We start from the raw sequence: 57,671 nt of genomic DNA, 5'->3' as shown, positions 1-57,671 counted from the left end.
TAACTGGTGAATTCACGGCTCATTGATTGCCTGACTGAAATATTACCAACAGAGACAGGAAAACACCTTAGCGATAATAAACCGCGATATGCTGGCCTTGTACTTTTTCTATGCTTATTTTTATATCAAAAATTTCTTCGAGGATCGAAGGCCGCATAATCTCTGCTGGTGCTCCGCGATAAATGACCTCACCATTTTTCATGGCAATAATATGGTCGGAATAAGCAGAGGCAAAATTAATATCATGGATAACCAGAATGATGGTTTTATGTAGCTCATCTGCGGCCCGTCGCAATTGTTTCATCATCGCGACACAATGTTTCATGTCTAGATTATTCAATGGCTCATCTAGCAGGATATAACTCGTATCCTGACAAAGTACCATAGCAACATAAGCGCGCTGCCGTTGCCCACCCGAGAGTTCATCAAGATAACGATCTTTCAGGGGCATTAGGTTGAGAAACTCCATCGCAGCATTAATATGCTGGCGATCATTTTCGTTAAGCCTGCCTCGTGAGTAGGGATAACGGCCAAAACCTACCAAATCAGAGACGGTCAGGCGGCTGGTAAAATGGTTCTCTTGCCGTAAAACGGAAAGGATTGTCGCCAGCTTATCCCCAGAGGTTTTTGCCACATCCAGCCCATTGAACAACACATTTCCAGAATCGGCAGCAAGGAGGCGGCTCATAATCGATAATAACGTAGACTTTCCTGCACCATTTGGCCCAATGATTGAGGTAATACCACCAGAAGGAATGCGCTCATTGATTTCATTGAGTACCGTTGTCTGTTGGTATTTTTTATTAACATCATTTATTTCAATCACACGGGAGCCTTTTTTATTAAAAGATAAATAAACAGTGCGCCGCCAACGAACTCAATAACGACGGACAGTGTTCCCGCCATATTCAGCACACGTTCAAGGATCAATTGCCCACCGACCAGTGTAATCACCCCCAGTAGGAAAACCCCTGGTAGTAAATATTGATGTCGGTATGAGCCCACAATCGGATAAGCCAGGTTCGCAATAAGTAACCCTAAGAAGGTCAGCGGCCCCACCAATGCGGTTGATATGGCGACCAGTAGTGAGACCAACAGGAGGATAACGGTTATTTTTTTCTGATACGCGACACCAAGGTTAATCGCGGTATTTCTGCCAAGAGCAATAACATCAAGGCAATGACGTAGACGCCAAATAACAACGCCCACAATTACGATGATCCCAGCAGAGACGGCAATAATTTCTGGTGCGGCGCGGGTAAACGTAGCGAAGATCCGGCTCTGAAGGATGGCAAATTCACCGGGAGAAAGAAGACGCTGCATGAGGTTAGAGATACTGCGAAACAGTGTGCCACAAACTAACCCTACCAAAAGTACTTTGTGTAGATTGATACCCACACCAGACAGTAACCAACGGTAAAGGAAAACGGAGAACAGCAACAGTAATGCGGATTCACAGAGAAATTTACCGGTGATACCTAATGCGCGGAACCCATTGGCGTCAATAAAAAATATCAACATCGTCTGGATCAGAATAAATAGCGCCTCAAGCCCCATGACTGATGGCGTTAAAATACGATTATTGGTTACCGTTTGAAATAAGACCGTAGCCACACCGGATGCGAAAGCGACCAACAGCATAGTGGCTAAAATAAGGCCTCGATGAACGAGAATATACTGAATATTGCCACTCAGATTGATTGTCATGAAAATAATCATCGCACCGAGAGCGATGATGCTCAGTAGCAATAACCGCTTTGCTGGCAAAGTTAACGCTTTATTTATGCCTTGGAATAGCGTGTTTTTTGCAGAGTACTCCTCAGCCCGCATGACGTTTTGTCCTAACAATTAATAACAGGAAAACGAGTGCGCCAATAACGCCCAGAATAACACTGGCAGGGATTTCAAAAGGGTAACTGATTAATCGGCCAATAATGTCGCATAATACAACCAAGCCGCCACCACAAAGGCCAACCCAAGGTATGGTTCGGCGCAGATTATCGCCCATCGCCATACTGACAATATTAGGGATAATCAAACCAAGAAAAGGCAGCACACCAATCACGACTACCACGACGCCACTGATGATGGCAATGATGGACATCCCAATCAACATAACTCTTTGATAATTCAAGCCGATATTGACCGAGAAATCCCGGCCCATACCCGCAACCGTGAAGCGGTCAGCGATAAAACACGCTACCAGCGTCAGGATGCCCACAATCCACAGCAATTCATAGCGGCCCTGTAATACACCAGAAAAATCACCGGACTCCCAACTGCCTAACGACTGTAATAGGTCGAATTCCATCGCCAGGAATGTGGTTACGGCACTAAAAACTGCCCCTAACATAATGCCGGTCAGCGGCACCATCAGCGCAGATTTCATTCTCATGCGTGCCAATAGCATCATGAACAGGACGGTGCCACCCATCGCGAATAACGTGGCCACTAGCATCTTGATCATCACCGAGGCTGATGGACTGAAAACCATCACCAACAATAAGCCAAGACTGGCCGATTGGGTGGTACCAGCAATCGAGGGCTCAACGAAGCGATTCTGTGTCAGCATCTGCATAATCAGCCCGGAAACGCTCATGGCACTGCCAGCCAGAACCAATGCCAGCGTTCGCGGCACACGACTGATGAAGAAGATGTCGCGCATATCGGGATCCGACCAGAGATTGGCGAGTGTGACATGCCCAGCCCCGATGAATAGGCTGCATATCATCAGGCCCAGTAGGATCACCAGGCCTGCGACAAAGCTTAAATTTTTCATGAATGAAAATTACTGCGCTGATACTGGTTTATCCAGAATTGCACTCACCTTATCCATCAGCTGTGTATAACTCTGCACGCCCCCGGCAATATAAAGTGAGGCAGAATCGAGATAAACAATGCGATCGTTTTTCCATGCTTTAGTTTTATGGATCAGCGGGTTATCGAGGACCTGTTGTGCGGATTGCCCTTCAGTCCGGCCAATCGCATTGTCGCGGTCAAGGACGAACAGCCAGTCAGGATTAGCATTAAGAATGAATTCTGATGTCACCACATTTCCGTGGCGGCCTGATTCAGCAAAGGTGGCCGCAGGTGTGAACCCCAGTTCGTCAAAAATAAAACCAAAACGGGAACCGGGGGTGTAAGCCGACATTTTTCCACCGCTGATCATCAATACCATTGCCGAGCCAGCGTTAGCCGATTTCTGCTTTATCGCGTTTACCTGTGATGAGAAATTACCAAGCAGAGTTTTGGCTTCTTCTTCTTTGCCAAATATTGAGGCCAGTTGCTCGGTACGTTGGGTAAGGCTCTGGGTAAAGTGCTGAGTATCAACATCAAGCGCGATAGTTGGAGCGATAGCACTGAGTTTGTCATAAGCATCTTGAGCACGCCCGCCAGCGATGATCAGGTCAGGTTTAGCCTGACTGAGTGCCTCATAATCCGGTTCAAACAGTGTCCCAGTATTCATATACTCAGGGCCGCTGTACTTGGATAAAAATGCCGGTAGATGTGTGCTGGTCTGTGGAACACCGGCCACCGTGATGTGTAGGGCGTCCGCGTTATCCAGCACTGATGGGTTCAGTATGACGACTTTTTGTGGGTTCAGCGGAACCAGAGTTGTTCCCTGCGCATGTTCAATACTGATTGTTGCTGCATTGTCAGGTGTTGCTGACGACTGATCACAGCCTGTTATGGCAAAGGTTGCTACCAGTAATGACGAAAATAAAGCTAAACGTAATCGCATTTTCTCTCCTGAGAAGTGGAATGCAGAAATCAGCACCAGTAATGCTAATGATTTTTATTACCAATCCCAGGATGATACCTATCAATGCTTGTGATGAACAGATAACGCAATCTGCCCTTTTGATGAATTGACAGTGCCAGAGCAGGGTTAAACACATTATGTGGGGTTAATACACCGAGAAAGTGAATTTAACATATTGTATTTACTTAAAAATAAAAAATTCAACTGTGCCAGTGACGTTACTTCAAGATTATGGATAAATTATGAATTTTCACATCATCTTGATGTATAGCCAAAATAATTCGAGTTTCAGGAAGGCGACAAGGGAGATACAAATCGGTTGGGAACCGATTTGAACAGTATTTATGCCACGTTGCTATATATACCCGCATTACTATATATACCCGCATTACTATATCTATGACCGTATCGCTGTGTCTGACATCAAGGGTGAATGAGATATCAGCCTTTGATTACTTATGGCAGTAGAATCTATCAGATTCCATTTTCCTGATAGATGCATAATCTTGCCAGAGCTGCTCTTTGCTTTTATGAACCAGATAAACCGTTCCGGGTTGGCTGAATACATTTTTTGTCACTTCAATATTGTCCCCCTCATTGACGTAATAAACTGACTTTTTATATGAGGGCAGGCGTTGTAATTCACGTTCAAAATGTTTGGCTGAGAACACTCCAGCGGCCTGATTGATTAAGCACACATTAAAAGAATGAGCATTGAGCTGATAACTCTCTTTTTTGAGTGTTTGTCTGAACCCGTCTGGATCTGCAAGCGATTGGGCGAAGGCTACCAGTTGACCAAAGCCGGTTGTTACGGCGGCGACGTCAGGGTGTAAAATTCCATCAGTTCTGGCGGCAATCTCAACCAGAACTGGGCCACCGGAGGTCATCATCACCTCTGCATGGCTAGGGCCATTTTTGATCCCCAGAACCAAAGCGGCTTGTTTGGTGTAATCCACCAGAGGTTGATACTCCGGGCTTGTGCAATCGAGAAGTTCGTCAATATCGTAAATAACGCTGCCTGATGGGAGCCTTCTTTTATGGTAGCGAACGATTTCAGTGACCAACGGTTCACCATCTAACGAAACGAAATTGACAACGTATTCGGTGCCATCAAGAAACTCCTGCAATAATACACTTTCATTGACCAGACTAAGCTTATTCGCGGTACCGAGAATAGCCAAAAAAGCGTGATACGCACTCTGTTTATCTTGGCAAATAAAGACACCATCTGAGCCTGCGCTCTCAAGTGGTTTTAAGACGACAGGCCATGTTGCGTGAGTATCAAGCCATGCGCTGGCATCCTCCCAGTCAGCGGTATCAATCTGTCTGGCAGCCGATAATCCTGCGTTAGCCAAGGCATTGATCATCTCATATTTATTACGACGGGCAGATGAGGTGACAAAGGCGTTCCTATAGCATAAGCCCAGTTCATGATTAAGCCGATCAGCCAGCAGGACACCACTCTCAGCCCCAGCAATAACCGCGTCGGCACCAAGTTGGCGTACAAATTCGATAGTGTCATCAATGTGCTTATTGATATGTTGCTGACGATAGATTGTTTCATCGAAGCCTGCATAGTAATAACTATCCAAATCACAGCGCGATGCGATATGAATAAGCTCACACCCCATTTCATACAGCTTCATAGCCACAAATTTACCGGAAGAAAATCCGTCTACCACAATGATTTTTTTCATGTTATTCCCCTCTTGTTTTTGGGTTCCCAATAATTTTGTTTATGCCGAGAATAAATAACAGAATGGCAATAATGCTAACGGCGGCAATGCTGTCGAAGGAAACTTCAACTCTGGTGTCAAAATATTGCAGGAGAAGAGTGAAAACAGGAAGCAGCAGCAATACCAGCGACACGTGCAGAGGTTGTAAGCGTTTTATAGTGTTTTGAATCAGGTAAATTGGAAGCAAGTGACCAATAACCACCAAAAGTACCATTGGTGCGGCAAGGCGCATATTAATGCTCAATGGGACATCAGCATAAAGACAATAAACCACCGCAATCAGTAGCATCAGCATATTTCTAAACCCTAATATTTCATAAGTTTCCCACTGCCGCTGGTATAACTCACGAGAGATAAAGGTATATGTAACCGTGCCTAACGCACTGAGGATGACACATATAATTCCGATTAGACGCTCATCTGCCGTTGTTGTCGTAACACCGCTTTTCCCCATCAGCGAGTTAAATAACATCAGGATGACACCAACCATAATTAGCCAAGAAATAATGAATTCTAACCCACTATTTTTTCCATTCCTATTATCTATACATCGGGAGATGATCGTGGTTATTGCTGGTCCACAGGCAACCGATGCTATCCCTACAATGGCAGGTTCAAGATAGCGCAGTGAGACAATAAGCCCACCCCAATTCAGTAACACTGCAACATTAGTCAAGATCAGTAATGGTAGATTGGCTTTGGCTTTATAAAAAACAGCAATACCCTGTTTGAATATACTGAATAGAAGAAAGACTATTGCAGATGATATAAAACAGTAGAGAATAATAACAGCAGGACTTATTGATTGAGTGATATAACCGACATAGACATCGAAGGCCGCACTGATCAGACAAAAAATAACGCCGTAACCTATTCCACTATAAGCATGCATAGTACTTCCTTATCTTACTGATTAATTTTATATAATGTGTTTTTTAACCAGTAACTGTTGTAATGATGTGATTTTTTATTTCACTCAATGATATCGACCCCATGAGGTTTAACACTGATTTTCATTAGTGTCTTAACGTTAATACCTGTTTGTGTAAATATGTTGTGTTTACCATTGTTTTGGATTTTTTCTACAGCACAAATAACATCCTTAATTATTCCGCCAGCATTCTGTATTGCTTTAATGAGCGAGATAACCGTACCCCCGGTACTCAAAGTATCATCTATAATAGCGACACGGTCACCAGCAGATATGCCATTAAGGTACATTACACCTTCAAAATATTCAGATGAAATATTTACAACATTGTTATTTAACTCATTAAGACTATATGGATACCAACGAGCCATCGCCAATGGCTTGCCTGATAACAAGGAAACAGCAGTAGCGAGGGGGGCACCTTTATCTTCTTCTGTCACGATTTTATCGATATCCATATCTATAATTTGTATGACTTTATGTGCGACTTCTATCAAGACTGCTGGTCTGAGGGCGGGCAACTGGTCTGTAAATTCATTGACGGTGGTTAATGCTTTTCCTGAGTTCACTACCTGAGCATTTTTATACACATTCTTTAGTAAAATCATTGGGTTTCCTTATATCCAGGGTAGACTCCATTCCAGCGACTTTTATATTTCCATGCACTATCAAAGAATAGGGTGACAATAACTTTCCCGTTAACTTCTTGCATGATGTCCTCCGTAATCAACAAGTTAGCGCCACAGGTTGGCCCAATCCCTAATCGCTCCTTTTCGATGAAGCTTTTCATCCTTTCCCAAGCCGCCTTTCCATTAACAACCCTTACCTCATCGATCAGGTCTAAAAGGGTATTCACTGAAATAACGCCAGCACCTAGCCCCATAAGATTATGATGTTTATGCTGAAAATTAAGACCGTGTCGCTGTGAATAGATCGGGGCAGATTGATCAACTTCAATACCCACCGTGCGGATACGTGGGTAGGCGTTCTTCAAAATTTCCGCAATACCTGAAAATGTACCTCCCGTTCCGATTGAACAAATAAAATAATCAGGCTCTTTATTTATCTCATTCATTTTTATGACAATTTCTTCTCCGCAACTATGCCAGGCATCTTTATTTAAGGTGGTGTCAGATTGATTGAGAAAAAATATATTTTTCTGGTGATTTGAGTACTCGGTTGCTGCCTCTACAGCACCCTTTAAAAAACTTTCTTTGGGGGTTTCGATAATTTCCCCACCAAATGAATATATCTGTTCTTTGCGTTCTTCAGTCATACCTTCAGGCATGAATATTTTAACTTTATATCCTTTTTTTTGACCAATCCAAGCCAGTGCCGCACCTCCATTCCCTGTTGAACAGTCTATCAATGTCATTCCGGGGGCTATTTTATTTTCTTCTTCCAATGAATTAATAATATACAGAAAAGTTCGGTCTTTATGGCTGCCGGTGGGATTGTTTAATTCGCATTTAGAAAAAAGAGAATTATTGTTTATTGATAAACTTGTTAGCTCAATAAGCTCAGTGTTACCAATATCATTAAGTTCCATGATCCACTCCTTTGTTATAGAGATGCACAATAAAACATAAATTTACCGGAGGGTAAATATTAATATTAATATTTAATTTATTGAATTATTAAAAGTGCTATCTATAGATAGGTTCATTATTTTTATGTTAATAATTTCGATGTATTTTTTACCTAATTAGTTTACTTTTATCTATATAAAACCACCTGAGAAGATACCGTATTATAAATAAGTGAAAATAGATTTCTTATGATTTCATCTTATTAACTTCCCTCTCGATGTTGTGTCAGCGCGGAAACTACTGCTCCAATGAGGTACACGCGCCATAAAACCAATGAGACATACGATGGAATACGCTCTAATCTGCTGCGGGGCAGCGCGCAAACACGGGTTGTTAATGTAAAATTTATGTGAATAATGTGTGACTTGGTGCGCAAATATAGACCAATTTTATGCTGATTTTACGGTTTAAACCATGTCGAAAATCCTTTAAATTTCTCTTCATACAAAACAATAGTGAATATAACTAATTGATTAAATTTACTATTGTTGTTTTTATTTTTGTATTTCAAGTTGTTATTTGGTTTTTCTCTCTGAACTTGATTGTACTTGTCTATACGAGTATATGTTAATAAATGCTCAAGATGAGCAATGTCATTTGATACCTGAAAAACTAGTTGAAGGAAATTGCCGTGACTGCTCAAAACAGATTCCGAGATAATGAGATTCGAGCTCCGCAGGGTACGCAGCTGACAGCGAAAAGCTGGCTGACTGAAGCCGCGCTACGCATGCTGATGAACAACCTCGATCCTGACGTGGCTGAGAATCCCAAAGAATTAGTGGTCTACGGCGGTATTGGTCGCGCGGCCCGTAATTGGGAATGCTATGACAAGATTGTTGAAAGCCTGATCAATTTGAACGATGACGAAACTCTATTAATCCAATCGGGTAAGCCTGTCGGGGTATTCAAAACCCACAGTAATGCGCCTAGGGTACTGATTGCCAACTCGAATTTGGTACCTCATTGGGCTAACTGGGAGCATTTTAATGAATTGGACGCCAAGGGGCTGGCTATGTATGGCCAGATGACGGCGGGTAGTTGGATCTATATTGGTAGCCAAGGCATTGTACAGGGTACCTATGAAACCTTTGTTGAAGCGGGTCGCCAGCATTTTGGCGGTAGCCTGAAAGGGCGTTGGGTGTTGACTGCTGGGCTAGGAGGAATGGGCGGCGCGCAACCGCTGGCCGCAACGTTAGCCGGTGCATGTTCTCTGAACATCGAATGCCAACAAAGCCGCATCGATTTTCGTCTCAAAACCCGTTATGTGGATGAGCAAGCAACCGATCTGGATGATGCTTTAGCGCGCATTGAGAAATATACCGCTACAGGTGTCGCGGTTTCTATTGCACTGTGCGGCAATGCGGCTGAAATCTTACCTGAGCTGGTACGTCGTGGCGTTCGACCTGATATGGTCACCGACCAAACCAGTGCTCATGATCCATTGAACGGTTATCTGCCGAAGGGTTGGGATTGGGAAGAGTATCGCCAACGCGCTCAACATGAGCCAGCGCTGGTGATCAATGCCGCGAAAATCTCCATGGCGGAGCATGTTGAAGCGATGTTAGCCTTTCACAATATGGGTATTCCAACCTTTGATTACGGCAATAATATCCGTCAAATGGCCTACGATATGGGCGTTATTCGTGCCTTTGATTTCCCCGGTTTTGTACCGGCGTATATTCGTCCTCTTTTTTGTCGTGGTATTGGCCCATTCCGCTGGGTCGCGTTGTCGGGTAACCCAAACGATATTTATAAAACCGATGCTAAGGTCAAAGCATTGATTCCTGATGATGCACATTTGCATCATTGGCTAGATATGGCGCGTGAGCGTATTAGTTTTCAGGGGTTGCCAGCACGTATCTGCTGGGTTGGTCTGGGTCAGCGTGCCAAATTGGGTTTGGCATTTAACGAAATGGTGCGCAGTGGCGAACTCTCTGCGCCCGTTGTGATTGGCCGCGATCATCTGGATTCTGGATCGGTTGCCAGCCCTAACCGTGAAACTGAAGCGATGCAGGATGGCTCCGATGCTGTGTCTGACTGGCCGCTGCTTAATGCATTACTGAATACGGCCAGTGGTGCGACATGGGTATCACTACATCATGGTGGTGGCGTAGGGATGGGCTTCTCGCAACATTCAGGCATGGTGGTGGTTTGTGATGGCAGCGATGAAGCCGCTGAACGTATTGCCAGGGTATTACATAACGATCCGGCCACGGGTGTGATGCGCCATGCGGATGCGGGTTATGACATTGCGGTTAATTGCGCGCAAGAGCAACGACTTAACCTGCCAATGGTTGCCGCAACTCAAGGGAAAAAATCATGAAGACAATAACACTGTGTCCTGGTCAGATGACGCTGGCTGACTTACGGCATGTCTACCAACATCCCGTACATATCATGTTGGATGGCAGTGCCTATGTACCCATTCAGCAAAGTGTGGGTTGTGTTCAAGCCATATTGGCAGAAAAGCGCACGGCATATGGCATTAATACCGGGTTCGGTTTGTTGGCCTCTACCCGTATCGCCACCGAAGACCTGGAAAATTTACAGCGTTCAATCGTACTCTCCCATGCCGCAGGAGTGGGAGAGGCGAATGATGATGCGATTGTACGTCTGATTATGGTGCTGAAAATCAATAGCCTGGCGAGAGGTTTCTCCGGTATTCGGCTGGAGGTCATTCAGGCGCTGATTACCTTGGTCAATGCTGGGGTTTATCCGCATATTCCGTTAAAAGGATCGGTGGGCGCTTCTGGCGATTTAGCCCCGTTGGCACATATGAGCTTGCTGTTATTAGGTGAAGGTAAAGCCCGCTATCAGGGAGAGTGGCTGCCTGCACACACGGCACTGGAGCAAGCGGGTTTACAGCCCCTCATATTGGCGGCGAAAGAGGGCTTGGCGCTACTTAATGGCACCCAAGTCTCAGCCGCTTATGCGTTGCGTGGCCTGTTTGAGGCCGAAGATCTCTATGCGGCTGCCTCGGTGTTTGGCTGTTTGACAGTGGATGCAGCATTAGGATCCCGTAGCCCATTCGACGCCCGTATTCACGCCGTTCGGGGCCAACGTGGGCAGATTGATGCTGCCAGCACTTATCGTCATCTGCTTGGTGAGCGCAGTGAAATCTCAGAATCACACAAGAATTGTGACAAAGTGCAGGATCCATACTCTTTACGCTGTCAGCCGCAGGTGATGGGCGCATGTTTAGCCCAAATACGTCAGGCGGCAGAGGTGCTGGCTATTGAATCCAATGCCGTTTCAGATAACCCGTTGGTGTTTGCTGAACAGGGTGATGTCTTGTCTGGTGGGAATTTCCATGCTGAACCGGTTGCTATGGCTGCAGACAATCTGGCGCTGGCGCTGGCAGAAATCGGCTCATTATCAGAGCGCCGTATCTCGTTGATGATGGATAAGCATATGTCTCAGCTACCCCCATTTCTGGTAGAGAACGGGGGCGTAAATTCTGGCTTTATGATTGCTCAGGTTACGGCTGCGGCGTTAACCAGTGAAAATAAAGGGCTGGCATTCCCCGCCAGTGTCGATAGCATCCCAACCTCTGCCAATCAGGAAGATCATGTTTCTATGGCCCCTCGGGCGGGTAAACGCTTGTGGGAGATGGCTGAAAATGTACGGAATATACTGGCTATCGAGTGGCTGGCAGCGTGTCAAGGGCTTGATTTGCGCAAAGGGCTGAGAACTTCCGCCGTACTGGAACCCGCCCGTCAGCTATTACGCCAGCACGTCACTTACTACGATAAAGATCGTTTCTTTGCCCCCGATATTGAAGTTGCTAGCCAGCTTATTGCACAGCGTCATATGAATGAGTTGATGCCAGCAAAACTACTGCCAAGTCTTTAATAACAATAGTTTTCCAAGGCAGCAGTTTCCCAAGACAATAGTTTCCCAAGACAATAGTTTCCAAAGACAATAGTTTCCAAAGAAATTGGCGTTGCAGACTAGTAATAAACGAGCGTATTCCACTGAATTGACTTAGGTCAGTAATTTGGCGGAGAAAATGACGCTAGCTATGCTGCAACGTCAAATACTAAGGGGATAAACGATCCGCCGCTTCTCTCCGCTGTGGGCACGTTGCCATTAGCCCCAATCGATTAGCTGTAAAAACAGTTCACTGTAAAAAAACCAGTTCGCTGTAAAAACCCAGTTCAATGGAGGCGCGGATCACCGGAGCTTCCTCTCTGAATCCCTGCCTGAAAAGGCACAAATTTTGCGAGAATGTACCATGAAGAATGATTCATCCACGCTCAAGCGCGGCCTTAGTGCACGGCATATCCGGTTTATGGCGTTAGGTTCTGCCATTGGTACTGGCCTATTTTATGGTTCGGCCGAGGCAATCCGTCTGGCGGGGCCTGCGGTATTATTAGCTTATTTGATTGGCGGTGCGGCAGTCTTTATGGTGATGCGAGCATTGGGTGAAATGGCGGTACATGACCCAGTGGCTGGTTCTTTTTGTCACTATGCCAGCCGTTATCTGGGGCCACTGGCGGGGTTCCTGACGGGCTGGACCTATACCTTTGAAATGGTTGTTGTGGCACTGGCTGATGTTACCGCTTTTGGTATCTATATGGGGCTGTGGTTTCCTGATGCGCCCCAATGGGTATGGGTGCTAAGTATCATTTTCTTTATCGGTGCGCTGAATCTATGTTCAGTGAAAGTCTTTGGTGAAATGGAGTTCTGGCTCTCTTTGCTAAAAGTGGTCGCTATTATTGCCATGATTGCCGCAGGTTTGGGTATTATGATGTTTGGTTTCGGGGCGGGGCATGACAGCACAGGAGTCAGTAACTTATGGCTTCATCAAGGGTTTATGCCAAATGGAATCACTGGGGTGATTGCGTCATTTGCTGTGGTGATGTTTGCTTTTGGGGGGATTGAAATTATTGGGGTGACCGCCAGTGAAGCGAAGGATCCGGGAAAGGTATTACCACGAGCTATCAATACAGTACCAATACGTATTCTATTGTTCTATGTTTTGACCCTGTTTGTCCTGATGGCTATCTATCCGTGGAATAGCATCGGGCAAAATGGCAGCCCCTTTGTGGAGATTTTTAGTAGTTTAGGCATAAACTCTGCCGCTAATATTCTTAATTTGGTGGTAATAACCGCTGCAATTTCAGCGATTAACAGTGATATTTACGGTGCTGGTCGTATGATGTACGGCCTGGCGCAGGAAGGATTGGCCCCTAAGAGCTTCAGTCGACTGACACGTAATGGTGTGCCCTATATGACTATCTTGGTGATGGCTATTACGCTGCTGTGCGGTGTGGTATTGAATTACCTTATCCCGAAAAACGTGTTCCTGGTTATTGCATCGATCGCCACTTTTGCAACCGTTTGGGTGTGGCTGATGATTCTGGTATCACAAGTCGCCATGCGCCGTTCAATGAGCAAAGCACAAGTCGCTCGGCTGGCATTCCCCGTGCCATTTTGGCCGTTAGCCCCAATCCTTACCATTCTCTTTATGGCCTTTATTATTGCTGTTCTAGGTTACTTCCCTGCGACCCGTATTGCGATGTATGTCGGCCTGGCGTGGGTGGCATTAATGACACTGGCGTGGTGGATTTGGTTACGTAAGGCTCCGTCACGCGTTATTCAAGAGCGGGTGAAAAGCAGCGAGATACCTTCGTAAAGGAACAAATATTAACGGGCTGTTGATGGGGTATCAGCGGCCCGATTTATTTTTTTCAAGCATGTGGCGGTAGTGAGGGGGGGTTAAGTACCAGCTTTTGGTGCAACTCAACAGCCATCGCCTCAAGGCGGGTGGTTAATTGGTTGGTTAGGGTTGTGAGTTCTGTATTTTGTCTTAACAATTCCAACATCTGTTCAGCATTCTGTGCGGCCATTCTTTGCCGCTCTTCGTTGGCAATAGCCAGCGCCTCGCGGTGTAGCGCATCGGCTTCTGCATTGGCTTTGTCACGTTCAGCCTGGCGAGTCTGTGCCAATAAAATAAGGGGGGCTGCATACGCTGCTTGTAAGCTAAAAGCCAAATTCAACAAGATAAACGGATAAATATCAAACTTGGCGATACCCATTACATTTAAGCCAATCCAAATCACCACGATCAGCGTCTGTGCCCCTAAGAAAACTGGTGTGCCAAAAAAACGCGCAAAGGCTTCTGCTTTCAGAGCAAACCAGCCGTTGCCGAAGGGGTTTGACAAATGTTCATGGGCACGGAGAAAGCGTAGGTAATCAAGCTTTCGCGTTCGAGGCGGCTGTTGTTCGGTTACCGGTTCAGCAGGCTTCATAAAATATTCTCCCTATGGATGACTTTAGTCAGGAGTGATGTCTTCACGACCAGACTAAATCAGTTTATTGAATACTTCAGGCTATAGAATACTTAAGATTTAAGGTTATTTAATGTCATACCCGCCATACTTCAGCTTACCTGGGCGTTGGCTGCCTTCGTTCATCCCAGTCACTTGCTGATGGTAAGCACCTAGAGATAATTTATTTAGGGTATAGAGTGAAATGAGAAATAACGGATAATTAAGCTGTTTGTCGAGGTTTATTTGGCAGTAACGACTACACGTTAATTTTATTAATAACGTACTATATACCAAGATAATCATTTCCGTTTAAAGTACTGGCGTAAACAGACGGTGATAAACTGCCCTCAATTATGAGAAATTATAGACCTACGGAGTAACGGCCCATGCCTGCCATAGCGATTAAGCGATGGATTAAACGGATTGTACTGGTATTGGTAGTAATAAGTATTACCATACTGGCAATACGTATCTACGATACACAACGTGGTCCAAAGCTTGAACTTTGGCACACTTTCGTTCCTCATGAAATGCGCGCAGCAGAGATAGATAAAGCCAGTTGGGCGGATTACATAAAAACTGAAAATAATATTTTCGATGAAGTCCGAATTAATGTTACGGAGAAACTGGAACCAAGTACTCAGGTTCCTCTGAATCGCTATTATTCTGGTAGTGCAATTTATCCACCTCATTTTAAAAATGATTGGAATCGCTCTTATATTCTCCAACCTGAAGGTGAGCCAAAAGGTGCGGTTGTATTACTGCATGGTTTGACCGATACCCCTTATAGCTTGCGCCATATTGCTGAAAATTATCGTCAGCGTGGTTATGTTGCGATTGGTATTCGCTTGCCAGCACATGGTTCGGTACCTGCCGCGTTAACCGATGTTGAATGGCAGGATTGGTTGGCAGCAACCCGGCTGGCAGTACGTGAAGCCAAAGCACTTAGCGGCCCAGATTTACCATTACATGTTGTTGGTTTCTCTAATGGTGGCGCGCTGGCAATGAAGTACACGTTGGACTCCATGGATGATCCTAAACTGGCAAAACCTGCTCGGGTTATCTTGATATCCCCGATGATTGGTGTGACCAGTTTTGCTCGCTTTGCCGGTATTGCCGGTTGGCCCGCTATCTTCCCTGCGTTTGCCAAAGCCGCTTGGTTGGGGATCGTTCCAGAGTTTAACCCTTTCAAATATAACTCGTTCCCTGTAAATGCGGCGCGTCAGTCTTATTTGTTGACCTCTGTGCTTCAACAGCATATTGCCCGTGATGCCAGAAACAATAAAATGGACGAATTGCCGCCAATCCTGACGTTCCAGTCACTGATGGATTCAACGGTAAGTACTCGGGCAGTGGTCACCGCGCTTTACAACCACCTGCCGAATAATGGCAGCGAAGTCGTATTGTTCGATTTGAACCGCGCAGCTAGTTTTGGCCCACTATTGAGAACTTCATCTTATACGGCCTTGGCGCGCTTATTACCGCCGCCACCGCGTAATTACAGCACAACGGTGATTACCAATGTTTCGCCGCAAAGTAATGAGACTCTGGCATTAACCACTCGGGCTGGTGAAACTAACGAGACATCTGTGCCGACAGGGTTGGTTTATCCACCGGATATCTTCTCGTTATCTCACGTGGCGTTACCATTCCCGATGAGCGATTCGCTGTATGGCCGTTACCCAGATCCGCGTGATCAATACGGTATTAGTTTGGGGACTTTTGCGGCTCGTGGTGAGCGGGCTGTGTTAGTCGTTGGGCTAGATTCGCTGATGCGTATCTCATCGAACCCGTTCTATCCGTATATGTTGCAGCGGATAGATGACAAAATAGATACGCCGGTTCAATAACTTGCAAAACCCAGGCTGCTGACAAAATGCCCACGACGGAGAAAACAGGCAGCAAGTAAAGACGCTGGCTTCCCTGCATAAGAATAGCCCCCTTGGTGGGGGGAGCCGTGCCGGCGCGGACGCTTTATTCTTCTGGCCATCCTCATCGTGCAAGATCGAGTCATCGGGGGTTGTCAGCAGAATGGAATCCCCAGTTTTTGCAGTGAATCCCGAAAGTTGGACATCCAACGATTAGGGATTTTTGCATTCTCGCCTTATAAAACTACCCTGTCGGTTAACCTGGATGTTTTTCCTGTTTTTCCTGTTTTTCCTGTTTTTTCAGGTGTAGATCAGGATTATTTCTGTGGGCTATGAATTACTGCACGAACTTACCTATTAAGATTGAGTAAGATAAATCTTATAGGTAGAATTCGCCGCGTACTAACTGACCCCATACTGAACCTGAGGGGGCGTTCACTGTCTGATTGATTCAAGCCGTAAATAGTGTCTTTGGAGACCTAGCGTTATATGGACAGAGTGAAATCTTTATCACAGCAAAGTCTTTCTTTGTTGTTGGCTGTTTATATTGGTATTTTCCTGAATATATCTGTCTTTTATCGTCGTTTTGACTCATTCAGCCAAGGTATCCAAGGCATAAAAGTGGTGTCCGCGATCACTGAAGTGATTGCGATTATTCTGTTTACCTTTTTTGTTATGCGCTTGCTCTCACTTGGTGGAAGGCTTTTTTACCGAGTGGTTGCCTCGTTGCTGGTGCTTATCTCTGTCGCTGCCAGCTATTACATGACATTTTTTAATGTGGTGATTGGTTACGGTATCGTTATTTCAGTATTGACCACAGATACCGATCTTTCTAAGGAAGTTATCGGGCTGCATTTTATTATTTGGATGGTGTTGGTCAGTGCATTGCCTCTGCTGCTTATCTGGAAGAATAGCCTGCGGTTGACGTTGTTGGAGCAATGTTTAACGCCTGGTAAACGTATTAAACCTGTATTGTTGATGATGGCTGTTGTGGCGCTGGTTTGGCTGCCGTTGCGCTATCTGGATAAAGCTCAAGCTCTGGATGAACAGCTAAAAACGGTGGATTTACCCAGTTATGGTGGGGTGGTTGCTCACTCTTATTTACCGTCTAACTGGTTGGCCGCTTTAGGTTTGTACGCTTATACCCAATATAATGAGAAGTATGACGCGGCGGTATTGTATAACCCCACTGAACATCATACTTATGTTGCCCCCGCTGGTATTGATGATACCTATGTCGTGTTTATTATCGGCGAAACGACCCGCTGGGATCACATGGGGTTGTTGGGATATTCACGTGATACTACCCCTCGTCTGAGTAAAGAGAAGAATTTAGTCGCTTTCCGTGGTGAGTCCTGTGATACCTCAACCAAACTTTCTCTACGCTGCATGTTTGTCCGTGAAAGTGGCGTTGAAGATAACGCACAGCGCACACTGAAAGAACAAAACGTTTTTGCTGTCATGAAATCGTTGGGATTCACATCCGAGTTGTTCGCCATGCAGAGTGAAATGTGGTTCTACAACAACGTGAATACCAATAATTACTCATTTCGTGAGCTGATTGCATCGGAGAAACGTAACGATGGAAAACCGGTAGATGACATGCTGCTGGTTGATGAATTAAAAGAGTCGTTAGGGCGTTATCCGGTGGGTAAACATTTGGTGGTGCTCCATACCAAAGGCTCACATTATCTTTATTCCCAACGTTACCCTCGCAGCTATGCCCGTTATCAACCGGAATGTATGGGTGTTGATGAGTTTTGCAGTAAACAGCAATTGATTAATGCTTTTGATAACAGCGTGTTGTACACAGATTCGTTTATTGCCAATGTGATTGACCAAATGAGGGATAAAAAAGCGTTGGTATTCTATTCTGCCGATCATGGTGAATCTATCAGTGATAACTCTCACTTCCATGGTACTCCGCGTGAAATGGCACCTCCGGAACAATTCCGAGTGCCAGTGATGGTCTGGGCATCAGATAAATTCCTGGCACAACCAGAGCATCTCGCTGCTTTTGAACAACTACAAGCAGAACAGCGGGTAGGTAAAACACATCGGCACGCAGAACTCTTTGATTCTGTTTTGGGGTGTTTGGGCTATACCTCACCAGATGGTGGGATTGATGCTAAAAATAACTGGTGTCAGGCCCCTGAACGCCATCTTACACCCGCAATTTAGACGAACTGGCCAGGCTTGTCCAAGTCTGGCTCAATTTTTGAAGTGCCTCCTCATTGTTGTTTCACGGCTAAGGTATAATTCAAATTCGATCCCCCTCCAGATGGAGCCACACCATGACTTACCGTGTTGTATTTATTGATGATCATGACATTGTGCGCTCAGGTTTTGCACAGCTACTCTCGCTGGAGGAGGATATCCAGGTTGTTGGGGAGTTTAGCTCAGCAAAGCAGGCTCGTGCTGGGTTGCCGGGCTTACAGGCGAATATCTGTATTTGTGATATCTCCATGCCTGATGAGAACGGACTAGATTTATTAAAAGGGCTACCTTCAGGGATGGGGGTCATCATGCTATCTATGCATGACAGCCCGGCGTTGGTAGAAACGGCGTTGGAGCGTGGAGCACGCGGCTTTCTTTCTAAACGCTGTAAGCCCGAAGATCTGATCTCTGCCGTTCGAACGGTGGGCAGCGGCGGGGTGTATCTGATGCCTGAAATTGCCCAACAATTGGCACGGGTTGCTGTCGATCCATTGACCCGCCGTGAGCGAGAGGTCGCAGTGCTGTTGGCAGAAGGCATGGAAGTACGCGAGATTGCCGAGTCGCTCGGGCTATCGCCAAAAACGGTCCATGTTCACCGGGCTAATTTATTTGCCAAGTTGGGCATCAGCAATAATGTTGAGCTGGCTAAGAAAGTACTGAGTCTATGATACAGCGCTTGGTGATGCTGCTGGCGTTATTCTTTATTTATTTTACTGCGGCTTTCTGTCTGTGGGCTATAGGGACACAATTAGCTGATCGGGCTTTACAGGCGCTGCTGTTGTTCCCATTTGGTCTGCGTATGGGGATTTTATTACAAAGCCCACGTGCTTACTGGCCTGGTATTTTACTGGGTGATGCCCTGCTATGGTGGCTATTAGCCGATCAATTCGATGATTTATATCAGTTGTGGGTCGCCTTGCCGCTGTTGTTATTGACCACCTTATTGGCCCTTTTTGCCTCCCCGTGGTTATTGCGCCATCAGCAAAATGAGAGCGAATGGCAATGGCCGTTAATGCAGGGGGGCGTTATCACGGTTGCTGCATTAATACAGGCGCTGGGGTGGCAGATAGCCAGTGGGCAGGGTGCAATGGCGCTCTTGTTAGGGTTGGTCGGCGGCTTTACCATCGCGCCTACCTGCTTGCTGTTGTGGCACTATCTGGCACGTCAAATCTGGTTACCGCTTGAACCTGGGTTGATTCATAAATCGGTTAACCTGCGGTTGCGGCATATCTTGTGGTATCTATTGCTATTCGCCATCAGTATCTGGTTACAGTACCAAGTGACTGAAACAGATTTACGCTTATTTGTACCGTTCTGTTTGGCGATCCCCATTGTGTTTATGGCATATCGCTATGGCTGGCAGGGGGCGTTGGCGGCCACGTTACTCAATGGTGTGGTGCTGTTGATTAATACACCTGAACCCCTTGAATCTCATCGCGGCCTGTTACTTTCACTGCTGGCACAAAGTTTGACAGGGCTGCTCTTGGGGGCGGGCATTCAACGGCAACGGGAGTTGAACGATCAGCTACAAATAAAATTGAACGAAAACCGTGAGTTGGCTAAGGCATTAGTGGTTGCTGAGGAGCATACACGGCACGATGTCGCGCGTGAGCTACATGATGAAGTGGGGCAAACCGTAACGGTTATCCGTACCCAAGCCAGTATTATTAAACGTCTGGCCGCACAGCAGCCGGTACTGACCAGTGCAGAGATGATAGAAACTGCGGCATTACGGGTTTATGATGGTGTCCATGACGTATTGGCTAAATTATGGCCAGCGGCATTAAATAATTTGCCGCTGTCGGCCGCCATCGCCGCCTTGATGCGCGAACTCATTCCGCAAGACCAATCGGTGCTCGGCGTGCTTAATTGGCAGGTCAATGACCATCCTATGGATGAGACGTTGAAAATTACGCTTTACCGTATATGTCAGGAGGGGGTGACCAATGCTTATCGGCATGGTGCCGCCAGCCGAATCGAAATTAATGCACGGCAGGATAACCAACAGATATATCTAACGATTAGCGATAATGGTAAAGGTATCGATTTAGCCTCAATTACTCCAGGCTATGGGCTACGGGGTATTCAGTCACGGGTCAGTGCGTTTGGGGGTAATGTGAGCCTAAGCGTTGATAACGGTACTTGCTTAAATGTGACCCTGCCCACAGTTTCTTTATCTACAAAAGGAAACTAAGAAATGTTCTCGTTGGCAGCGGGAATTCCCCCGTGTGTTTTCATACACATGCAGATGATGATGATTGCACTTGCAAAATACCCTGAGGCCCGAGATGTGGTTTTTCCTCAAAAGTCGCGATAACGTACCGCCAGTAACGGATCAAACACAAATTGATTCATCTTATAAATATTGGCGTATCCAATTAATGTGGACGATGTATATCGGATACGCTGCGTTTTATTTCACCCGTAAAAGCTTCAATTTTATTATGCCTGCCATGCTCAGTGATCTCGGGCTGACCATGTCTGATATCGGGATTTTAGGCACTCTGTTTTATATCACTTACGGCTGTTCTAAATTTGTCTCTGGGATGATCAGCGATCGCTCAAATCCGCGTTATTTTATGGGGATCGGGTTGGTCATGACGGGGATTATTAATATCCTGTTTGGTATGAGCTCATCACTCTTGGTCCTTGGCGCATTGTGGATCCTCAATGCGTTCTTCCAAGGTTGGGGCTGGCCACCATGTTCCAAAATATTGACCAGTTGGTACTCGCGTTCTGAACGTGGTGGCTGGTGGGCTATCTGGAACACCTCACATAACTTTGGCGGGGCGTTGATCCCCTTGCTCGTTGGGGTGATTACTCTGCACTTTAGCTGGCGTTACGGGATGATTATCCCCGGAATTATAGGTGTGGTGATTGGTTTGCTGATGTGTTGGCGTCTGCGAGATAAGCCGAGCACTATGGGCCTGCCAAGTGTTGGTAAATGGCGTAATGATACGATGGAGCTGATACAGGAATCCGAAGGTCAGGGGCTGTCTAATAAAGAAATTGTGAAGCGTTATGTCTTAACCAATAAATATATTTGGTTATTGGCCGTCTCCTATGTGCTGGTTTATATCGTTCGAACCGCGATTAATGACTGGGGTAACCTCTACCTGACCCAAGAGAAAGGCTATTCGTTACTGACAGCTAACTCTGCGATTTCATTATTTGAAGTCGGTGGATTTATTGGTTCATTGGTCGCTGGTTGGGGTTCTGATAAGTGGTTCCGTGGTAATCGTGGGCCGATGAACCTGATTTTTGCTATTGGTATCTTTCTCTCAGTCGCATCATTATGGACGCTGCCAAGCATCAGTTTTGTCTTACAGGCAGGCTGCTTCTTTGCGATTGGTTTCTTTATTTTCGGGCCACAAATGTTGATAGGTATGGCTGCTGCTGAGTGCTCTCATAAGGATGCCGCTGGTGCTGCAACCGGCTTTGTTGGGCTGTTTGCCTATTTAGGGGCGGCTTTATCGGGTTACCCTATCGCTCGCGTCATGGAAATCTGGCATTGGAATGGTTTCTTTGTGGTTATCTCTGTGGCGGCATGTTTATCTGCTTTCTTCTTATTGCCATTCCTGCGAGCGCAATCGCCGCAGTTAAAGCAAGCTGCAACCTGATTTGAGTGTGAAGGCAGCCATTTTCACTGCGGGTGTGATGCTTTTAACAGCAGTCACCCGCAGGTTATTAAAAAGTGATTGACGCCTCAGAGCTGTAGCAGTAAGATGCGCCCCGATTCGGCGAGTAGCGCAGCTTGGTAGCGCAACTGGTTTGGGACCAGTGGGTCGGAGGTTCGAATCCTCTCTCGCCGACCAAATTTAAGAACCCTGACAGTAATGTCAGGGTTTTTTTGTGCCATTTTTTCTTTACGTCCTTTTATCCTATCCCGTTATTGTCTGATTATATAAATTATCAACATAATAATTTATATAATATCTTATAAAGAATTTATATTTATCTTGGGTTTGTTGTCATTTTTTGAACATCTCTATTTTTTATTCTTCTAACATATTATATCTCCTTTGTGTTGTTGACTTTGTTTTATGAAAAACCGGTAATGATGTTGGTTTTAGACCGTACTATTAACAACATAACAAACACATTAATTATTTTATAAGGGGAATAATATGAAGTTGAAAAATATTAAAACGAAACGGGGATTGTCGATATTACCTCTTTCTATCATATTGTCGCTCTATGGGAGCTCGGTTGCTTATGCTGATAATATTATCGCTGACGTGCAGGCCCCAACTGGACAGCAAGCGGAAGTCTCTATTATAGTAACACCGCCCAGTGTATGCCGAGCGCTTACCTCTGACTGTGTCGGTATGACAGAGACCGTCGTTAATATTCAAGCACCTGATAAAAATGGTTTATCACATAACAAATATTCTAAATTTGATGTGGTGGCTAATAGATTATTCGATGTCACGACACTCAATAATCGTTCAGCTCAAGAGATTAATGGAAATCCTTTTTTGCAAGAGGGAGTGGCAACCATTATTTTAAATGAAGTCAATTCATCACAGGCCAGCATATTAGATGGGCATCTCCATGTTGGTGGGGAAAATGCGCATGTTATTATTGCCAATCCAGCGGGTATTAATTGTCAAGGGTGCTCCTTTACTAATGCCTCTCATGTGATGTTGACGACGGGTACGCCATCTTTTTCTGATAATAAACTAAACGGTTTTATTGTTGATCAGGGAAATATAAATATTGAAAAAAAACCCTCTTACTATATGAGAACAGGTTTACTGCATAAGGGCTCAGATAAAACTTATCTTGATCTATTCGCAGATACTATTACGGTTAATGGTGATATCAATGCGGACGATGTTTATATTGTCACGGGAAAGAATAAAGTAGGTTTCTCTTTGTCTGGGCAACCATTGCACGTGTCGCGCTTAGACAGTGTAAATACACCAGTACCAGATACAGTTAGTTTGGATGTCAGTGAAATTGGGGGAATGTACACCAATAAAATTCGTATCTATGCAACCGATGGTTCGATTAAAAACAAGGGAGCAATACGCACCAACGATATGCTGAGTATCAACTCCGTAGCCAATATAGATAACAGTGATGGGAATATATCAGGGAAAATGGTGTTACTGAACAGCCATGGTGTTATGGATAACTCAGGTGGAGCAATATCAAATAATAGTGAATATGATTTATCACCCTCTCAAGGTATTAAAATAAAGGCTCGTGGGTTAAATAATGAAGGTGGAAAAATAGAGTATAAAAATGGTAACGTTGAAATAACAACAGTTAACACCATCAAAAATGGCAAAGGAAAAATTGAAGCGATGTCAACACAAGGGCGGGTAAAAATAGACCTTTACAGTAATAATCTTAATAATACTGGCGGGAGGATTCTTTCTTCAGGGAAAATAGAGGGTAAGGTTAATAATATACGAAATAATAGAGGGGCTATTATGGGGTTCGGAGGCGTGGATTTGAATGAAACTGTTTTGATTAATGATACCGGAAAAATAACTAATGGTTTTAATTAATTAGTTTGTAAATGACAAATAAATTTTAAAAAAAGTTAGTCACTTTTTGTGGCTAACTTTTATTGACGTGTCTTAATCGTATTTTTATTGAAATGGAGTTCATTGGTATGATGTTTAAAATAAATATGAGGGGGGAGGTAACAATTGGAAGTACTTGGTGGGGGATGTTGTGTCTATTATATTCTCAAATTGTGATCGGAATACTTCCGTTTAAGGCTTTTGCTGAAATAGCATTGCCAGAACTGGATCAGTTTGAAATGGGCCTGCTTGAAATGGATATAGCCGAGCCGCAGATCCCAAGGAGTATTATTCCTCCTCTATCACATGCACAAATGACCAGTGAACCGGCTCTGCCAGAGAGTCTTTATAATGATGAAGTACAATGCGTAGCAATTAATCGTATCGAATTGATTAATCTTAATGTTTTCCCAAATGCAGCACGTTTAAAAAGAAAGGCTGAAGAGGTTTACGGGCGTTGCTTAGGGGATCAAGGGGTATCGGTACTTGTGGCTAACTTACAGAAACAATTAGTGGTTGATGGCTATATCACCTCTCGTGTGGTTTTTGTCGATGATAGTGAGCGTGACGGCACGTTAGTGCTGAAATTGATGCCCGGCAGGATTGGGGATATCAGGCACCATCAGGACAGCGTCGGCAATGCTCAGCTACCTCCCCTTTTCCCCGGTAAGCGTGGTGATCTGGTTAATTTACGTCACCTTGAGCAAGGATTAGAAAACTTACAGCGTTTGCCTTCAGTGAATGCCACCATGGATATCGAATTAAACCGGGACGATTTAAGTAGCCAGATTATCGTGAATCGCCAGCAATCACGTCTCTGGCGTATTAATGCATACCTTGATGATGCCGGGCATTATGCCGTTGGCCGATATCGTACGGGCCTGATATTGTCTTTTGATAACCCATTATCCCGTTATAACCCATTGTCTCTCAGTGATTTACTCTACTTCTCTGTTAACCGTGACCTTGATAGCCAACCCGATAAAGGACACAACAGCTATGGGGTTCATTATTCTGTCCCGTATGGCAACTGGCTATTTAGCATGACGGGCAATCAAGGTGAGCATTATCAATCGTTCTCTTTTGCAGGTAAAAGACTTGCAGGTAAAAAATTTGGCTATCGTTCCCATTGGTCTGCATTGGATACACAAATTCAACATTTACTCACCCGTGGAATAAACTATAAAACAGTGAGTTATGCAGGAGTGCTAATTCGTCAGTCTGCCAGTTTTTGGACCAATCGGGAGATAGATATTCAGCGATTCAATACCACGGACTGGCAGCTAGGGGTTGAGCATCTACATTACATGCCATGGGCGACTTTCAGAGGGGGAATTCGTTATCAACAGGGGGCTTCATGGTTTGGTGCCCAACCTATTCCCGGCAAAATGAGCGCCGCACCAGCGAGGTTGGTTGATATCACCGGCTCACTGGATATCCCTTTTAAGATCGGGACACAGTCCTTCCAGTATCGGCCCACTTTCAGCCAGCAACATACATACTCGGATATTAGTTCACTGGATAAATTTACGATTGGTGGCAGGAGTTCGGTGCGTGGTTTTAATGAGAATAACGCTATGACGGGGTCACGGGGGTGGTCTCTAAAAAATGATATTTCATGGATTCGCCCGATACTCGGCCAGAAATTCGTGGGCCAGCAACTTTATATCGGCATGGATTATGGTGAGGTGAGTGAAAAGGGCCAGCCATTTCTTTTGGGCGAGCGTTTAGTGGGTGCTGTGGTAGGTACTCGTGGAAATTATCATTCATTTGGTTACGATTTTAATGTCGGCGTGCCGATAATTAAACCCGCTGAATTTGATACCGATCCGTTGGTTTTTGGGTTTACGCTAACTTGGCAATATTAGGGTCTATATTCGTCGTCCTTCAAGATACCTGTGCGTTGGTTGTCTTCTTCACCCCACGGGCAGCATAATTATCAGTAGTAGGGTCTGTAATCGTGAAGCGCTTTTGCTTCTCGATTCTTTCAGGTTAAGTCCAACCCGTTGATTCTTATGATCGCGAAAGTTTTCTTCTATTTGCATTCGCAAACAGTATATTTTAACTGCCTACAAAATGTTTTTAACAAGAAATATGTAGCTTGAAGCGACATATCGTATTTTGAAGCATATTAATGAAGACTAATAATTATTAGCATTCGTGTGGTTATGAGTATCATCCAATTAGGGTTTTAGTTTTAGATTTGGCCCGGACTTCAGCTAATTCATGTGTGTTAACAATGTTGATACATATTGTGATGTCAGTTTTTATCGTCATTTTGTAAACTTTTTTGATGACATATTCTGTTTTTCTGGATGCCATTGAGGGCTATACCTTCTCTGATGTTGAGTGTTTACTGTACTGCACTGATTGGGGGCATCATTATGGTGCGCCTCTTCGGGAAGCTATGTAGCTTTTTGGGTGAGTAAGCGTGGTGGGTGAATTTTTTTCTTTTTTAACCGCGCACCCGATGTTGGATAAGAGGGGGAGTGGTGACCACAGTAACATCACTTATCGGCTGTTGATGCAGAGTTTCCTCCTGTTTTTTGTCAAAATTTCAAAAAAATCTGTACGGATACATCTGATTTAGCAACAAAGTTTTTGGGTTTGCTACTGGGGGTTGCAACTGCCTTATTGCATTTAACCAGTGAATGTTACTGGGGTATGTGCGTTAGCATAATTTTTCATGCTAACAATGTTAATGATATGTTTTTTTGTTGTTTGCTTACTGTTTCTCATTGTCTAGATAAATCCTTTCAGGCTGTATTGACGTTGCTAGCAACTGTTGCCAAATTGGTACCCTCAGGGGTAGTCATCAAGAGCAATTTAGGTGATTTCACACAGCCAAAATGGGGGCCTGGATAGCATTTTATCTGGCATCTCAATCCTGCATCCCTGTGATCAACGGGCCAAAACGGCACAGTCCATGGACTAAAAATTATAGAGTCTGGCCGTATACACAACACACATCACCATAATGGAGCACAAGCGATGACGATTTCCTTGAGAAAAACAGGGATACTGAAATTCGGTATTGGGCTGGTTGCACTGACTATAGCGGTCAGTGTACAGGCAAAAACGCTGGTATATTGTTCTGAAGGGTCACCGGAAGGTTTCAACCCACAGCTCTTTACCTCTGGCACAACTTATGACGCAAGCTCGGTACCTATTTACAATCGTTTAGTGGAATTCAAAATCGGGACTACCGAAATTGAACCCAGCCTGGCGGAGCGGTGGGAAGTGAGTGAAGATGGTAAAACCTACACTTTCTACCTGCGTAAGGGTGTGAAATGGCAGGATAATAAAGATTTTAAACCCACCCGCGATTTTAATGCTGATGATGTTATCTATTCATTCATGCGTCAGAAAGATGATAAAAACCCGTACCATAAAGTCTCTGGTGGCAGCTATGAATACTTCCAGGGCATGGGAATGGGCGACTTAATCACCAATGTGGTGAAAGTTGACGACAATACCGTTCGCTTTGAACTGACCCGTCCGGAATCGCCATTCTTGGCAGACCTGGCGATGGATTTCGCTTCTATCCTGTCCGCTGAATACGCCGACAATATGCTGAAAGCAGGTACCCCGGAAAAAGTGGATTTGAACCCAATCGGTACCGGCCCATTCCAACTGCAACAGTACCAAAAAGACTCCCGTATTCTGTATAAAGCGTTTCCTGGTTTCTGGGGCACCAAACCAAAAATTGATCGCCTGGTCTTCTCTATCACCCCAGATGCATCCGTTCGCTATGCTAAATTGCAGAAAAATGAATGCCAGGTTATGCCTTACCCGAACCCAGCTGATATCGCCCGGATGAAAGAAGACAAAACGATTAACCTGATGGAGCAACCGGGTCTGAACGTTGGTTACCTCTCCTTTAACATTGAGAAGAAACCACTCGATAACCTTAAGGTTCGTCAGGCACTGACCATGGCGGTTAACAAAGACGCGATTATTGATGCGGTTTATCAGGGCGCGGGGCAAGCGGCCAAGAACTTGATCCCACCAACGATGTGGGGTTACAACGATGATGTGAAAGATTACGCTTACGATCCCGCTAAAGCGAAAGAGCTGCTGAAAGAAGCGGGTCTGCCAGATGGCTTCTCCATCGACCTGTGGGCCATGCCGGTTCAACGTCCGTATAACCCAAATGCGCGTCGTATGGCGGAAATGATCCAGTCTGATTGGGCAAAAATTGGTGTGAAAGCCAAGATCGTGACCTATGAGTGGGGCGAATACCTCAAGCGTGCCAAAGATGGCGAACATGAAACTGTGATGATGGGTTGGACCGGGGACAATGGGGACCCAGACAACTTCTTCGCTACGCTGTTCAGTTGTGATGCGGCCAAGCAGGGTTCTAACTACTCTAAATGGTGTTATAAGCCGTTTGAAGATTTGATCCAACCAGCCCGTGCTGAAGCTGACCATGACAAACGTGTCGCACTTTACAAACAAGCTCAAGTTGTGATGAACGAACAGGCCCCGGCGCTGATCATTGCTCACTCAACGGTATACGAGCCAGTGCGTAAAGAAGTGAAAGGCTATGTTGTGGATCCATTGGGTAAACATCACTTCGATAACGTGTCCCTGGATTAATTTTAACCCTTATACCGGACCGGTGTGCGTATCAGCGTTCATCGGTCTATTTATTTAGGTTAAAACAGATACAGATGTGAGCCATATAACCTCTCCCGGTACGTGTCATTGTCGCAGGATTTGAGCATGGACAGCGTGTCATCACCAGAGCGTACTCAGCGTACGTGACTGTGATGGGCATGGCTTTCGCTCAAAATCGACGAATAAAATCGCTTAGTTGGAGAGGTTTAATAAGCCAGGTTGCCTATGAGCAGCCCGGCATTCTACACAGAGAGTTCGGGATATGTTGCAGTTCATACTCCGACGTTTGGGGTTAGTTATCCCAACGTTTATCGGCATTACTTTGCTGACCTTTGCTTTTGTCCATATGATCCCAGGTGACCCGGTGACCATCATGGCGGGGGAACGCGGTATCTCTGCCGAGCGTCATGCTCAAGTCATGGCAGAAATGGGGCTGGACAAGCCTCTCTATCAACAATACTTCCGCTATGTGAATGGCGTTTTACATGGTGACCTTGGCATTTCGCTGAAAAGCCGCATTGCGGTATGGGATGAGTTTGTCCCGCGCTTTAAAGCAACACTGGAACTGGGGATCTGCGCGATGCTGTTTGCTATCGCAGTCGGCATTCCGGTTGGTGTGCTGGCAGCAGTGAAACGCGGTTCAATATTCGATCACACCGCCGTGGGGATCTCCCTTACCGGCTATTCGATGCCTATCTTCTGGTGGGGCATCATGCTGATCATGCTGGTCTCGGTGCAATGGAACCTGACCCCGGTTTCCGGGCGTGTCAGCGATACCGTGTTCCTTGATGACAGCCTGCCTCTGACGGGGTTTATGTTGATTGATACCCTCATCTGGGGGGAGCCTGGCGATTTTAAAGATGCGGTAATGCATATGATTTTACCGGCAATCGTCTTGGGTACTATTCCTTTGGCGGTGATCGTGCGTATGACTCGCTCCTCCATGTTGGAAGTGTTGGGGGAAGATTATATCCGTACTGCGCGCGCCAAAGGGTTGAGCCGTATGCGGGTGATTGTGGTCCATGCGTTACGCAATGCCTTGCTGCCCGTCATCACAGTGATTGGTTTGCAGGTCGGTACCATGCTTGCTGGGGCTATCTTGACGGAAACCATCTTCTCTTGGCCGGGTCTGGGTCGTTGGCTGATGGATGCATTGCAACGTCGTGATTACCCTGTGGTGCAGGGTGGGGTGTTGCTGGTCGCGATCATGATTATTTTAGTTAACTTGCTGGTAGATGTGCTCTATGGCGTAGTTAACCCGCGTATTCGTCACAAGAAATAAGGGGCGCAGAATGTCTCAACTTATTGAGTCAGCAGTAAAAAGTGCGCCGAAGCCAATGACGCCATTGCAGGAGTTTTGGCACTATTTCAAGCGCAATAAAGGGGCCGTTATCGGCTTGTTTTTCATCATCATTATGCTGTTGGTTGCCGCAGGTGCGACCTGGTTAGCCCCTCATGGTCCGGCAGAGCAATTTCGTGATGCATTATTGAAGCCGCCGGTTTGGGAAGAAGGCGGTAGCTGGAAGTTCCTTTTAGGCACTGATGATGTTGGCCGTGATGTCCTCTCTCGCCTGATGTATGGCGCGCGCCTCTCCCTGTTAGTCGGGTGCTTGGTGGTGGTGCTGTCATTGGTGATGGGCGTTATTTTTGGCTTACTGGCGGGTTATTTTGGTGGGTTGGTTGATGCCATCATCATGCGTGTTGTTGACATCATGCTGGCGCTGCCAAGCCTGTTATTGGCCTTGGTTTTAGTTGCCGTATTCGGGCCTTCTATCGTGAATGCCTCGCTGGCGCTGACGTTTGTGGCTTTGCCGCATTATGTGCGTCTGACGCGGGCGGCGGTGCTGGTTGAGGTCAACCGAGATTACGTAACGGCATCAAGAGTGGCCGGTGCGGGTGCAATGCGCCAAATGTTCATCAACATTCTACCAAATTGCCTGGCACCGTTAATCGTGCAGGCTTCTCTCGGCTTCTCTAACGCCATTCTGGATATGGCGGCTCTCGGCTTTCTCGGCATGGGTGCGCAACCGCCAACACCAGAGTGGGGCACCATGCTCTCCGACGTGTTGCAGTTCGCCCAAAGTGCCTGGTGGGTTGTGACCTTCCCCGGTGTGGCGATCCTGCTAACAGTTCTGGCGTTTAACCTGATGGGGGACGGCCTGCGTGATGCTCTCGACCCCAAACTCAAGCAGTAACAGAGGTAGAGAGATGGCACTTTTAAATGTAGATAAATTGTCGGTGCATTTTGGTGACGACGCTGCGCCGTTCAAGGCCGTAGATCGTATCAGTTACAGCATTGATCAAGGACAGGTGGTGGGGATTGTCGGTGAATCCGGCTCCGGTAAATCGGTCAGCTCACTGGCGATCATGGGGTTGATCGATTATCCCGGAAAAGTAATGGCCGATAAGCTGGAATTTAACGGTCGTGACCTGACCAAAATTTCGGAAAAAGAGCGGCGTCAATTGGTGGGCGCGGAAGTTGCGATGATTTTCCAAGACCCAATGACCAGCCTGAACCCGTGTTACACCGTTGGTTTTCAGATTATGGAAGCGTTAAAGGTGCATCAGGGAGGCAATCGTAAAACCCGCCATCAGCGGGCGGTGGATTTGTTGACGCTGGTGGGTATCCCTGATCCTGCTTCGCGTCTGGATGTGTACCCACATCAACTCTCCGGTGGGATGAGCCAACGGGTGATGATCGCTATGGCGATTGCCTGTCGGCCTAAATTGCTCATTGCCGATGAGCCAACTACCGCGCTGGATGTGACAATTCAGGCGCAGATTATTGAATTACTATTGGAATTACAGCGGCGTGAAAATATGGCGTTGCTGCTGATTACCCATGATCTGGCACTGGTTGCAGAAGCGGCCCATCAAATTATTGTGATGTATGCCGGTCAGGTTGTTGAAACTGGCAAGGCAGCAGAAATTTTTCGTGCGCCACGCCACCCGTATACACAAGCGTTGCTACGCGCATTACCGGAGTTTGCTCAGGATAAAGCGCGGTTAGCATCCTTACCGGGTGTGGTACCGGGTAAGTATGACCGCCCAGACGGCTGTCTGCTCAACCCGCGTTGCCCGTATGCCACTGGTCGTTGCCGCGATGAAGAGCCTGAGTTGCTGGGTACACCAGGGCGTCAGGTTAAATGCCATACACCGCTTAATGATGCGGGGAGGCCATCCCTATGAGTTCGAATACCGAAGCGGCGCATAAAGTAAAAACGATGCGTGAAACTGAAATAAAGGGTGGGAATTTGCCAGCAGAGACGGGTAAAAAGCCGTTATTACAGGCGATCGAGCTGAAGAAATATTACCCAGTGAAAAAGGGTTTCTTCACACCAGAACGTTTGGTTAAAGCACTGGATGGTGTCTCGTTCACACTGGAGCGGGGCAAAACATTGGCGGTAGTGGGTGAGTCGGGCTGTGGTAAATCCACCTTAGGCCGTTTACTGACCATGATAGAGATCCCTACCGGCGGCGAACTGTACTATCAAGGGCAGGATCTGCTCAAGCCCGATGAAAGTGCGGAAAAACTGCGACGCCAGAAGATTCAGATTGTCTTCCAGAACCCCTACGGTTCGCTGAATCCACGTAAGAAAGTGGGGCAGATTCTGGAAGAACCATTACAGATCAATACCCAGCTCAATCGCAAGGAGCGCCGCGAAAAAACCTTGGCAATGATGGCGAAAGTGGGCCTAAAAACTGAACATTATGATCGTTATCCTCATATGTTTTCCGGTGGTCAGCGTCAACGGATCGCCATTGCCCGTGGATTGATGTTAAACCCTGATGTGGTGATTGCCGATGAGCCGGTGTCCGCGCTGGATGTCTCCGTGCGGGCGCAGGTACTGAACCTGATGATGGATTTACAGCAGGAATTGGGGCTGTCATATGTGTTTATTTCCCATGACCTGTCAGTGGTTGAACATATTGCTGACGAAGTGATGGTGATGTATTTGGGGCGCTGCGTTGAAAAGGGCAGTAAAGAGGCTATTTTTAACAACCCTCGCCATCCTTATACGCAAGCATTGCTATCAGCGACACCGCGCCTGAACCCAGATATGCGTCGTGAGCGTATTAAATTGACCGGAGAACTACCAAGCCCAATGAATCCACCGCCAGGTTGTGCATTCAATGCCCGCTGTCGTAGAGCATTTGGCACCTGTAGCCAGTTGCAGCCGCAGCTTAAGCAGTATGGTGACCAGATGGTGGCGTGTTTTGCCGTTGATCAGGATGAAGCAGAGAAGGTCGTTTCTGTTTGATCAACACCGGTAAGTCGTGATTACCGACGGATGGCCAATAAACCGAGGTTATTGACAAAGCTATTTTTAGCCTCGTGAGTGAAGGGTTGACCGCACCTAGATCAAGATATAAGGGCACTCCGGTGGCTTACGCCACTACGACCCCAACGGCACGTTTCCCCTTCATTTGACTTTGTCAGCAGTCTGAAACCCCATTTTGGGGGTCAGACTGCTGACAAACCCCGATGACGTGATCTTGAACGGTGAGGATAGGCAGAGGAGTAAAGCGTCCGCGCCAAGGATGGCGCGGCTCGAGCCTACATGGATGTATTTACGGCGTCTTTACGATCTGCCTGTTCTCTCCGTCGCGGGCACTTTGTCAATAACCTCAACCCCATTTTTGGGGTTTTATTTTTTAGCGTTCTGATTCAGAGAGGGGGATCGCCAGACTGATGACCGCCGAATTAGAGCCTTTATGCATCAACTGAAAAAATACAGATAGCCACAGGGTTTAATAGCGTAAGAAGAGATTGAAGTTCCGCGGGGTCCCCTGATAGGGTTCCCAATATTTTTATTAACGGGGTGCCGCATAGGCAAAAGACAACGATGCTGGTAGGTTAGCTATCAGCCGTATGTTGACGCGAGGGCTGTACCAAAGTGACATTCCGACGGCGGGGTTACATGGTGCTTGTGATATTTGATAATCCCTAGCCGGTTATCACCTGATGAGAGGGAGTTATTCTGATGGTCGTCATGTTTAAACACTTAGCCAGCATGTTGCTGTTGCTTGCCAGTTTTAGTCTTGCAGCCGCCAGTGACTGGCCCGCATGGCAACAGTTCAAACAAAACTACATTAGTGAAGGGGGGCGGATCATTGACCCCGGTAGCCCCTCGAAAATAACCACCTCGGAAGGTCAGAGCTATGGGCTTTTTTTTGCATTGGTTGCGGATGACCAGCCGATGTTTGAGCGTTTATTGGCCTGGACGGAAAATAATCTGGCAGCCGGTGATATCACTTCCCGCCTTCCCGCCTGGTTATGGGGGCAAAACTCACAAAATAACTGGGATATTCTGGACCCTAATTCGGCCTCCGATGCAGATATATTGATTGCCTACAATTTGCTGGAGGCTGGCCGGTTATGGGGTAACCGCCGTTACCTGATTATGGGCACCTTATTACTGCAACGTATTGCGAAAGAAGAAGTCATGCAGATTCCCGGCCTCGGTCAGATGCTATTACCGGGGAAAATTGGTTTTAACGATGAGGAGACTTGGCGTCTCAACCCAAGTTATTTACCACCACAACTGCTGGCACGATTTTCCTCCATAGCAGGGCCTTGGGAAGAGATGGTACAAGTGAATCAGCGTATGTGGCTGGAAACCGCACCAAACGGTTTTTCGCCGGACTGGGTGGTCTGGCAGAAAGGTAAAGGTTGGCAACCCGATACAATAAAACCGAATGTCGGCAGTGACGATGCCATCCTTGTTTACCTGTGGGCGGGTATGTTGGCAGATGACAGTCCACAAAAAGCTGAATTGATTGCTCGTTTTCAGCCAATGGCGGTAATCACTCAGCAGCAAGGCCAGCCACCGTCCACCACCAACAGTGACAATGGTAAAACTAACGGAGATGGGTCGGTGGGGTTTTCTGCGGCATTATTGCCCTTTTTAGCCAGCAGCTCGGCACCGTTTAATCAGCAAACACTTAATCTCCAACGGCTACGGGTGCAACAGTCACCGCCTGGTGCTGATGATTATTACAGCGCTATTCTGACCCTCTTTGGTCAGGGGTGGTTACAGCATCGTTATCATTTTAACCCTCAGGGAGAGCTACAGCCCTCATGGTACCGTCAACGTTAAGATTTTAGGTGTATTGGTGAAAGTGCTTAAGAGAGTACAACCTGCCTCGATGAGAACTAAAAAGGGGCATCTGAATGCGAAATAGTACTGAGATGTAGCGTTCCTAATAGGAAAAGACCGAAACCCATACTATTCTTGCCTTCCATTAGAGTATCGCAAGATAAAATTGGTAAGCGATCGAGTATACTCAGACGGAGTTGACGAGTGGTTAGAGGATAGTGGCAACCACCTTATTTTATACAGTCGGAATTGGCGGAGAACGAGTTTGCGGGTCAGGCGCTCATTAACGATTAAACAAATGGCAGCGGTGGCAGTAGTTGCACTGGTGACTATCTGTATCTTTATCATCCTTCAGTTGTTCCACTTTGTGCAACAGCGTAAAGATGATTACGCCAACCAATTGGAAAGTATTGCTTATTCGGTTCGCCAACCCCTATCTGAGGCAATACTCAGCGTTGATATTCCACAAGCCAAAAAAATCCTCAACAGCTTATTGCCTATTGGTATTCTTAGCCGTGCTGAAGTGATATTACCGAACCAAATGCAGGTATTGCACGCAAATTTTCCAACAGAACGGCCTGTTCCACACTGGGCCAAGCGGGTTTTCTCCCTGCCCGTCCAGATAACAGTGCCTTTGTATGCGTTGGAACGGGTACCCGCCAATCCTCAGCCCTTAGCGCATTTAGTCTTACGTGCTGACTCTTTCCGTATGTATCAATTTATTCTCAGCGCTCTGTCAGCCATGCTCTCAACATATTTGTTACTGGCATTGGTGTTATCAGTATCTATCGCCTGGTGTATTAATCGCCTGATTATTCACCCATTGCGGGCGATGGCCAAAGAGCTGGAGAATATCGGCGACCACGGGGTGCTGCATCATCAACTGACGCTACCGGCGCATCATCAGGATGATGAACTGGGTGTTTTGGTGCGTAATTACAACCGCAATCAGCAACTGTTAGCGGATGCCTATGCTGATATGGGCCGTATTAGTAGCCGTTTTCCGGTGACTGAATTACCCAATCGGTCATTATTTATCAGCCTGCTGGAGAAAGAAATCGCCTCCAGTACAGGCACAGAGAAATTTCATCTGTTGGTGATTGGTATTGAAACCCTGCAAGAGGTTTCTGGTGCCATGAGTGAAGCCCAGCACCAACAGCTATTGCTGACGATGGTACAGCGACTCGAACAGTGCAGTAATGACAGCAATTTGTTAGCGCAACTGAGTAAAACTGAATTTGCCGTGTTAGCCAGAGGTATCAGCCGCCCATTCCTGTCCATGCAATTGGCTCGGCGGATTATGTCGAAAATTACCCAGCCGCTTTTCTTCGATGAGATAACATTGCGTCCCTGCGCCAGTATTGGTATCACCAGTTATCAGGGTCAACATGACACTGCAGAATCCATGATGCGCAATGCCAGTACGGCAATGATGGCGGCTCATCATGAGGGGCGTAATCAGATAATGGTATTTGAGCCTCGTTTGGTTGAAAAAACGCACAAACGGCTGACGCAGGAAAATGACCTCTTACAGGCGATTGAAAACTGCGATTTCACGTTGTTCCTGCAACCTCAATGGGATATGAAGCGTCAGCAGGTTATCGGTGCTGAGGCGCTACTGCGCTGGTGTCAGCCGGATGGCAGCTATGGTTTACCGTCAGGTTTTGTTCCCTTAGCCGAAGAGGAGGGGATGATGGTGCCACTGGGTAACTGGGTATTGGAAGAAGCCTGCCGTATTCTGGCTGATTGGAAAGCGCGTGGTGTTAGCCTGCCGTTATCGGTGAATATATCGGGCTTACAGGTACAAAATAAACAGTTCTTGCCGCATTTAAAAACTCTCATTAGCCACTACCATATTGATCCGAAAAAACTGTTACTGGAAATCACTGAGACCGCCCAGATTCAGGATCTCGATGAAGCACTGATGCTACTGCGTGAGTTACAGGGGTTGGGGTTGTTGATCGCGTTAGATGACTTTGGTATTGGCTACTCAAGCTTACAGTACCTTAACCACCTGAAAAGTTTGCCTATCCATATGATTAAGTTGGATAAGAGCTTTGTGAAACATTTGCCAGAAGATGACGCAATGGTGCGTATTATTTGCAGTGTTTCTGATGTACTAAAGGTACGAGTGATGGCTGAAGGGGTAGAAACAGAAGAGCAGCGCCAATGGTTGCTGGAGCATGGCATTCAATGCGGCCAAGGCTTCCTTTTCTCCCCGCCACTGCCACGGGTAGAATTTGAAGCCCAGTATTTCAGCAGTACTCATCACGTCAGTTAACTCTTTGTATGGCGGTGTCCACCAGTCTTAACTCACCGAGAATCTGCAGTGAATGACCGCCTACCCACCGTCGATTCTGACGACAACCGATAGCACTGTGAGATCCCTACATATTAGAAAACTCTAGTCAGCAAGAGGGGCGGCATATTATCTCCTCTATCTGGAATTAATTTTATTATGTTGTATAAATTTCACTCTTAATAGGATTATCGGTTACATAAGTTTTGATAATTTTAACTTTATATAGAAAATATCCCTCGCTGTTAAACATGATAAAAGACTAATAAAAACACAGAAAATAGAGTATTAGCCTAAATGTTCACGTATGGTTTAATTGCTCCCCCTCCCTTACAATATGACTTATTGCTAAGTCAAGACTCTTTATTCCGTAAGTATTGTCTAAAAATAGCCGAGACCCTCTAATTATCACACTAGAATACAAAACTTATCTTTTATAGATAGTAATAAAAAACTATTTACTTTGAAGTTCATCACACAAATGTAAATTTTTTATTATTAATTTCAAACAACCTGCCTTAGATCTCGGAACTTTATATCAAAATAAATAAAATGCTGTTCCATAATTGCTTTTGTACTTATCAAAATAATGAGAATTTTTATTAAAATAAGGTAAATAGAATGAATATTAAATTATTGTCTCTGGCAGTGGCATCACTCATTAGTACCAGCGCAGTGGCAGTCACTATTGACTATCGTCATGAAATGCAAGATCAAAGTGGTAACACTCACAAAGACCGGTTATCAATATCCCATCGCTTTGCTAATGGCTTCGGATTATCCTTGGAAGGTAAGTGGAAAGGCGCCCAGGATAAGGATAAACCCTTCAATGAAACCGTCAGTAATGGCACTGAAGTTGTTGCCAGCTATGTGTATAAAATTAATAAAACATTCTCTATTGAGCCGGGATTCTCATTAGATTCAAACTCTACGTCTAACAATTATCGCCCTTATCTGCGCGGCAAGGCAGTTATCGTCGATGATCTTTCCGTTTCATTGCGTTATCGCCCTTATTATAAACGTACCAGTGCGAATATTAATACGCCAAAAGATACTTCTGAGAATGGCTATAATCTGACGAGTGTCATTAGCTATAAAGTTGCTAAAGATTATCAATTAGATTATGAAATCGATTACAAACAAGCAAATAAAGCCGGTGTCGTGTTAGCTGATAAAGAAAATTACGACTGGAGCCACGATCTTAAATTAACGTACAAGTGGGATAAGAATTGGTCTCCTTATATGGCACTCGGTAATGTTTCCGGTAGTAAGAATACCGATGAGCGCCAAACACGTTATCGCGTAGGGGTAAAATACAGCTTCTAATTTATCTCTATACCCAAAATAATTCGAGTTGCAGGAATGCTGCTTGCAGGGGCCTCGAAGAGCCGAGGCCCATGGATGGGCCGAGTAGCGATCTCTGCCAACGCGCATGCAGCTTGAAGTATGACAGGTATAAGGCTATTGGGGTTGCCATGATAGTCGCGGCAACCCCAAATAAGAACAGTGAAATAATCCGCTTCTGATCCTTGGGTCACACCTCACCATAACGATTTCTGGCAGGTAAGATAAGAGATGAAAAAAAGAGCATTAGTGTTGAGTATGTCAGTGCTGGCAATGCTGTACATCCCCGCCGGGCAAGCCGCAGAGACAGACCGTCTCACTGTGGTTAAGCAATATGTCGATAATGTACTGAACAAAGCGTCGGATACTTATCACGGTGATAAACCGAGCCCATTGCTGGCTGATGGTGTTGACCCCCGTACCGGGCAGCAAATGGAGTGGATATTCCCTGATGGCCGTCGTGCTGTGCTATCCAACTTCTCTGCACAACAAAATCTGATGCGGGTTATGAGTGGGTTGAGTGAACTTAGCGGTGATCCGCAGTACCAAAAACGTGCTGAAGATATCGTGCGCTACCATTTCCAAAATTATCAAGATAATGGTGGTTTGCTCTACTGGGGCGGTCACCGTTTTGTTGATCTGAAAACCTTGCAGCCGGAAGGGCCGAGTGAGAAAGAGAAAGTACATGAGCTGAAAAATGCTTATCCCTACTATGACCTGATGTTCAGCGTTGATAGTGACGCGACTACCCGTTTTATTCGCGGTTTTTGGAATGCTCATGTGTATGACTGGCGTATCCTTGAAACCAGCCGGCACGGTGAATACGGTAAGCCAATGGGGACATTGTGGGAAAGTACGTTTGAACAGCAACCCCCTTTCTTTGCCACCAAAGGACTCAGTTTCCTTAACGCCGGTAATGACCTGATCTATTCTGCTTCCCTGCTGTATAAGTATCAGCAAGATCAGGGCGCATTGGTGTGGGCAAAACGTTTGGCTGATCAGTATGTGTTGCCGCGAGATGCCAAGACGGGCCTCGGTGTTTATCAGTTCACTCAGGCACTGAAACGCGAAGAGCCAACAGATGATGCGGATACCCATTCCAAGTTCGGCGACCGTGCGCAGCGGCAGTTCGGACCGGAGTTCGGGCCAACGGCGCTTGAAGGCAATATGATGCTCAAAGGGCGCACCAGTACCCTTTATTCTGAAAACGCCTTGATGCAACTGCAATTGGGTAAGGATTTGGGGGGGCAGGGTAACGATTTACTGAAATGGACTGTGGATGGCCTGAAAGCTTTCGCTAAATATGGCTACAACGAACAGGACAATACGTTCCGTCCGATGATCGCCAATGGTCAGGATTTATCGAATTATACTCTGCCACGTGATGGTTATTACGGCAAAAAAGGATCGGTACTCAAGCCTTATAAGGCGGGTAACGAGTTCCTGATTTCCTACGCTCGCGCTTATGCTATCGATAACGACCCCTTACTGTGGAAGGTGGCTCGCGGTATTGCCAGCGATCAGGGGCTGGGCGATATCGGCAGTGCGCCAGGTAAAGAGATGAAGGTCAAACTGGAGACCACTAATAGTGATCCGTATGCGCTGTTTGCTTTGCTGGACCTCTACAATGCCAGCCAGGTCGCTGAGTACCGGTCTTTAGCTGAGAAAGTTGCTGATAACATTATTAAGACTCGTTATATCGACGGTTTCTTTATGGCTTCACCGGATCGGCAATATGCCGATGTGGACGCTATCGAGCCTTACGCTTTGCTGGCATTGGAAGCATCATTGCGTAACAAACCACAAGCAGTTGCTCCTTTCCTGAATGGTGCTGGTTTTACCGAAGGTGCTTACCTAATGGACGACGGTTCAGCCCGAATTTCTACCCGCGACAATGAGCTGTTCTTGCTTAATGTGGGTGAAACGTTGCAACCGAACGGCCGTAAATAGCCCCGACAGCGGCCACCCGATTGGCCGCTGCTGGTAAAAGTGCCGGGCTGCTGCTCCCCAGAGTCGGTTTGCCTCTGGCACTTTTCCCCACGGGTTATTGCACTGCAATAAAAAGGACACCACTGAGATGAAAAAACAAATTTTAGCGACGTTCCTACTGGGCGCACTGTTCTGTGTACCGGTTTATGCCGCACAGATTGTTGATAGGTAAGAACAAGCTAAAAAATCGATAACCTCATTTAGACGGCCAGAATTCTCCCCCCTCTCTTTTTCGCGCTTTTACCCCAATGGCTTATCACACCAATGGTTCTGTTCATAACAGCATGAGTTCACCACATATTAACCTTTATAAATATCTGGTTATTTTGAGGGTGGCGATGGCATTGCTGTCGCTTGAAGCGTTTCAGTTCTTAATTTCACGCGAAGGGTGCAATCCAGTACAACTAATAATTTATATATTGTTATGGGAGTGTTATTTTTCGCGCAATCACGGTTAAACGAAAGTGTTGCTTATTCATCACTGAAAGTAAAACGACATGCCGCCGTGTCACTCTTCAAAAGGACATTGTTATGAAAGTCTCTATTTTTAAAACACTTTATTTTCAAGTGCTAACGGCGATAACTATTGGTGTGTTACTAGGCCATTTCTACCCAGAAATAGGCGCTCAGATGAAACCGCTGGGTGATGGGTTTGTTAAATTAATTAAAATGATTATTGCTCCCGTCATTTTTTGTACCGTTGTTACTGGTATCGCGGGCATGGAGAGTATGAAGGCCGTTGGCCGTACGGGGGCGATTGCACTGCTCTATTTTGAAATTGTCAGTACTCTGGCGCTGCTGATTGGTTTAGTGGTGGTTAACGTGGTGCAACCCGGCGCTGGGATGAATATCGATCCTGCAACATTGGATGCTAAAGCGGTTGCACTTTATGCTGAGCAAGCCTCGCAACAGGGGATTATTCCATTCTTGCTGGATATTATTCCCGGTAGCGTAGTTGGCGCATTTGCCAGCGGCAACATTCTGCAGGTCTTACTGTTTGCAGTCTTGTTTGGTTTTGCTTTACACCGTTTGGGTGACAAGGGGCAGTTGATTTTCAATGTTATTGAAAGCTTCTCCCGTGTTATTTTTGGTGTCATCAATATGATCATGCGCTTGGCACCGCTCGGGGCTTTCGGTGCGATGGCCTTTACTATCGGTAAATATGGTGTAGGAAGTCTGGTGCAATTGGGGCAATTAATCCTCTGCTTCTATTTGACCTGTATTCTGTTTGTCGTTTTGGTACTTGGCACGATTGCGAGATTCAATGGTTTTAATATCTTCAAATTTATCCGTTATATCAAAGAAGAGCTATTGATCGTGTTAGGCACCTCCTCTTCTGAGTCAGTACTCCCTCGCATGTTGGATAAAATGGAGAACGCCGGGTGTAAAAAATCGGTAGTGGGCCTGGTTATCCCAACAGGCTACTCATTTAACCTAGATGGCACCTCTATTTACCTGACGATGGCGGCGGTATTTATCGCTCAGGCGACTAACACCCATATGGATATTATGCATCAGGTGACATTGCTGGTGGTGCTGCTGCTCTCCTCAAAAGGTGCGGCAGGTGTCACAGGCAGTGGCTTTATTGTGTTGGCAGCCACCATTTCTGCGGTTGGGCATTTACCTCTGGCTGGGTTGGCACTGATTCTGGGGATTGACCGTTTTATGTCCGAGGCTCGCGCCCTGACTAATCTGGTGGGGAATGGTGTTGCCACCATCGTGGTCGCTAAATGGTGTAAGCAACTGGACAATGATCAACTGCAAGCGGCGCTATCAAATAAAGTTCTGCCTAACGTAAAAAGCAGCCCTTCTGTGTCCTGATATCGTTTAGTAGTAAAAATCAGATATTTCTCCCTTCAATTCGCTATCGGTGGCTTGCTGTCACCGGTAGCGTCTCTGCATAATGTCGCCATTCATTTTTCTATAAATACTATTTTTCATACTGATGAGTGACATCGGCAAAAGCACGTGGTCTAACAGAATGGTACACTCCCACATTCGGCTCTCACTGTGGTGATGGCCGTTTATTTTTCATCCAATTACAGTCGCATAGCAATGAGCTCCAAAAACTGGCTTGATTTATGCAAGTCGGTGTAACCACCCAATGCAGGGTGTTGGCAGGATGAAATAACGTTAAAAATTGCATTATTTAAAAATTGGATAGTTTATTAAGTAGGGGTTCACATGCAGGGCACCAAAATTCGTCTTATGGTTGGTGGGTTATTATTGGCGGCGGCCAGCAATAATGTGCAGGCTGAAGCACTACAACCCGATCCTGCCTGGCAGCAGGGAAAGTTAGATAATGGGTTTTCATGGCAGTTGCTGGCAACGCCGCAACGCCCAAGCGATCGGATCGAGCTACGTCTGGTCGTCAATACCGGATCATTATCCGAAAACACACAGGAAGTGGGCTTTGCTCATTTATTGCCTCGTCTCGCATTAATGAGCAGCGCGAGTTTTACTCCAGCCCAACTCCAGTCGCTATGGCAGCAAGGGGTCGATAGCGAACGCCCATTGCCACCGGCCATTACATCGTATGATTTCACCTTATACAGCCTGAGCTTGCCCAATAACCGTCCTGATCTGCTGAAGGATGCGTTGGCATGGTTATCTGATACTGCGGGTAATCTGGCGGTAAGTGAGCAAACGGTTAATGCAGCCTTAAACACTGCAACCGATCCGATTGCGACTTTCCCACAAAATATTCAGGAACCGTGGTGGCGTTACCGTCTCAAAGGTTCTTCTTTAATAGGCCACGATCCAGGCCAGCCAGTGACGCAACCGGTCGATGTTGAGAAACTAAAGCAGTTTTATCAGCAATGGTATACCCCAGATGCGATGACACTGTATGTGGTCGGTAATGTTGATAGCCGTAGTATTGTAGCCCAAATCAGTAAAGCGTTTTCTGAGCTGAAAGGTAAGCGTACCGCGCCAGCGGCAGTCGCAACCTTAGCTCCGCTACCACCAGAACCGGTGAGTTTGATGAATGAACAGGCGGGGCAGGACACGTTATCGTTGATGTGGGATACCCCATGGCACCCCATTCAGGACTCTATGGCCCTGAGCCTCTATTGGCGCAGCGATTTAGCCCGTGAAGCACTGTTCTGGCATATCAAGCAGGTGTTGGAGAAAAATAATCAGAAGAACCTAAAACTGGGCTTTGATTGTCGGGTGCAGTATCAACGCGCCCAGTGTGCTATTCACTTGAATACCCCCGTTGAGAACCTGACAGCAAATATGATATTTGTCGCCCGTGAGTTGGCGGCATTGCGTGCTAACGGCCTGAGCCAGGCTGAGTTTGATGCGTTGATGACACAGAAAAATGACCAACTCAGTAAGTTGTTCGCCACCTATGCTCGTACTGATACCGATATTTTGATGAGCCAACGTCTGCGTTCACAACAAAGTGGTGTTGTGGACATCGCGCCGGAACAGTATCAAAAATTGCGGCAGACATTTTTGTCTGGGTTGACGCTGGCAGAGCTGAACCGGGAGTTGAAACAGCAACTTTCGCAAGATACCACCTTGGTTCTGATGCAACCGAAAGGTGAGCCTGAAGTTAATGTGAAGGCGTTGCAGGAAAGCTATAACGGCATTATGGCACCACAGACGGTGGCGGAAGGAGAGGTTGCACCTGCTGAAACGGCAGAAGCCGCGCCTGTTATGCCGACAACCGCGCAATAATGAACAAATAACGAACGAGTGATGAAAAAATAATAAACATAGGGCGTTTTTGGGGCGGCTAACACCGGATTAAAGCCACGTTAGCCAGTCGTAAAATGACCGATTGCTGTAGGTTTATCCTGTAACGATCGGTCATTAACGGTCTGTTATTAACGATCTAATAACGAGTAATCGCTCAAACGGGTTATTAAGCGACGGGCATGGCAGCCAGAGGGATAATGGCACCACGGTACTGGATTACGGTGCTGGCGGTTAAATGACCTCGGACGGCGGCATCGTGGGCATTGCCACCCGTCAGGCGGATAGCCAGATAACCTGCGCTGAAGGAGTCTCCTGCTGCGGTAGTATCCACCACGTCTTCTTTCGGCAGTTTGACGGCGGGAACATCATACTGCTGGGCTTCAAAACCTTCTTTCACCCAGACGATGCAGGAATCGGCCCCACGCTTGATAATAATCTCGCTCACACCCAGTGCTTGTGTCCGGTCAATCACCTGTTCCAGCGGCTTCTCGCCCCACAGCATGTCTTCATCGTCCAAGGTCAGGAACGCAATATCTGTACAGGCCAGCATGTCGCGGTAAGCTTCTTGAGTTTCTTCTTTGCTTTGCCACAGGCGTGGGCGGTAGTTGTTATCAAAAATAACTTTGCCACCCTTTGCGCGGCAGGCACGTAATAATTTCAGCAAACGCTGGCGCGATGCACTGTCGAGGATGGCAAGGCTGATACCACTGAGATACAGGTAATCGAATGTTTCCAGACGCTGGCAAATATCGTCTGCGGCAGGGCTGGTTAGCCAGAAGCGGGCGGCCGCATCATTACGCCAATAATAGAAGGTACGTTCACCGCTATCATCGGTCTCGATAAAATAGAGCCCCGGTAATTTATTATCCATACGCTGAATAAGATCAGTCTGGATATTTTCTTGCTGCCAAGCGGTCAGCATTTCTTCACTAAAACTGTCGGTACCCAGGGCAGTCACATAATGTACATTCAAGTTCGGCGCTGAAACCTGACGGGCAATATACACTGCGGTATTCAGCGTATCACCACCAAAGCCCCGGCTAAGATCGGTACCTTTTTGTGACAGTTCAATCATGCATTCGCCGATAACGGCAATATTTTTGCTGGTCATGGAAAGCTGGCCTATTCCTGAGTTTGTAGATCAGTGATGGGAATGAAATAGAGGTATATACCCGTCATCATTCAAGCAGCATGTGTGTTGGCCACGCTCAACAACCCGTTATGTAAGCTCATCGGGATCTTCTCGCTTGCCGACTTCCTGCAACTTGAATTAGTTAGGGTATAGTCTCACTGCTGGCTGATCCAGAGTCAATAGGATTAAAACGGTGTTTTAAATTTTTTATGATGTAAGTCGGGAAACCGGCAAGTTTCCCGCGTTGCACATCAAAATTATGACGATTGCCGCAGGTCAGTGACGCTGCGCCCACCAATACCCCAGTTATCGGTATCCACTTCATCAATCACCACCACGGTCGTCGCTGGATTTTTACCTAATGTATCGACCAGTAGCTGGGTGACACCGGCGATAAGCTGTTTTTTCTGTTCCGCAGTGGCCCCTTCGCGGGTGATTTTAATATTGACGTAAGGCATGTTTAGCTCCATTAGTGCTAGTCGCATTATTGCGTCTACGACTGTAGATGGCTTTATTGCACCGTGCCAGCGTGTGTCGGTGTAATAATCTGTTATCGCCATATATAAAGTTCTGGTCGCCTGAGTCGATAACATCAGCAGAAGGAAAACCGTTTACCACAGGATGTCAGCATGACAGCGATAGCCACCCCGCCATTGCTGTCTGGTGCCCTGAAACATGGCGACTAAACTGATGATGACTAACAGAATATCAGCCTTACTTGCGCCATCCTTTGCCGCGATTGATCAGACAAAGAAGTTCGGTCAGATCAAAGAAATTGAACGAACACAAGGACAGAGCTTCTGGCGGCAATGTCAGCGGCGGTATACTTTTCAACCCATTTATCGCACATCCGGGGCGTTGCTGGCGATTGAGTTGCTCACGGCTGTTTTTCACCCCTCAGCACCGGATACTCGTTTATCACCGGAAGCTTACTTCAGTGCTATCAGCACGCGTGCCCGTCTGGATGTGGTGCTTGAGCAGTTGAACATGGTTAAGCAGTGGCATCAGATATTTGTTCATCACTCGGTGTTGGTATCAATCAATATTGATGGTCAGGTATTGGTGGCAATGCAGGAGGATCATGTGGCCAAACGGCTGATTGATGCGATGCCTTATATCCGTTTTGAGCTACTTGAACACGTTGATACTTCACTGGATACCCCCTTTGCGCGTATTGCCGAAGCGGATCGACTCTGGTTGGACGATTTCGGTAGCGGGCTGGCGAATTTCACCTCATTCATTAGCTGGCGCTATGAATATATTAAAGTGGCCAGAGATTTGTTTACCGTATTGCAAGAAAGCGAGGCAGGAAACCGGCTCTTTTTCACGCTAGTCACATTAATGGATCGCTACAGTAAAGGCGTTATTGTTGAAGGGGTGGAAACTTCTCAAGAATGGGCGATGGTGCAGCGTTCCGATGCTGTTGCTGCGCAGGGCTATTATCTTTCTCGACCGACATCATTTGATGGGTTACAGGCACTCCCGATGCTGTTTTGTGGCTAACCCTCCCAGAGGCGATAATGATCGCCTTTCATATTCGCCCGCCTGCCTCACGGGTTCTAACGGTATAACCGGATTTCAACTGTCTAAATAGTGGATTCTGGTCCATTCTTAACGAGGGTTAACGATATCGTCTGGAGCCTCATGATTGGCCAACTAATGGTTTTTCCTGTTGGATTCTTTGATTAAAATATTCGGCATAACTCCCTATTTGAACAGGCCTTAATCGAGGATAGAGACCCAATACGCTACCCTTAGAGAGAATGCGTAGATTCACCGTGATTGAATGCAGAAGCATGGAGCTATTATGACAAAAACCGGAAAAGTATTGGTGGGCGTCAGTGGGTTTATCCTGTTGTCATTGGTGGTGGTGGTGATATTTGTCGCCTCTTTTGACTGGAATCGCTTGAAGCCAACGATTAACCAAAAAGTCTCCGCCGAGTTGCAACGGCCTTTTGCCATTCGTGGCAATTTGAGTGTGGATTGGTCACGAGAAGGCGAAGGCCCTGGCTGGCGCGGTTGGATCCCCTGGCCGCATATCCATGCGGAAGATTTGGTCTTGGGTAACCCAACGACGTTAATCAGCACACAAGAGAGCCGTGACGCTCAATCAGCACAAGGCACGCCGCTCTCCGACGCGTTTCCCACCGGAGAGATGGTGACGCTTAAGCGAATCGACGCCAGTATTGCTCCGCTGTCATTATTGAGCAAAGAAGTTCGTATCCCCCGCCTTTGGCTGACACAGCCAGACATTCATTTGCAACGCCTGGCGAATGGCAATAACAACTGGACGTTTAATCTGACCAATACCTCCACGGATAACTCGTCTTGGTCCGTGGATATCGGCGATATTATTTTTGATCGCGGTGAGATAACGCTGAAAGATGCCATCCTACAAGCTGATTTACTCGCGGTGATTGATCCGCTAGCTAAAGCGTTGCCGTTCGCACAAGTGACGGGGGGGCGTCGCGGGGCCAGTACTAATTCGGTGACCAGCACTCATTCGGTGGACACGACTACACCAGTGGACACGACTACACCAGTGGACACAACTACACCAGTGGACACAACTACAGCAGCGGTCACGACTACATCAACGGCCACGACTAACCCTGTGACAGAGACAGATACGGTAAAAAGCACGACCCCAGATTACCTCTTCGGCTGGAAAGTAGAAGGTAAGTATCAGGGGCAACCCTTGACGGGCAGTGGAAAAATAGGGGGCATGATATCGATGAATGACGCGAATGTGCCGTTCCCTCTGCAAGCGGATATGCGCTACGGTTCTACTCAGGTGGCCGTCGTCGGGACCTTAACCGATCCCGGAAATCTGGCGGGGCTGGATCTGCAATTGGCCTTATCCGGGACCAGTCTGGATAATCTCTATCCATTGCTCGATGTCGTACTGCCCGCCACCCCGGCTTATCATACTGAGGGTCATCTGAGTGCTCGCCTAAAACAAGCAGGGGGCGCGGTTTATCATTATGAAAATTTTAATGGGAAGATTGGTGACAGTGATATTCACGGTGACCTGATGTATACCGACAGCCAGCCCAGGGCGAAATTAGCCGGTCAGGTCGATTCGGAAAAATTACGTTTCACTGATTTGGCTCCGCTGATCGGGGCTGACTCCAATCAGGAAAAAGCCCTACGAGGTGAACGGAATCGGCAGCCGGGCAATAAGACCCTGCCGACAGAAACGTTTGATACCAAAAGTTGGGGAGTGATGGACGCTGATGTCATTTATACGGCTAAGCGTATTGAAAGGGATAAGTCATTACCGCTAAGTGATCTGTACACCCATGTCGTCTTAAAAGAGGGGGCGTTATTGCTCGATCCGCTACGGTTTGGGATGGCGGGAGGGGATCTGGATGCAACTTTGCGCCTCGATAGTCACCAAACCCCGATGCATGGCAAGGTTGATTTGCATGTCCGGCGTATACAATTAAAAGCATTACTGCCACAGGTACAGGCGATGCGGAGCAGCCTGGGGCGCTTGAGTGGTAATGCCTCCTTTACCGCAGAAGGCAACTCGGTTGCAGGCCTGTTAGCAACCAGCAACGGTAATGTACGTTTGCTACTGAGCCAGGGGCAGGTCAGCCGTAGCCTAATGGAGTTGCTCGGCCTGAATGTGGGTAACTATCTGATGGCGAAACTGTTTGGTGATGATACGGTGAAAATTAACTGTGCGGCGGCTGATATTACGTTGCGTAATGGGGTGGCGACGCCGAACGTGTTTGTCTTCGATACTGAAAATGCCATTATCAATATTACCGGTAATGCTAATTTTGCCACCGAGCGGCTGAATTTATCCATTGATCCTGAAAGCAAAGGGCTGCGTATCCTGACCCTACGCTCGCCGCTGTATGTCAAAGGGGCCTTTAAACGCCCCGATGTGGGAGTGAAAACCGGAGCGTTGATTGCCCGAGGTGCCGTTGCGGCAGCACTGGGTGTAACATTAACGCCGGCAGCGGCATTACTGGCCCTGATCTCCCCCAGTGAAGGTGCAGAGAATCAGTGCACACCGTTACTGCGAAAAATGCAGCAAAAGAAATAATGTGTTACTGCTCTGGGGGGAGAGGTAGCACCTGACAGGTGTGATCTTGCAGCTCCTCTGCTGAGGCGCGATCTTGGGTTATCAGGTTCGCTTTGTTGGCCAGCAGTAAAAAATCTCCAGAGGGCAGTGCGGTCATTGCCAGACCGTAACGGCCCATCTGCTCTTTTGCCCCTGGCATTTCATCGGCTAACAGACGAAACGGCCCTGATTGCTGTAATTCTGTTGCTGTGATGCGCCGTACCCAATAATCGTGTCCCAGTAAGCCGCCAGGCAGTGGTTGCCATTGCTGCTGGAAATCGGCGCTATGGGCGGCCAGTATGGTTTTTACTTGTGGCTTCAGACAAGAGATATGAATGTGTAATTGATCCTGTGTGCGCCCATATTTTGAATTAATGGCTAATGAGATATCAGTGTCATCGATAGGCGCGCCGTACTTATCAGCCATAAAATAGCGAGCCTGCCAGGCATCGGCAAAATAGTTCGGGCTGGTGGCGGTTAATAATTGCGGGCTTTCAATACCGCTAATTTGTACGGTGGGGATCAACAAATACTGTAACGGGCCATTCCTATCTTTAAGCACCGCAAAGCCCGCGGGTATATTCACCTCGGCACAAGGGCGCGGATCATCTTCTGTGACCATATGCGGAATACATTGCTGGCTAATGCTCCTCCAGAGCGCATCCGCATTACTGAAACGTAATTTATAAATCAGGCCTGCAGCCAGTATGATCAAGATCAGCAAGGTCAGTAAGTATTTACGCCATTTTATCGAGCGTGACACAGATGATTTTCTCATAATCATAAGTTACTTTTCTCTACTCGTTGGTAAACTCTTGTCCTCTACGTTTTGGTCCTCAATATTTTTATCCTCAATGTCTTTGCCCTCTACATGGTTATCTTCTACATCATGAGCAGTGGCTATCCAAGCCGCACAGAATAAGGTTAGGCGGGCAAAAAAGTAGAAGAAAGCCATTAAACCAATCACTGAGCCAAAGGCTGCGCCAGATGGTGAACTGGCAAGGCGAGGCAGCATCATGGTCATGATAAATTTAATCACTTCAAAACCGATGGCGGCAATTAGGGTTCCGCGCAACAGCGCTGTTTTCTTCGGCTTATTCCGTGGCAATATCCAGAATATCCATAAAAATAACAGGTAGTTAGCGGCAATAGAAATCGATAATGCGATTAACGTCATGGCTGGGCGTAACCATTCAATACCGCCCAGGCCTAACGCATTGACGATCGCCGCTTGGGCAGCACCGGCAATGGAGGTCAGTGAGAGTGTGATAATTAACGCCACCACTAACCCAATCAGTGAGATAAAATCCCGGGCATAGCGGTAATAGAATTTTTCCTTATCTTGCGGATTACGCTCCCAGACATCACATGATTGTGCCCGAATCGCTTCGCGCAGGTTCCCCATCCAACTGATCCCGGAATAAAGCGCAATGGCTAAGCCGGTCAGCCCAACGGTGGTGCGTTGCTGGATTGCGGTATTCACCGTATTTTTGAGTGTGGTGGCCAGTGCCGGGTCACTGATGCTATTCACAATCTTGTTAATTAATTCAGCCAACAGATCGGGATTCGACGCTAATACAAAACCGACGGTAGCAAAAGAGACCATCAAAATTGGGATCAGTGACAGAAATGAAAAGTAAGTAATAGCGGCACCAAATTGACTCCCCAACCGGTCATTAAAACGATCTGTTGCACGAATAATATGGGCGATAGCGGGATAGGCTCTAATACGATCACTGAGGCGGGCCATATGAGAGATGGCTTTTTTGCCAGTTTCAATCCCGACAGCCAGTGGGGCTGTGGATTGACTGCGTACCTGTGGTGTAACTTTATCTTTCGGTGCGTTCGGCATATTTCTCCTCGATGGCCTTAACCCATGCCTTATGCAGATGATTATTCTACAAAATATGACAGAAAATACTTATGGCCTGCTGATAATAGCAGAGTCGGACACCATCACAACTGTAGGATATAAAATTATCGTTTTTTGAGTAATAAGAAGTGTTAGAAATTAAGAATTATATTGTATTACTTCGTGTTTTTAATATTATTTCGTATTTGAAATGGTATTTTTACAGTAATGATGAATAGACCTAATTAATACTGTTTGTTGCACGACATGTTCAGATGAAGAAATCGCTTCTGGAAGACGGGAAGCACAGCCGGTAATGATAGGCTCAGTGATTATCATTATTATTTTTTTTGAAAAAATGAAATAGATAATGTTTTTTATAAAAAATTTTATTTATGGCATTGTCATTTTTTCTTATTCAGTTTAATTATGTTATTTTTTATTTAATTAATTGATTTTTATCGTAATCTTGATTTGGTGGGAAAGCTCCTACACATACAGTGTTGTAGTCTCATATCCAGTAACCATCAGAGTAAATATAATCTCTATATGGTGGGGTAACTTCCCATTTGACATGTAAAAATCCGACCCTGAATTAAAGAAATATAAAAATAACAATAAAAGTTTTGTTATTTTTATTGTTTTAATTATTCCAATAAAAATCCAAGGATGGTTATGAAAACAAACCGCTCTACGCTTTCCCCGTGCTTTAGTAAAACAGTGATAGCCAGTTTGCTGGTGCCTCTTTGCAGTCCCCTGTATAGCTGGGCGGTACAAACTGCCAGCATAACGGATGGCAGCACTATGGTTATCTCTGGGGGTTATGACACTGAGGCTAATAACCACTCGGCGGTATTTGTGCAAGGCTCCGGTAGCACCATTAATGGTGGCTCCGATGTCGTTATTGAAACCACGGGCTTTGGTGCAATTGGTGCCTATTCTTCTGAAGGTGGGACGTTGGGTTTGACGGGTTCGACTATCAAGACCGAGAGTGGTACGGCTTTTGGTGTCTTAAATGATAAAGGTACGGTGAATTTACAAGGTGGTACGATTACCACGAAAGGTCAGACGGCATATGGCGTGTATTCCTCTGGTTTGGGCAGTAATACCGATATTCACAGTTCGGTGATCACGACCAGCTACTCGTTAACCCACGCTATTTATGGTGCGGGAGGGACGGGATTGACATTGAACAATACCACCGTCAATACCAGTGGCAGTGGTAGCTATGGCATTTATCTGAATGGTCCCGGTGGTAGCCTAACGGGTGCGGATAACACCATTAATAGTACTCATGCGACCAATGGTGCGGGTATCTATATTTCATCGGGTGGCTCAGATGCGACTTTAGATAACACCACACTGAATATAACCAAAGGTTCTGTGGGTGTGAATGTGGGGGAGGGATCATCTATTACGATGGATGGTCTTCTTGCCACCGGTAATATCACCAACCTATTTAAAGTGAATGGGAATGCCTCGGTCAGTAATGCCAATATCGAATTAGCCGCGGGTGGCGTATTAATGGCACAGGGCAGCAGTGCGTCCAATCAAGCGGTCATCATATTAAATAATGTCGATGCTATTTCTAACAGTGGCAGCACGATACTGTTAGATGTTAATAAGGACGCTGACGTCACCATTAATGGGGGGTCTTACCACTCAAAAGGTAACTATGCGAAGGGGATCTGGGTTCGGGATAATAGCTCATCGCTGAATGTCGATAACGCCGTGATTATTACCGAGGGCGTGAATGCAACGGCGATTGAAAATCGTGGAACAGCTATTGTAAAAAATACTACGGTGATAACCAAAGGGAATAACTCTCACGGCCTCTACTCTGAGCAGAGCCTTGATGCCACCAATATGGCAATTTCAACGGCGGGGACTGGCAGTATTGGGGTGGCGGCAGCTAAAGGCGGTAACCTAAATCTAAATGATGCCCTCATCGAGACGACGGGTAACTCAGGTATGGTGCTGGGTACTTTTGCCGACTCATCCATCAGCGCTAAAAATATTACAGGTCTATCGACCGGCGCTGGTGCTTATGCCTTGTGGGTAGATGATGGTAGCTCAATTCTGCTGGAAGAGAGCCAAATTACCACTCAAGGCCAGGGCGCGGGAGGGATTTATGCCTCAAATACCGGGACGGGGTCTCACACCGCTTACACTCAGGTTACGCTGAACAACTCGCAGATTCATAGTGAGCAGGGGCCGGGCATTTGGGCTAATGGTGCTGACATTAATGTTGATGTGAAGAATGGTTCGCAGTTAACGGGAGGGAATGGGTTATTGATCTACGCCTCGAGTAATGCGGGAGCCACCAGTAATGTCAATGTGAATGGCGATAATCACGCCGTTCTGTTGGGTGATATTCAGGCCGCAGAAAACAGCAATATTAGCCTGGCACTGAATAACAATTCCGTTTGGACGGGGGCGGCGACTAACGCCAAACAGGTTGATATCGACAGTAGCAGTATCTGGAATTTAACGGGTGATGCAGATGTTGAGTCAATGCATGTATTGGGCCAGATGAACTTTATCCCAAATAGCAGTAACACCAATTCACGAGCCCCTTACGATAATTTCAGTACCTTAACGATCAACAGTAATGTCACCGGGAGTGGCAGTTTTACCTTTAATGTGCAATTGGGTGATAACGACTCACCAGTGGATAGACTCTATGTAATAGGTAATGCCTCTGGTGACCATGGGGTTCAGGTTATTAACCAAGGCGGTTTGGGTGCGTTGACCACGGGTGATGGGATTAACCTGATTACTGTTGATGGGGAGACCCATTCTGGCTCATTTACTATGAGCAACTCAGTGAGCGCAGGAGCCTATGAATATTTCTTGTATCAGATAGATGGCAACCGTTGGAACCTGCAATCTAATCTCATCAATCCTGATCCAGGAGTTGATCCAGGAGTTGATCCAGAAGTTGATCCAGGAGGAGAGACGGCTTACCGCCCTGAAGTTCCTGGCTATATTGCCGCACCTTGGTTAAATGCATTTTATGGTTTTACCACCTTGGGGAGTTTGCACGAACGCCGTGGCTCGGCCGAGGGGGCAGCTGAAGGGTTTAATCAAGACTCATGGGGCCGGATCCGTGGGCAGCATAATAATTTTGATGCGGGCCGTTTTAGCTACGATTCAAATATCTGGTTTATGCAATTGGGTCATGATGTCTATCAGGCCAAAAATGCCGCAGGCACTCAAGTGACTGGCGGTATGATGATCACCCTAGGTAAGCAGAATAGCGATACACGGGATCGGGCGCGGGCGATAAATCCGGATTTGTCGATCGACACCGGCAAGATTAAAACCGAGGCTTATGGGTTTGGGGGTTATTACACCCTGATGACCGAGGAAGGCGGTTACCTTGATATCGTTAGCCAGGCAACGCTATACCGCAACAACTATGAGAGCCAACATAATACCAAGCATAATGGCTACGGTGTTGTGATGTCTGCCGAAGTGGGTCAGCCGTATCCACTGGCTGCTGGCTGGGTAGTGGAGCCTCAGGGGCAGCTAAAATATCAATACCTGCACCTGAGTCCGAAGAATTTCAACGATGCCATTTCAGAGATCGGGGGGACGGATTACTCTGTTGGTCAGGTACGTGCCGGGCTGCGTCTGTTCAGTGACGCGAGTGAGAAGCGAGATATTAAGCCTTATCTGACCACCGATGTGCTTCACCAGTTGGGCCGAAACCCACAGGTGACGGTAGCGACGGTGGATATCCGTCCTGACTTCACAAAAACCTTCTGGCAGGGGGGCGCAGGGGTGACCGCTAAAGTGAATAGTCAGGTTGATCTCTATGCTGATGCGAAATACCAAAAATCTTTTGATGGCAAATTAGATGGCTACTTAGGTAATTTGGGCGTGAAAGTCAGTTTCTGATAATGATTTGGAGCGGCATCTTGTTACTGGATGCCGCTTTGCGTTATGACGGATAAATTTTTTTATTAAACGGATTTAGTTAGCATTATGACGGAAAAAAACATGACGGAAAAAAAGGCACCACCCAAAACGCTACCCTTACAGTTCCCATTGTGCATATTTAAAACACGCAATCGTATGGATGATTACGGTGCTGCGGATATGAAGAACGGCGATTTGACAGAAGCCGAATTAAAGGGAAAATTTAATCTGAGAGGGGTATCCGTTACGCTAGATCCTTACACGGGGGAAAAAACACCCACCAGTTTTGCTATGGATCATTTCAATCAAAAACCGAAAGAAAAAGTCAATAAAGCAGAAGTCGCCAGAATTTTATTTGATGAGTTTCGTCACTTATCCGATACGTTTTCATTTTCGGGAAAATATCAGAGTATTATGCGTAAGATGATCACGCATATGCAGATAAATAATGGTGCTCCTTTCCGTGATTTATTACTGGATAGTGCATTAAAAGAGCAGATATTAAGTGATAAATCTGATGATAGTTCATTGCTTGTGATAAAGAAAATTCTAAAAGAAAAAATAGATTGGGATAATGGACATTATCCTTCAACGGCAGCGTCATTATTTAATGATGAAATAAAGCTTACTGTTTTACCTAGATTTAATAGATGGAAAGATAGGACTAATGGGTTGGGTATTACGGTTCATGCCATCCATGCAACACATATCACTATAAAGTCCCTGAAAGTCGATAGTGATATGTTCTATGCAACGGTACATTATCGCTCACAAGATCACTTTGGCCTTGATGATACTGATGTTTTGGACTCTTTTTATCGCCAGTTTCGGATATTCCATATCTGGTTCGTCCTCCAGCGTTGGAAGGGATTAGGGTATAAACCCTTTCTGACTAATATGGAAGCCAGTATAGAAATTACAGGAAAGCGTTAGTAAAATGCTAAAAATTAAACGTAATATATTATTGGGAATATTTGCTGTTGGGTTGTTATTCATTATATGGATAATCACCCAGCCAGTAGAGATTGTCGCAGTTCACCAAGACCGCCATTATAGTTTTATTCTGGCGAAAAACTTTCCTATTACTGACAAGGAAAAAATAGCTTGGTGGGAAAAAAATAAAATAATGTTGAAGGAAAAGTATGACTTACCTAAAGAAGACTTGAATGGATATTATTTAGTTAGCGTTTGGAGTTTTGGTGATGGCTATAAAAAACTGCCTACCGGGGATATGCGGCTCAGTCTGGAATCATCTGATTTACTTTGTTTTGATGATATGAAAGTAGTAGAAAATTGCATAGAAAAAAAGTCTCTTTTATTTATAAGAAAATATGATGATAGATACGTTTTTTCTATAGGTAGGTCATCTTACCGACAATCAGTAGAGGGCGGTGAAATAACAAAAGATGCCGAGGATTAGTACTGGAGTTTTACAATGTGAGTGATTGCAAAAAATAATTTATTCTCTAGCGGAGATCGCGCCTAAAAATGAAAAATAGCAAACATAAAATTCTATTAGGGATGTTCGCTGTTGGCGCGCTCTATACCGCATGGGAGATTGCTCGGCCTGTAGAGATTGTTGATGTTCATATCGATAATTTTAGTGAAGGTTATTATTCAAACTATATAATAGTTAAAAATTTCCCTGTCACTGATAAAGGAAAAATTAGCTGGTGGGAAAATAACAAATTTTTATTAAAAGAAAAATATGGTGTTCCTAAAAATTATATAGATGACCGATTTTCGGTAAAAATATTAGATACAGGTGATGGATATAAATTAAATTTACCCAAAAGAGATGTATTTTTTCCTGATTCTGATACATCTCATTTAATATGCTTTGAGGAGATGAAAGTAGCAAAAAACTGCATAGATAAAAACTGGATAATGGGTATAGAAAAGATTAGAGATAATAGGATTTTCATCTCTATAGGAAGGTCATCCTACCAACAAGCAATCGAGGGCGGTAAAATAACAAAAAACGATGATTTATAACAACGCGATATCGGCTCTGTTGAGTAACTGTAAAAAGTCTATTGTCGTAATTTTATTTGTTACTGGAGAGTGTCCCTAAAAATGACAAAAATTAAACGTAACATCCTATTGGGGATGATCGCTGTTGGCGTACTCTATGCTGCATGGGAAATTTTTCGACCGGTAGAAATTGTTGGTGTTCATACCATAAAATTTGGGGAAACGACTTTTGGTAATTATATTCTCGTAAGGCACTTTCCTCTGACTGACCAAGGTAAAATCGCTTGGTGGAAAGAGAATAAAACTATGTTAAAGAAGAAATACGGCATACCGAAGTATGATTTGAATGGTGGTTTTTCAATAAGCATATGGGACTTCAGCGATGGTTATAAAAAAATGCCCACTGGAGATTTACGGCTCAGTACTGACTCGTCTGATTTACTCTGTTTCGATGAGATGAAGACTGAAAAAAATTGTATAGATAAAAACTGGATAATGGATATAGAAAAAATTAGAGATGATAGAATATTTTTCTCTATGGGAAACTCATCCTATCAGCAGTCAGTAGAGGGCGGTGAAATAACAAAAGATGCCGAGGATTAGTGAGATAATTTTATTGCTGGATACCTACTTTCTCACGAAAAACTAAAAAGTAGCGACAATATTGTAGGGGCTATATGACCATCTGTAAGTATCCCAGCTTTAGTTCCACACACTTTTTGAGATTTCCGGTTTCTCAG

43 protein-coding genes, 1 tRNA gene and 1 pseudogene are annotated in these 57,671 nt (G+C 46.0%); 31 read left to right on the top strand and 14 right to left on the bottom strand.

The window, feature by feature from the left end; genetic code table 11:
* Positions 1–67: 67 nt before the first annotated feature.
* From AC971_RS17030 to AC971_RS16995, 8 genes are all read right to left on the bottom strand, one after another.
* On the bottom strand, positions 68–826 hold the full coding sequence (locus tag AC971_RS17030; protein WP_025381879.1) for an iron ABC transporter ATP-binding protein: 759 nt from the start codon (positions 824–826) through the stop codon (positions 68–70).
* On the bottom strand, positions 823–1,830 hold the full coding sequence (locus AC971_RS17025) for an iron chelate uptake ABC transporter family permease subunit (RefSeq protein WP_025381878.1): 1,008 nt from the start codon (positions 1,828–1,830) through the stop codon (positions 823–825). Before AC971_RS17025 ends, AC971_RS17030 begins: the two co-directional genes overlap by 4 nt.
* Entirely contained in the window at positions 1,820–2,779 is a 960-nt protein-coding gene (locus AC971_RS17020; RefSeq protein ID WP_025381877.1) for an ABC transporter permease, read from the bottom strand. The genes AC971_RS17025 and AC971_RS17020 overlap by 11 nt, the downstream gene beginning before the upstream one ends.
* Positions 2,780–2,788: 9 nt before the next feature.
* Positions 2,789–3,742: a siderophore ABC transporter substrate-binding protein gene (locus tag AC971_RS17015; RefSeq protein WP_025381876.1), complete on the bottom strand. Its 954-nt coding sequence runs from the start codon at positions 3,740–3,742 to the stop codon at positions 2,789–2,791.
* A 473-nt stretch (positions 3,743–4,215) separates the two neighbouring features.
* Complete coding sequence (locus AC971_RS17010) at positions 4,216–5,460, bottom strand: ATP-grasp domain-containing protein (RefSeq protein WP_025381875.1); 1,245 nt, start codon at positions 5,458–5,460, stop codon at positions 4,216–4,218.
* A 1-nt stretch (position 5,461) separates the two neighbouring features.
* Positions 5,462–6,391, bottom strand: a complete 930-nt coding sequence (locus AC971_RS17005; protein ID WP_025381874.1) for an EamA family transporter — start codon at positions 6,389–6,391, stop codon at positions 5,462–5,464.
* An 80-nt stretch (positions 6,392–6,471) separates the two neighbouring features.
* A complete protein-coding gene (locus tag AC971_RS17000) occupies positions 6,472–7,038 on the bottom strand; it encodes a phosphoribosyltransferase family protein (RefSeq protein WP_025381873.1) in 567 nt (188 codons plus the stop codon).
* Entirely contained in the window at positions 7,035–7,979 is a 945-nt protein-coding gene (locus AC971_RS16995) for a cysteine synthase family protein (protein ID WP_025381872.1), read from the bottom strand. The genes AC971_RS17000 and AC971_RS16995 overlap by 4 nt, the downstream gene beginning before the upstream one ends.
* A gap of 671 nt (positions 7,980–8,650) precedes the next feature.
* Between AC971_RS16995 and hutU the strand changes: the two genes are divergently transcribed.
* The 3 genes from hutU (at position 8,651) to AC971_RS16975 (ending at position 13,657) form a co-directional block, all read left to right on the top strand.
* The gene (gene hutU / locus AC971_RS16985) at positions 8,651–10,342 is read left to right on the top strand and encodes a urocanate hydratase (RefSeq protein WP_025381871.1); all 1,692 of its coding nucleotides are present in this window, start codon (positions 8,651–8,653) and stop codon (positions 10,340–10,342) included.
* Positions 10,339–11,871: a histidine ammonia-lyase gene (gene hutH, locus AC971_RS16980; protein ID WP_025381870.1), complete on the top strand. Its 1,533-nt coding sequence runs from the start codon at positions 10,339–10,341 to the stop codon at positions 11,869–11,871. Before hutU ends, hutH begins: the two co-directional genes overlap by 4 nt.
* Before the next feature lie 382 nt (positions 11,872–12,253).
* Complete coding sequence (locus tag AC971_RS16975) at positions 12,254–13,657, top strand: amino acid permease (RefSeq protein ID WP_025381869.1); 1,404 nt, start codon at positions 12,254–12,256, stop codon at positions 13,655–13,657.
* A 55-nt stretch (positions 13,658–13,712) separates the two neighbouring features.
* Here the strand turns inward: AC971_RS16975 and AC971_RS16970 are convergent, their stop codons facing one another.
* Entirely contained in the window at positions 13,713–14,273 is a 561-nt protein-coding gene (locus AC971_RS16970) for a DUF1003 domain-containing protein (RefSeq protein ID WP_025381868.1), read from the bottom strand.
* A 407-nt stretch (positions 14,274–14,680) separates the two neighbouring features.
* Between AC971_RS16970 and AC971_RS16965 the strand changes: the two genes are divergently transcribed.
* The 8 genes from AC971_RS16965 to AC971_RS16930 all read left to right on the top strand — a co-directional run bounded on the left by AC971_RS16965 (position 14,681) and on the right by AC971_RS16930 (position 25,784).
* Complete coding sequence (locus AC971_RS16965) at positions 14,681–16,144, top strand: alpha/beta hydrolase (protein ID WP_025381867.1); 1,464 nt, start codon at positions 14,681–14,683, stop codon at positions 16,142–16,144.
* Between the two features lie 507 nt (positions 16,145–16,651).
* Positions 16,652–18,343, top strand: a complete 1,692-nt coding sequence (gene eptB, locus AC971_RS16960) for a kdo(2)-lipid A phosphoethanolamine 7''-transferase (protein ID WP_025381866.1) — start codon at positions 16,652–16,654, stop codon at positions 18,341–18,343.
* Between the two features lie 113 nt (positions 18,344–18,456).
* On the top strand, positions 18,457–19,047 hold the full coding sequence (gene uhpA / locus AC971_RS16955; RefSeq protein WP_025381865.1) for a response regulator transcription factor UhpA: 591 nt from the start codon (positions 18,457–18,459) through the stop codon (positions 19,045–19,047).
* Positions 19,044–20,573, top strand: coding sequence for a signal transduction histidine-protein kinase/phosphatase UhpB (gene uhpB, locus AC971_RS16950; protein WP_025381864.1), 1,530 nt, complete (start codon positions 19,044–19,046; stop codon positions 20,571–20,573). The genes uhpA and uhpB overlap by 4 nt, the downstream gene beginning before the upstream one ends.
* Before the next feature lie 94 nt (positions 20,574–20,667).
* A complete protein-coding gene (uhpC, locus tag AC971_RS16945; protein ID WP_025381863.1) occupies positions 20,668–21,999 on the top strand; it encodes an MFS transporter in 1,332 nt (443 codons plus the stop codon).
* Positions 22,000–22,117: 118 nt separating this feature from the next.
* Positions 22,118–22,194 (top strand) — tRNA-Pro (locus AC971_RS16940).
* A gap of 312 nt (positions 22,195–22,506) precedes the next feature.
* Positions 22,507–23,898, top strand: coding sequence for a two-partner secretion domain-containing protein (locus AC971_RS16935; protein ID WP_025381862.1), 1,392 nt, complete (start codon positions 22,507–22,509; stop codon positions 23,896–23,898).
* A 164-nt stretch (positions 23,899–24,062) separates the two neighbouring features.
* Positions 24,063–25,784, top strand: a complete 1,722-nt coding sequence (locus AC971_RS16930; RefSeq protein WP_231573026.1) for a ShlB/FhaC/HecB family hemolysin secretion/activation protein — start codon at positions 24,063–24,065, stop codon at positions 25,782–25,784.
* A gap of 48 nt (positions 25,785–25,832) precedes the next feature.
* Here the strand turns inward: AC971_RS16930 and AC971_RS25520 are convergent, their stop codons facing one another.
* Positions 25,833–25,967, bottom strand: a complete 135-nt coding sequence (locus tag AC971_RS25520) for a hypothetical protein (RefSeq protein WP_156170236.1) — start codon at positions 25,965–25,967, stop codon at positions 25,833–25,835.
* A 940-nt stretch (positions 25,968–26,907) separates the two neighbouring features.
* Between AC971_RS25520 and dppA the strand changes: the two genes are divergently transcribed.
* From dppA to AC971_RS16875, 13 genes and pseudogenes are all read left to right on the top strand, one after another.
* Positions 26,908–28,515 (top strand): dipeptide ABC transporter periplasmic-binding protein DppA, encoded by a 1,608-nt coding sequence (gene dppA, locus AC971_RS16925; RefSeq protein ID WP_025381860.1) that lies wholly within the window; start codon positions 26,908–26,910, stop codon positions 28,513–28,515.
* A 283-nt stretch (positions 28,516–28,798) separates the two neighbouring features.
* Positions 28,799–29,818 carry a dipeptide ABC transporter permease DppB gene (gene dppB, locus AC971_RS16920; protein ID WP_012414122.1) on the top strand — a complete coding sequence of 340 codons (1,020 nt, stop codon included), beginning with the start codon at positions 28,799–28,801 and terminating at the stop codon, positions 29,816–29,818.
* Between the two features lie 10 nt (positions 29,819–29,828).
* A complete protein-coding gene (gene dppC, locus AC971_RS16915) occupies positions 29,829–30,731 on the top strand; it encodes a dipeptide ABC transporter permease DppC (protein ID WP_048677764.1) in 903 nt (300 codons plus the stop codon).
* Between the two features lie 13 nt (positions 30,732–30,744).
* Complete coding sequence (gene dppD, locus AC971_RS16910) at positions 30,745–31,725, top strand: dipeptide ABC transporter ATP-binding protein (RefSeq protein ID WP_025381857.1); 981 nt, start codon at positions 30,745–30,747, stop codon at positions 31,723–31,725.
* Between the two features lie 35 nt (positions 31,726–31,760).
* Positions 31,761–32,798 (top strand): dipeptide ABC transporter ATP-binding subunit DppF, encoded by a 1,038-nt coding sequence (dppF, locus tag AC971_RS16905; RefSeq protein ID WP_162471859.1) that lies wholly within the window; start codon positions 31,761–31,763, stop codon positions 32,796–32,798.
* Positions 32,799–33,098: 300 nt separating this feature from the next.
* Positions 33,099–33,230 (top strand): gluconate 5-dehydrogenase, encoded by a 132-nt coding sequence (locus tag AC971_RS24405; protein WP_071825449.1) that lies wholly within the window; start codon positions 33,099–33,101, stop codon positions 33,228–33,230.
* A 291-nt stretch (positions 33,231–33,521) separates the two neighbouring features.
* Complete coding sequence (gene bcsZ / locus AC971_RS16900) at positions 33,522–34,637, top strand: cellulose synthase complex periplasmic endoglucanase BcsZ (protein WP_038402067.1); 1,116 nt, start codon at positions 33,522–33,524, stop codon at positions 34,635–34,637.
* Positions 34,638–34,902: 265 nt separating this feature from the next.
* On the top strand, positions 34,903–36,918 hold the full coding sequence (gene hmsP, locus AC971_RS16895; RefSeq protein WP_220387944.1) for a biofilm formation regulator HmsP: 2,016 nt from the start codon (positions 34,903–34,905) through the stop codon (positions 36,916–36,918).
* Positions 36,919–37,557: 639 nt separating this feature from the next.
* Positions 37,558–38,262 (top strand): oligogalacturonate-specific porin KdgM family protein, encoded by a 705-nt coding sequence (locus tag AC971_RS16890; protein ID WP_025381853.1) that lies wholly within the window; start codon positions 37,558–37,560, stop codon positions 38,260–38,262.
* 249 nt (positions 38,263–38,511) lie between these two features.
* Positions 38,512–40,230 carry a pectate lyase gene (locus AC971_RS16885; RefSeq protein WP_025381852.1) on the top strand — a complete coding sequence of 573 codons (1,719 nt, stop codon included), beginning with the start codon at positions 38,512–38,514 and terminating at the stop codon, positions 40,228–40,230.
* Positions 40,231–40,357: 127 nt separating this feature from the next.
* Positions 40,358–40,432: pseudogene (locus AC971_RS25905) on the top strand (discoidin domain-containing protein); the annotation flags it as partial.
* A gap of 368 nt (positions 40,433–40,800) precedes the next feature.
* The gene (locus AC971_RS16880; protein WP_025381851.1) at positions 40,801–42,090 is read left to right on the top strand and encodes a dicarboxylate/amino acid:cation symporter; all 1,290 of its coding nucleotides are present in this window, start codon (positions 40,801–40,803) and stop codon (positions 42,088–42,090) included.
* 363 nt (positions 42,091–42,453) lie between these two features.
* On the top strand, positions 42,454–43,953 hold the full coding sequence (locus AC971_RS16875) for a M16 family metallopeptidase (protein WP_025381850.1): 1,500 nt from the start codon (positions 42,454–42,456) through the stop codon (positions 43,951–43,953).
* Positions 43,954–44,140: 187 nt separating this feature from the next.
* On the opposite strand, the gene kdgK is transcribed toward AC971_RS16875, so the two are convergent.
* Positions 44,141–45,085: a 2-dehydro-3-deoxygluconokinase gene (kdgK, locus tag AC971_RS16870; RefSeq protein ID WP_025381849.1), complete on the bottom strand. Its 945-nt coding sequence runs from the start codon at positions 45,083–45,085 to the stop codon at positions 44,141–44,143.
* 278 nt (positions 45,086–45,363) lie between these two features.
* Positions 45,364–45,564: a 2-hydroxymuconate tautomerase family protein gene (locus tag AC971_RS16865; protein ID WP_012105936.1), complete on the bottom strand. Its 201-nt coding sequence runs from the start codon at positions 45,562–45,564 to the stop codon at positions 45,364–45,366.
* 217 nt (positions 45,565–45,781) lie between these two features.
* Between AC971_RS16865 and pdeH the strand changes: the two genes are divergently transcribed.
* Together pdeH and AC971_RS16855 are read left to right on the top strand one after the other, a co-directional pair.
* Complete coding sequence (gene pdeH / locus AC971_RS16860) at positions 45,782–46,609, top strand: cyclic-guanylate-specific phosphodiesterase (RefSeq protein ID WP_025381848.1); 828 nt, start codon at positions 45,782–45,784, stop codon at positions 46,607–46,609.
* A 304-nt stretch (positions 46,610–46,913) separates the two neighbouring features.
* Positions 46,914–49,163, top strand: coding sequence for an AsmA family protein (locus tag AC971_RS16855; RefSeq protein ID WP_025381847.1), 2,250 nt, complete (start codon positions 46,914–46,916; stop codon positions 49,161–49,163).
* A 4-nt stretch (positions 49,164–49,167) separates the two neighbouring features.
* On the opposite strand, the gene AC971_RS16850 is transcribed toward AC971_RS16855, so the two are convergent.
* Positions 49,168–49,965, bottom strand: a complete 798-nt coding sequence (locus AC971_RS16850) for a CDP-diacylglycerol diphosphatase (protein WP_025381846.1) — start codon at positions 49,963–49,965, stop codon at positions 49,168–49,170.
* Between the two features lie 3 nt (positions 49,966–49,968).
* Positions 49,969–51,033 (bottom strand): inner membrane protein YhjD, encoded by a 1,065-nt coding sequence (yhjD, locus tag AC971_RS16845; RefSeq protein WP_025381845.1) that lies wholly within the window; start codon positions 51,031–51,033, stop codon positions 49,969–49,971.
* A gap of 675 nt (positions 51,034–51,708) precedes the next feature.
* Between yhjD and yapE the strand changes: the two genes are divergently transcribed.
* From yapE to AC971_RS16820, 5 genes are all read left to right on the top strand, one after another.
* Positions 51,709–54,936 (top strand): autotransporter adhesin YapE, encoded by a 3,228-nt coding sequence (gene yapE / locus AC971_RS16840; RefSeq protein WP_025381844.1) that lies wholly within the window; start codon positions 51,709–51,711, stop codon positions 54,934–54,936.
* 87 nt (positions 54,937–55,023) lie between these two features.
* The gene (locus AC971_RS16835) at positions 55,024–55,890 is read left to right on the top strand and encodes a DUF3289 family protein (protein WP_071825446.1); all 867 of its coding nucleotides are present in this window, start codon (positions 55,024–55,026) and stop codon (positions 55,888–55,890) included.
* A 4-nt stretch (positions 55,891–55,894) separates the two neighbouring features.
* Positions 55,895–56,377, top strand: a complete 483-nt coding sequence (locus AC971_RS16830; protein WP_025381842.1) for a DUF943 family protein — start codon at positions 55,895–55,897, stop codon at positions 56,375–56,377.
* Between the two features lie 68 nt (positions 56,378–56,445).
* Positions 56,446–56,952 carry a DUF943 family protein gene (locus AC971_RS16825; protein ID WP_025381841.1) on the top strand — a complete coding sequence of 169 codons (507 nt, stop codon included), beginning with the start codon at positions 56,446–56,448 and terminating at the stop codon, positions 56,950–56,952.
* Between the two features lie 81 nt (positions 56,953–57,033).
* Positions 57,034–57,534 (top strand): DUF943 family protein, encoded by a 501-nt coding sequence (locus AC971_RS16820; protein WP_025381840.1) that lies wholly within the window; start codon positions 57,034–57,036, stop codon positions 57,532–57,534.
* Positions 57,535–57,671: the final 137 nt, after the last annotated feature.

Source organism: Yersinia similis (genome assembly GCF_001053095.1).
Taxonomy (GTDB): domain Bacteria; phylum Pseudomonadota; class Gammaproteobacteria; order Enterobacterales; family Enterobacteriaceae; genus Yersinia; species Yersinia similis.
The sequence above is the reverse complement of the archived record's forward strand: the minus strand, read 5'-3'. Positions and strand labels throughout refer to the sequence as shown.

Bases quoted from the DNA above. Each gene is read 5' to 3' on its own strand.
- AC971_RS17025 (WP_025381878.1), bottom strand. From the start codon at position 1,830: ATGCGGGCTGAGGAGTACTCTGCAAAAAACACGCTATTCCAAGGCATA.
- AC971_RS17020 (WP_025381877.1), bottom strand. From the start codon at position 2,779: ATGAAAAATTTAAGCTTTGTCGCAGGCCTGGTGATCCTACTGGGCCTG.
- AC971_RS17015 (WP_025381876.1), bottom strand. From the start codon at position 3,742: ATGCGATTACGTTTAGCTTTATTTTCGTCATTACTGGTAGCAACCTTT.
- AC971_RS17010 (WP_025381875.1), bottom strand. From the start codon at position 5,460: ATGAAAAAAATCATTGTGGTAGACGGATTTTCTTCCGGTAAATTTGTG.
- AC971_RS17005 (WP_025381874.1), bottom strand. From the start codon at position 6,391: ATGCATGCTTATAGTGGAATAGGTTACGGCGTTATTTTTTGTCTGATC.
- AC971_RS17000 (WP_025381873.1), bottom strand. From the start codon at position 7,038: ATGATTTTACTAAAGAATGTGTATAAAAATGCTCAGGTAGTGAACTCA.
- AC971_RS16995 (WP_025381872.1), bottom strand. From the start codon at position 7,979: ATGGAACTTAATGATATTGGTAACACTGAGCTTATTGAGCTAACAAGT.
- hutH (WP_025381870.1), top strand. From the start codon at position 10,339: ATGAAGACAATAACACTGTGTCCTGGTCAGATGACGCTGGCTGACTTA.
- AC971_RS16975 (WP_025381869.1), top strand. From the start codon at position 12,254: ATGAAGAATGATTCATCCACGCTCAAGCGCGGCCTTAGTGCACGGCAT.
- AC971_RS16970 (WP_025381868.1), bottom strand. From the start codon at position 14,273: ATGAAGCCTGCTGAACCGGTAACCGAACAACAGCCGCCTCGAACGCGA.
- AC971_RS16965 (WP_025381867.1), top strand. From the start codon at position 14,681: ATGCCTGCCATAGCGATTAAGCGATGGATTAAACGGATTGTACTGGTA.
- eptB (WP_025381866.1), top strand. From the start codon at position 16,652: ATGGACAGAGTGAAATCTTTATCACAGCAAAGTCTTTCTTTGTTGTTG.
- uhpA (WP_025381865.1), top strand. From the start codon at position 18,457: ATGACTTACCGTGTTGTATTTATTGATGATCATGACATTGTGCGCTCA.
- uhpB (WP_025381864.1), top strand. From the start codon at position 19,044: ATGATACAGCGCTTGGTGATGCTGCTGGCGTTATTCTTTATTTATTTT.
- uhpC (WP_025381863.1), top strand. From the start codon at position 20,668: ATGTGGTTTTTCCTCAAAAGTCGCGATAACGTACCGCCAGTAACGGAT.
- AC971_RS16935 (WP_025381862.1), top strand. From the start codon at position 22,507: ATGAAGTTGAAAAATATTAAAACGAAACGGGGATTGTCGATATTACCT.
- AC971_RS16930 (WP_231573026.1), top strand. From the start codon at position 24,063: ATGTTGTGTCTATTATATTCTCAAATTGTGATCGGAATACTTCCGTTT.
- dppA (WP_025381860.1), top strand. From the start codon at position 26,908: ATGACGATTTCCTTGAGAAAAACAGGGATACTGAAATTCGGTATTGGG.
- dppB (WP_012414122.1), top strand. From the start codon at position 28,799: ATGTTGCAGTTCATACTCCGACGTTTGGGGTTAGTTATCCCAACGTTT.
- dppC (WP_048677764.1), top strand. From the start codon at position 29,829: ATGTCTCAACTTATTGAGTCAGCAGTAAAAAGTGCGCCGAAGCCAATG.
- dppD (WP_025381857.1), top strand. From the start codon at position 30,745: ATGGCACTTTTAAATGTAGATAAATTGTCGGTGCATTTTGGTGACGAC.
- dppF (WP_162471859.1), top strand. From the start codon at position 31,761: ATGCGTGAAACTGAAATAAAGGGTGGGAATTTGCCAGCAGAGACGGGT.
- AC971_RS24405 (WP_071825449.1), top strand. From the start codon at position 33,099: ATGGATGTATTTACGGCGTCTTTACGATCTGCCTGTTCTCTCCGTCGC.
- bcsZ (WP_038402067.1), top strand. From the start codon at position 33,522: ATGGTCGTCATGTTTAAACACTTAGCCAGCATGTTGCTGTTGCTTGCC.
- AC971_RS16890 (WP_025381853.1), top strand. From the start codon at position 37,558: ATGAATATTAAATTATTGTCTCTGGCAGTGGCATCACTCATTAGTACC.
- AC971_RS16885 (WP_025381852.1), top strand. From the start codon at position 38,512: ATGAAAAAAAGAGCATTAGTGTTGAGTATGTCAGTGCTGGCAATGCTG.
- AC971_RS16880 (WP_025381851.1), top strand. From the start codon at position 40,801: ATGAAAGTCTCTATTTTTAAAACACTTTATTTTCAAGTGCTAACGGCG.
- AC971_RS16875 (WP_025381850.1), top strand. From the start codon at position 42,454: ATGCAGGGCACCAAAATTCGTCTTATGGTTGGTGGGTTATTATTGGCG.
- kdgK (WP_025381849.1), bottom strand. From the start codon at position 45,085: ATGACCAGCAAAAATATTGCCGTTATCGGCGAATGCATGATTGAACTG.
- AC971_RS16865 (WP_012105936.1), bottom strand. From the start codon at position 45,564: ATGCCTTACGTCAATATTAAAATCACCCGCGAAGGGGCCACTGCGGAA.
- pdeH (WP_025381848.1), top strand. From the start codon at position 45,782: ATGGCGACTAAACTGATGATGACTAACAGAATATCAGCCTTACTTGCG.
- AC971_RS16855 (WP_025381847.1), top strand. From the start codon at position 46,914: ATGACAAAAACCGGAAAAGTATTGGTGGGCGTCAGTGGGTTTATCCTG.
- AC971_RS16850 (WP_025381846.1), bottom strand. From the start codon at position 49,965: ATGATTATGAGAAAATCATCTGTGTCACGCTCGATAAAATGGCGTAAA.
- yhjD (WP_025381845.1), bottom strand. From the start codon at position 51,033: ATGCCGAACGCACCGAAAGATAAAGTTACACCACAGGTACGCAGTCAA.
- yapE (WP_025381844.1), top strand. From the start codon at position 51,709: ATGAAAACAAACCGCTCTACGCTTTCCCCGTGCTTTAGTAAAACAGTG.
- AC971_RS16835 (WP_071825446.1), top strand. From the start codon at position 55,024: ATGACGGAAAAAAACATGACGGAAAAAAAGGCACCACCCAAAACGCTA.
- AC971_RS16830 (WP_025381842.1), top strand. From the start codon at position 55,895: ATGCTAAAAATTAAACGTAATATATTATTGGGAATATTTGCTGTTGGG.
- AC971_RS16825 (WP_025381841.1), top strand. From the start codon at position 56,446: ATGAAAAATAGCAAACATAAAATTCTATTAGGGATGTTCGCTGTTGGC.
- AC971_RS16820 (WP_025381840.1), top strand. From the start codon at position 57,034: ATGACAAAAATTAAACGTAACATCCTATTGGGGATGATCGCTGTTGGC.